At 65.7% G+C, this 55,629-nt stretch carries 57 protein-coding genes and 1 tRNA gene (1 of these 58 only partly in view); 42 read left to right on the top strand and 16 right to left on the bottom strand.

What is annotated here, in order from left to right; translation table 11 throughout:
- From kdpE to BTE28158_RS17685, 8 genes are all read left to right on the top strand, one after another.
- Window positions 1–358 carry the 3' portion of a two-component system response regulator KdpE gene (gene kdpE, locus BTE28158_RS17720; protein ID WP_124626846.1) on the top strand. The gene continues 341 nt to the left of window position 1, outside the view, so 358 of the gene's 699 nt are visible here — the last part of the coding sequence; its start codon lies off the left edge, out of view; the stop codon is at window positions 356–358.
- Window positions 359–515: 157 nt separating this feature from the next.
- The gene (locus BTE28158_RS17715) at window positions 516–800 is read left to right on the top strand and encodes a putative hemolysin (RefSeq protein WP_059689393.1); all 285 of its coding nucleotides are present in this window, start codon (window positions 516–518) and stop codon (window positions 798–800) included.
- Between the two features lie 188 nt (window positions 801–988).
- Window positions 989–1,309, top strand: coding sequence for a quaternary ammonium compound efflux SMR transporter SugE (gene sugE / locus BTE28158_RS17710; RefSeq protein WP_059533257.1), 321 nt, complete (start codon window positions 989–991; stop codon window positions 1,307–1,309).
- 223 nt (window positions 1,310–1,532) lie between these two features.
- Window positions 1,533–2,150, top strand: coding sequence for a DUF4126 domain-containing protein (locus BTE28158_RS17705; RefSeq protein ID WP_059600405.1), 618 nt, complete (start codon window positions 1,533–1,535; stop codon window positions 2,148–2,150).
- A 107-nt stretch (window positions 2,151–2,257) separates the two neighbouring features.
- Window positions 2,258–4,762, top strand: a complete 2,505-nt coding sequence (locus BTE28158_RS17700; protein WP_174919990.1) for an ABC transporter permease — start codon at window positions 2,258–2,260, stop codon at window positions 4,760–4,762.
- Window positions 4,763–4,804: 42 nt separating this feature from the next.
- Window positions 4,805–5,215 carry a group II truncated hemoglobin gene (locus tag BTE28158_RS17695; RefSeq protein ID WP_059533253.1) on the top strand — a complete coding sequence of 137 codons (411 nt, stop codon included), beginning with the start codon at window positions 4,805–4,807 and terminating at the stop codon, window positions 5,213–5,215.
- Window positions 5,216–5,318: 103 nt separating this feature from the next.
- Complete coding sequence (locus BTE28158_RS17690; protein WP_151051550.1) at window positions 5,319–6,050, top strand: alanyl-tRNA editing protein; 732 nt, start codon at window positions 5,319–5,321, stop codon at window positions 6,048–6,050.
- Window positions 6,047–6,664 (top strand): DUF924 family protein, encoded by a 618-nt coding sequence (locus BTE28158_RS17685; protein WP_151051552.1) that lies wholly within the window; start codon window positions 6,047–6,049, stop codon window positions 6,662–6,664. Before BTE28158_RS17690 ends, BTE28158_RS17685 begins: the two co-directional genes overlap by 4 nt.
- Window positions 6,665–6,765: 101 nt before the next feature.
- On the opposite strand, the gene BTE28158_RS17680 is transcribed toward BTE28158_RS17685, so the two are convergent.
- From BTE28158_RS17680 to BTE28158_RS17630, 11 genes are all read right to left on the bottom strand, one after another.
- Window positions 6,766–8,664, bottom strand: coding sequence for an ArnT family glycosyltransferase (locus BTE28158_RS17680; RefSeq protein ID WP_151051554.1), 1,899 nt, complete (start codon window positions 8,662–8,664; stop codon window positions 6,766–6,768).
- A gap of 229 nt (window positions 8,665–8,893) precedes the next feature.
- Entirely contained in the window at window positions 8,894–9,658 is a 765-nt protein-coding gene (locus BTE28158_RS17675; RefSeq protein WP_151051556.1) for an SDR family oxidoreductase, read from the bottom strand.
- Between the two features lie 22 nt (window positions 9,659–9,680).
- On the bottom strand, window positions 9,681–10,262 hold the full coding sequence (locus BTE28158_RS17670) for an LOG family protein (RefSeq protein ID WP_059600411.1): 582 nt from the start codon (window positions 10,260–10,262) through the stop codon (window positions 9,681–9,683).
- Window positions 10,259–11,014, bottom strand: a complete 756-nt coding sequence (locus BTE28158_RS17665) for a TetR/AcrR family transcriptional regulator (protein ID WP_059600412.1) — start codon at window positions 11,012–11,014, stop codon at window positions 10,259–10,261. The genes BTE28158_RS17670 and BTE28158_RS17665 overlap by 4 nt, the downstream gene beginning before the upstream one ends.
- Window positions 11,015–11,208: 194 nt before the next feature.
- On the bottom strand, window positions 11,209–11,745 hold the full coding sequence (locus tag BTE28158_RS17660; RefSeq protein WP_151051558.1) for a diacylglycerol kinase: 537 nt from the start codon (window positions 11,743–11,745) through the stop codon (window positions 11,209–11,211).
- Window positions 11,742–12,776, bottom strand: a complete 1,035-nt coding sequence (locus tag BTE28158_RS17655; RefSeq protein WP_151051560.1) for a glycosyltransferase family 4 protein — start codon at window positions 12,774–12,776, stop codon at window positions 11,742–11,744. The genes BTE28158_RS17660 and BTE28158_RS17655 overlap by 4 nt, the downstream gene beginning before the upstream one ends.
- 30 nt (window positions 12,777–12,806) lie before the next feature.
- Window positions 12,807–13,745 carry a UDP-2,3-diacylglucosamine diphosphatase gene (locus BTE28158_RS17650; protein ID WP_124626855.1) on the bottom strand — a complete coding sequence of 313 codons (939 nt, stop codon included), beginning with the start codon at window positions 13,743–13,745 and terminating at the stop codon, window positions 12,807–12,809.
- Between the two features lie 264 nt (window positions 13,746–14,009).
- A complete protein-coding gene (locus BTE28158_RS17645; RefSeq protein WP_151051562.1) occupies window positions 14,010–14,522 on the bottom strand; it encodes an RDD family protein in 513 nt (170 codons plus the stop codon).
- A 6-nt stretch (window positions 14,523–14,528) separates the two neighbouring features.
- Window positions 14,529–15,290 carry a DUF3106 domain-containing protein gene (locus BTE28158_RS17640; protein WP_174919985.1) on the bottom strand — a complete coding sequence of 254 codons (762 nt, stop codon included), beginning with the start codon at window positions 15,288–15,290 and terminating at the stop codon, window positions 14,529–14,531.
- Window positions 15,291–15,316: 26 nt separating this feature from the next.
- Window positions 15,317–15,742, bottom strand: a complete 426-nt coding sequence (locus BTE28158_RS17635; protein WP_124903381.1) for a DUF3619 family protein — start codon at window positions 15,740–15,742, stop codon at window positions 15,317–15,319.
- Complete coding sequence (locus BTE28158_RS17630; RefSeq protein ID WP_151051710.1) at window positions 15,739–16,302, bottom strand: RNA polymerase sigma factor; 564 nt, start codon at window positions 16,300–16,302, stop codon at window positions 15,739–15,741. Before BTE28158_RS17630 ends, BTE28158_RS17635 begins: the two co-directional genes overlap by 4 nt.
- A gap of 352 nt (window positions 16,303–16,654) precedes the next feature.
- Between BTE28158_RS17630 and BTE28158_RS17625 the strand changes: the two genes are divergently transcribed.
- The 6 genes from BTE28158_RS17625 (at window position 16,655) to BTE28158_RS17600 (ending at window position 23,651) form a co-directional block, all read left to right on the top strand.
- Window positions 16,655–18,418, top strand: a complete 1,764-nt coding sequence (locus BTE28158_RS17625) for an acetolactate synthase 3 catalytic subunit (protein ID WP_124626865.1) — start codon at window positions 16,655–16,657, stop codon at window positions 18,416–18,418.
- A 111-nt stretch (window positions 18,419–18,529) separates the two neighbouring features.
- A complete protein-coding gene (gene ilvN / locus BTE28158_RS17620) occupies window positions 18,530–19,021 on the top strand; it encodes an acetolactate synthase small subunit (protein ID WP_034207977.1) in 492 nt (163 codons plus the stop codon).
- A gap of 95 nt (window positions 19,022–19,116) precedes the next feature.
- Complete coding sequence (gene ilvC / locus BTE28158_RS17615) at window positions 19,117–20,133, top strand: ketol-acid reductoisomerase (RefSeq protein ID WP_059533228.1); 1,017 nt, start codon at window positions 19,117–19,119, stop codon at window positions 20,131–20,133.
- A 127-nt stretch (window positions 20,134–20,260) separates the two neighbouring features.
- Complete coding sequence (locus tag BTE28158_RS17610; RefSeq protein ID WP_059468119.1) at window positions 20,261–20,905, top strand: phosphatidylserine decarboxylase; 645 nt, start codon at window positions 20,261–20,263, stop codon at window positions 20,903–20,905.
- A 15-nt stretch (window positions 20,906–20,920) separates the two neighbouring features.
- On the top strand, window positions 20,921–21,793 hold the full coding sequence (pssA, locus tag BTE28158_RS17605; RefSeq protein ID WP_059600421.1) for a CDP-diacylglycerol--serine O-phosphatidyltransferase: 873 nt from the start codon (window positions 20,921–20,923) through the stop codon (window positions 21,791–21,793).
- A 313-nt stretch (window positions 21,794–22,106) separates the two neighbouring features.
- Window positions 22,107–23,651: a 2-isopropylmalate synthase gene (locus BTE28158_RS17600; protein WP_059600422.1), complete on the top strand. Its 1,545-nt coding sequence runs from the start codon at window positions 22,107–22,109 to the stop codon at window positions 23,649–23,651.
- Window positions 23,652–23,731: 80 nt separating this feature from the next.
- On the opposite strand, the gene BTE28158_RS17595 is transcribed toward BTE28158_RS17600, so the two are convergent.
- The 3 genes from BTE28158_RS17595 to BTE28158_RS17585 all read right to left on the bottom strand — a co-directional run bounded on the left by BTE28158_RS17595 (window position 23,732) and on the right by BTE28158_RS17585 (window position 26,859).
- Window positions 23,732–25,282 (bottom strand): SulP family inorganic anion transporter, encoded by a 1,551-nt coding sequence (locus BTE28158_RS17595; protein WP_151051708.1) that lies wholly within the window; start codon window positions 25,280–25,282, stop codon window positions 23,732–23,734.
- Between the two features lie 40 nt (window positions 25,283–25,322).
- Window positions 25,323–25,964 (bottom strand): carbonic anhydrase, encoded by a 642-nt coding sequence (locus tag BTE28158_RS17590; RefSeq protein ID WP_059600424.1) that lies wholly within the window; start codon window positions 25,962–25,964, stop codon window positions 25,323–25,325.
- Between the two features lie 382 nt (window positions 25,965–26,346).
- Window positions 26,347–26,859, bottom strand: a complete 513-nt coding sequence (locus tag BTE28158_RS17585) for a hypothetical protein (protein ID WP_124626871.1) — start codon at window positions 26,857–26,859, stop codon at window positions 26,347–26,349.
- Window positions 26,860–27,027: 168 nt separating this feature from the next.
- Here BTE28158_RS17585 and BTE28158_RS17580 point away from each other — a divergent pair, with 168 nt between their 5' ends.
- From BTE28158_RS17580 to BTE28158_RS17445, 28 genes are all read left to right on the top strand, one after another.
- Entirely contained in the window at window positions 27,028–28,287 is a 1,260-nt protein-coding gene (locus BTE28158_RS17580) for a branched-chain amino acid ABC transporter substrate-binding protein (protein ID WP_151049393.1), read from the top strand.
- 107 nt (window positions 28,288–28,394) lie between these two features.
- Window positions 28,395–28,664, top strand: coding sequence for a 30S ribosomal protein S15 (gene rpsO, locus BTE28158_RS17575; RefSeq protein ID WP_006398792.1), 270 nt, complete (start codon window positions 28,395–28,397; stop codon window positions 28,662–28,664).
- A gap of 290 nt (window positions 28,665–28,954) precedes the next feature.
- Entirely contained in the window at window positions 28,955–31,102 is a 2,148-nt protein-coding gene (gene pnp / locus BTE28158_RS17570) for a polyribonucleotide nucleotidyltransferase (protein WP_059600427.1), read from the top strand.
- Between the two features lie 140 nt (window positions 31,103–31,242).
- Window positions 31,243–32,262, top strand: a complete 1,020-nt coding sequence (locus BTE28158_RS17565) for an NAD(P)H-quinone oxidoreductase (protein WP_124626875.1) — start codon at window positions 31,243–31,245, stop codon at window positions 32,260–32,262.
- A 141-nt stretch (window positions 32,263–32,403) separates the two neighbouring features.
- Window positions 32,404–33,159, top strand: a complete 756-nt coding sequence (gene tpiA / locus BTE28158_RS17560) for a triose-phosphate isomerase (RefSeq protein WP_124903391.1) — start codon at window positions 32,404–32,406, stop codon at window positions 33,157–33,159.
- Between the two features lie 72 nt (window positions 33,160–33,231).
- A complete protein-coding gene (gene secG, locus BTE28158_RS17555) occupies window positions 33,232–33,609 on the top strand; it encodes a preprotein translocase subunit SecG (protein WP_124903393.1) in 378 nt (125 codons plus the stop codon).
- A gap of 111 nt (window positions 33,610–33,720) precedes the next feature.
- Window positions 33,721–33,805 (top strand) — tRNA-Leu (locus tag BTE28158_RS17550).
- Between the two features lie 154 nt (window positions 33,806–33,959).
- Entirely contained in the window at window positions 33,960–34,319 is a 360-nt protein-coding gene (locus BTE28158_RS17545; protein WP_006398798.1) for an NADH-quinone oxidoreductase subunit A, read from the top strand.
- Between the two features lie 62 nt (window positions 34,320–34,381).
- Window positions 34,382–34,861 (top strand): NuoB/complex I 20 kDa subunit family protein, encoded by a 480-nt coding sequence (locus BTE28158_RS17540; RefSeq protein WP_006398799.1) that lies wholly within the window; start codon window positions 34,382–34,384, stop codon window positions 34,859–34,861.
- Window positions 34,862–34,882: 21 nt separating this feature from the next.
- Window positions 34,883–35,485: an NADH-quinone oxidoreductase subunit C gene (locus BTE28158_RS17535; RefSeq protein ID WP_059600431.1), complete on the top strand. Its 603-nt coding sequence runs from the start codon at window positions 34,883–34,885 to the stop codon at window positions 35,483–35,485.
- A 9-nt stretch (window positions 35,486–35,494) separates the two neighbouring features.
- Window positions 35,495–36,748, top strand: a complete 1,254-nt coding sequence (locus BTE28158_RS17530; RefSeq protein WP_006750459.1) for an NADH-quinone oxidoreductase subunit D — start codon at window positions 35,495–35,497, stop codon at window positions 36,746–36,748.
- A gap of 168 nt (window positions 36,749–36,916) precedes the next feature.
- The gene (gene nuoE, locus BTE28158_RS17525) at window positions 36,917–37,402 is read left to right on the top strand and encodes an NADH-quinone oxidoreductase subunit NuoE (RefSeq protein WP_006478266.1); all 486 of its coding nucleotides are present in this window, start codon (window positions 36,917–36,919) and stop codon (window positions 37,400–37,402) included.
- The gene (nuoF, locus tag BTE28158_RS17520; protein WP_006756904.1) at window positions 37,399–38,709 is read left to right on the top strand and encodes an NADH-quinone oxidoreductase subunit NuoF; all 1,311 of its coding nucleotides are present in this window, start codon (window positions 37,399–37,401) and stop codon (window positions 38,707–38,709) included. Before nuoE ends, nuoF begins: the two co-directional genes overlap by 4 nt.
- An 84-nt stretch (window positions 38,710–38,793) precedes the next feature.
- Window positions 38,794–41,124 (top strand): NADH-quinone oxidoreductase subunit NuoG, encoded by a 2,331-nt coding sequence (gene nuoG / locus BTE28158_RS17515; RefSeq protein ID WP_059600432.1) that lies wholly within the window; start codon window positions 38,794–38,796, stop codon window positions 41,122–41,124.
- On the top strand, window positions 41,125–42,192 hold the full coding sequence (gene nuoH, locus BTE28158_RS17510; protein ID WP_059533202.1) for an NADH-quinone oxidoreductase subunit NuoH: 1,068 nt from the start codon (window positions 41,125–41,127) through the stop codon (window positions 42,190–42,192). It abuts the gene before it with no gap.
- Between the two features lie 15 nt (window positions 42,193–42,207).
- On the top strand, window positions 42,208–42,696 hold the full coding sequence (nuoI, locus tag BTE28158_RS17505; RefSeq protein WP_009691265.1) for an NADH-quinone oxidoreductase subunit NuoI: 489 nt from the start codon (window positions 42,208–42,210) through the stop codon (window positions 42,694–42,696).
- A 114-nt stretch (window positions 42,697–42,810) separates the two neighbouring features.
- On the top strand, window positions 42,811–43,461 hold the full coding sequence (locus BTE28158_RS17500; RefSeq protein WP_059600433.1) for an NADH-quinone oxidoreductase subunit J: 651 nt from the start codon (window positions 42,811–42,813) through the stop codon (window positions 43,459–43,461).
- Window positions 43,462–43,479: 18 nt separating this feature from the next.
- On the top strand, window positions 43,480–43,785 hold the full coding sequence (nuoK, locus tag BTE28158_RS17495; RefSeq protein WP_004185739.1) for an NADH-quinone oxidoreductase subunit NuoK: 306 nt from the start codon (window positions 43,480–43,482) through the stop codon (window positions 43,783–43,785).
- 17 nt (window positions 43,786–43,802) lie between these two features.
- Window positions 43,803–45,857, top strand: coding sequence for an NADH-quinone oxidoreductase subunit L (gene nuoL / locus BTE28158_RS17490; protein ID WP_059533198.1), 2,055 nt, complete (start codon window positions 43,803–43,805; stop codon window positions 45,855–45,857).
- Window positions 45,858–45,875: 18 nt separating this feature from the next.
- The gene (locus BTE28158_RS17485; RefSeq protein ID WP_059600434.1) at window positions 45,876–47,366 is read left to right on the top strand and encodes an NADH-quinone oxidoreductase subunit M; all 1,491 of its coding nucleotides are present in this window, start codon (window positions 45,876–45,878) and stop codon (window positions 47,364–47,366) included.
- 36 nt (window positions 47,367–47,402) lie between these two features.
- Window positions 47,403–48,857: an NADH-quinone oxidoreductase subunit NuoN gene (gene nuoN / locus BTE28158_RS17480; RefSeq protein WP_174911940.1), complete on the top strand. Its 1,455-nt coding sequence runs from the start codon at window positions 47,403–47,405 to the stop codon at window positions 48,855–48,857.
- A complete protein-coding gene (locus tag BTE28158_RS17475; protein WP_059533192.1) occupies window positions 48,857–49,153 on the top strand; it encodes a DUF2818 family protein in 297 nt (98 codons plus the stop codon). The genes nuoN and BTE28158_RS17475 overlap by 1 nt, the downstream gene beginning before the upstream one ends.
- A 41-nt stretch (window positions 49,154–49,194) precedes the next feature.
- A complete protein-coding gene (locus tag BTE28158_RS17470) occupies window positions 49,195–49,785 on the top strand; it encodes an NUDIX domain-containing protein (RefSeq protein ID WP_059468101.1) in 591 nt (196 codons plus the stop codon).
- A gap of 136 nt (window positions 49,786–49,921) precedes the next feature.
- Window positions 49,922–50,344: a DUF1178 family protein gene (locus tag BTE28158_RS17465; protein WP_059680603.1), complete on the top strand. Its 423-nt coding sequence runs from the start codon at window positions 49,922–49,924 to the stop codon at window positions 50,342–50,344.
- Window positions 50,345–50,398: 54 nt separating this feature from the next.
- Window positions 50,399–51,595, top strand: a complete 1,197-nt coding sequence (locus tag BTE28158_RS17460) for an acyl-CoA dehydrogenase family protein (protein ID WP_124626884.1) — start codon at window positions 50,399–50,401, stop codon at window positions 51,593–51,595.
- 19 nt (window positions 51,596–51,614) lie between these two features.
- Entirely contained in the window at window positions 51,615–52,748 is a 1,134-nt protein-coding gene (locus tag BTE28158_RS17455; RefSeq protein WP_151049395.1) for an acyl-CoA dehydrogenase family protein, read from the top strand.
- 34 nt (window positions 52,749–52,782) lie between these two features.
- The gene (locus tag BTE28158_RS17450) at window positions 52,783–53,244 is read left to right on the top strand and encodes a MaoC family dehydratase (protein ID WP_151049397.1); all 462 of its coding nucleotides are present in this window, start codon (window positions 52,783–52,785) and stop codon (window positions 53,242–53,244) included.
- Window positions 53,241–53,717, top strand: coding sequence for a MaoC family dehydratase (locus tag BTE28158_RS17445; RefSeq protein ID WP_151049399.1), 477 nt, complete (start codon window positions 53,241–53,243; stop codon window positions 53,715–53,717). Before BTE28158_RS17450 ends, BTE28158_RS17445 begins: the two co-directional genes overlap by 4 nt.
- 51 nt (window positions 53,718–53,768) lie before the next feature.
- On the opposite strand, the gene BTE28158_RS17440 is transcribed toward BTE28158_RS17445, so the two are convergent.
- Both BTE28158_RS17440 and BTE28158_RS17435 read right to left on the bottom strand, forming a co-directional pair.
- Entirely contained in the window at window positions 53,769–54,461 is a 693-nt protein-coding gene (locus tag BTE28158_RS17440; RefSeq protein ID WP_151049401.1) for a glutathione binding-like protein, read from the bottom strand.
- 170 nt (window positions 54,462–54,631) lie between these two features.
- Window positions 54,632–55,423, bottom strand: a complete 792-nt coding sequence (locus BTE28158_RS17435) for an oxepin-CoA hydrolase, alternative type (protein ID WP_151049403.1) — start codon at window positions 55,421–55,423, stop codon at window positions 54,632–54,634.
- Window positions 55,424–55,629 lie beyond the last annotated feature (206 nt).

Below are 55,629 nucleotides of genomic sequence, written 5' to 3'. Positions count from 1 at the left end.
GCGGATCCGTGCGCAACTGCGCCGGCGCAACCAGGGCGGTGCGAACGAATCGCCGAAGGTGGGCTTCGGCGGCGTGACCGTCGATCTCGCGCTGCGCCAGGTGTGGCGCGACGGCGAGATCGTGCACCTGACGCCGCTCGAATACCGGCTGCTCGCGACGCTCGTGCGGCATGCGGGGCGCGTGCTCACGCACCGTCAACTGTTGCGCGACGTATGGGGGCCGTCGCACGTCGAGAGCCATCACTATCTGCGGATCTACATGGCGCATCTGCGCCAGAAGCTCGAGCGCGATCCCGCGCAGCCCGAGCACATCATTACCGAAACGGGCGTCGGCTACCGGCTCGTCGGCGCTGCGTGACGTCCGCGGCATGCCGCGTGATACGGCCCGAATGCAAGGCCGCACGCCGGTGAAGTTGCATCGGCGCGACATTGCGGCCGCATGCGCCGGCCGCGCACACCGGCCACGGATTCCCCGCTATGCTGATCGTTCCGCGAACGAAACCGAGGAGCGTGCCATGTCCGTCCGTCTCGTCGTCATCAGTGCGCTGGCGCTTGCCGCGCCCGGCGCGTTCGCGCAGCCGCTGCCGCCCGGGCAGCAGCCTTCGGCCCCGCAGCAGGCGCTGGCCAATCCCGCGTCAGTCAATTGCGAAAAGCTCGGCGGCCGCCACGTGATCCGCAACCTGCCGAGCGGGCAGGTCGGCATGTGCGTGTTCAAGGACGGCCGCGTGTGCGACGAATGGGCGTTGTACCGCGACGACCGCTGCATCGGCGGTGGCGGCGCCAAGCGCGTGTCGAACTGAGACCGGGCGCGGCAGGGCGGGCGTGGCCGCGCCATGCGCCGGCCTGCCCCCGTTCATCCCCGTTCACCCCCGCGGCCGGTGCATCCGGCATGCCTGTAAGCGTCTTGTTATACTCGGCGCCGCCCGGGGACGACCCCGGGTCATTCGCTTCAACGGGGACGGCCCCATCCGATCCGGAGTACGTCGAGATGGCGTGGGTATTGTTGTTGATTGCCGGTTTGCTGGAAGTGGCCTGGGCGGCCGGCATGAAATCGTCCGAGGGTTTCACGAAGCTCGGACCGTCGGTGTTTACGATCGTGACGGCGCTCGCCAGCTTCGGGCTGCTCGCGGTCGCGATGCGCCAGTTGCCGCTCGGCACCGCGTATGCGGTGTGGACGGGCATCGGCGCGGTTGGCGCGTTCGTGTTCGGGATCGTGATGATGGGCGAGGCGCTCACCGCCGCCCGCGTCGCGAGCGCGTCGCTGATCGTGCTCGGGCTGGTCGGCCTGAAGCTGTCGTCGGCTGCCTGACGCCGACGCGCCGGGCGCCGGCCGGCGTCCGCGCCCGGCCGTGACGCACTGCGGAATTGCGGCGGCCCTCCTGCCAGCCTGTCTATAATGGAACGGATTCGGGCCTGAATGTCGCCGTGCCGTTCTCGGCACGCGGCGCCGGTCGCCACGCGCCGCGCGGCCGGTCGTACCGACTCGATCCGATCAATCGGCAAAGCGCACGGAAAAGTGCAAGGAGAGGGCCATGATCGAAGCCATTTCGCTCGGCGCGGGGCTCGCGTGGGCGAGCGGGCTGCGCCTTTACCTGACGGTGCTGATCGCCGGCGTGCTCGCGCGGGTCGGCTGGCTCCATCTGCCGGACACGCTCGCGGTCCTGATGTCGCCGTGGGTCATCGGCGCCGCCGCCGTGCTCGCCGTCACCGAATTCCTTGCCGACAAGATTCCCGCGTTCGATTCGCTGTGGGACGCGGTGCACACCTTCATCCGCATTCCGGCCGGCGCGGTGCTGGCCGCCGGTGCGCTCGGCCATGCCGACCCGACCGTGCTCGCGGTCGCCGGGCTGGCCGGCGGTTCGCTCGCCGGTGCCGCCCACGTCGCGAAGGCCGGCACGCGCGCGCTGATCAACCTGTCTCCCGAGCCGATCTCGAACTGGGTCGCGTCGTCCACCGAGGACGGCCTCGTGTTCGGCGGCCTCGCACTCGCGTTCTTCGTTCCGCTCGCGTTCCTCGTCCTGCTCGCGGCGTTCATCGCGGCGTCGGCCTGGGCGCTGCCGCGTTTGTGGCGCGGCGTGTCGGGCGGCTTTCGCGGGATGGCGAACCACATGGTGTCGCGGCTCAATTCGATCGGGGGCAAGCGCGATTGAAGGCGCCGTCACCCGTCGAGCGGCAGCACGCTGACCCGTCGCCGGCCGGGCGGCCCGGCCATGCCGGCCGCTTCGGCCTGCACGACCTGATTCGCCAGGCCGCGCGGATGACCGCGCGCGACTGGCGCGCCGGCGAACTGACGCTGCTCGTGCTGGCGCTGGTGCTCGCGGTCGCCGCGCTGACGAGCGTCGGCTTCCTCGCCGACCGGCTGCGCCAGGGGCTCGAGCGCGACGCGCGCCAGATGCTCGGCGCCGATTTCGTCGTGCGCGCCGACCATCCCGTCGATCCGTCGTTCGACCGCGAGGCGCGCGCACTCGGGCTGCGTACCGCGACGACCGCGATCTTCCCGAGCATGATCGCATCGGCCGCCGGCGGGCAGGCGAGCGACGCGGCGCCGGCGCGCCTCGCGGCGGTGAAGGCAGTCTCGCCCGGGTATCCGCTGCGCGGCGCGGTCGAGATCGTGCCGGCCGGCACGACCGTCGCGCACAAGGCGACCGCGATCCCCGCGCCCGGTACCGTGTGGGCCGATCCCGCGCTGCTCGACGCATTGCATCTGAAGGCGGGGGACACCGTGCGTGTCGGGCTGCGCACGTTCACGGTGGCCGCGTCGATCTCCCGCGAACTCGATCGCGGTTTCTCGTTCGTCAATTTCTCGCCGCGGCTGATGATGCGCGCGGACGAGCTCGCCGCGACGGGGCTCACCGGTTACGGCAGCCGCGTCACGTACCGGCTGCTCGTGGCCGGCGACACACCGGCCGTCGCGCGCTTCGAGGCCTACGCGCACGCGCGCGTCGACGGCGGCAAGGTGCGCGGCGTCGGTCTCGAATCGTTGCAGGAAGGCCAGCCACAGGTGCGCCAGACGCTCGATCGCGCGCGCCATTTCCTGACGCTCGTCGCGCTCCTCACCGCGCTGCTCGCGGCGGTCGCGATCGCGATGGCCGCGCAGCGCTACATGCGGCGCCATCTGGACGGTTGCGCGACGATGCGCTGCCTCGGCGTGAGCCGTCGCACGCTCGGCGCGCTGTTCGCGCTCGAATTCGCCGGCATCGGCATCGTCTCGGGCGTCGCCGGCGCGGTGCTCGGCTACGCCGGCCACTGGGCGCTCCTCGCGGCGATCGGCAGCCTGATCGACGTCGTGCTGCCGCCGCCCACGCCTTGGCCCGCGCTCGTCGGGATCGGCGCCGCGCTCGTGCTGCTGCTCGGCTTCGCGCTGCCGCCGCTTGCACCGCTCACCCGCGTGCCGCCGGTACGCGTGCTGCGGCGCGACTGGGGCGACGCGTCGCGCACGGCCTGGGCTCTGTACGCGCTCGGCGTCGTGCTGTTCGCGGGGCTGCTGATCGTCGCGGCAGGCAACCTGAAGCTCGGGCTGATCGTCGCGGGCGGGTTCGCGGGCGCCTTGGTCGGCTTCTCGCTGATCGCGCGGCTCGCGCTGTACGCGGCGGCGCGCGCGGTGCGCGATGCGCGCGTGGCAGCGGGCGTCGGCTGGCGCTATGCGCTCGCGTCGCTGCACCGGCGCGGCACGGCCAGCGCGCTGCAGATCACCGCGCTCGCGCTGGGCCTGATGTGCCTGCTGCTGATCGCGATCACGCGCAACGACCTCGTCGCGGGCTGGCGGCAGTCGACGCCGCCCGATGCGCCGAACCAGTTCCTGATCGACATCCAGCCCGACCAGCGCGACGACGTCGCGGCATGGCTCGCCGCGCACGGCGTACGCGACGCGGTGCCCGCGCCGATGGTGCGCGGCCGGCTCGTCGCGATCAACGGCAAGCCGGTGAACCCGGACGCATATCCGTCGGACGAGGCGCGCCGGCTCGTCGACCGCGAGTTCAACCTGTCGTATACGACCGAGCTGCCGTCGGACAACCGGATCGTCGCCGGCGACTGGTTCGGCCGCTCGGCCAGCCCGCAGATCTCGATCGAGGCCGGGCTCGCGAAGACGCTGAACGTGAAGCCGGGCGACACGCTGCGCTTCGACGTGACGGGGCTGACGGTCGATGCGCCGATCACCAGCGTGCGCAAGCTCGACTGGGGCTCGTTCCGCGTCAACTTTTTCGTGCTGATGCCGCCGCCCGTGCTGAAGGATTTCCCGGCCGTCTACCTGACGAGCTTCCACCTGCCGGCCGAGCAGGCGGCGCTGCTCGATCCGCTGATCGCGCGCTACCCGAACCTGACCGCGATCGACGTTGCACCGATCCTCGCTCAGTTGCAGCGGATGATGCTGCAGGTGGTCGGCGCGGTGCAGTTCCTGTTTGCGTTCACGCTCGCGGCGGGTGTGCTCGTGCTGTACACGGCGCTCGCCGGCTCGCGCGACGAGCGCGTGCGCGAGGCTGCGCTGCTGCGCGCGCTCGGCGCGTCGCGCGCGCAAATCAATGCCGTGCAGCGCGCGGAATTCATCGTCGTCGGCGCGCTGGCCGGCGCGCTGGCGTCGGCCGGTGCGATCGCGGTCGGCTGGGTGCTCGCGTCGCGCGTGTTCGACTTCCGGCTCGCCGTCGATCCGTGGCTCGTGCCGGCCGGCATCGCGGCCGGCGTCGCGTGCGCCGGTGCGGCCGGCTGGCTGAGCCTGCATAATGTGTTGCGGCGCCCGGCGCTGCAGTCGCTGCGCGACGCCTGAGCGTCGCCGGCGGCCCCGACTATCCCGTTTCCGATTATCCGTATGACCGATGTGAATGATGAGGCGCCGTCGCAACCGACGGCGTTCGAGCTCGTGGGCGGCGAAGCCCGCGTGCGCGAAATGGTGGACCGCTTTTACGACCTGATGGACCTCGAGCCCGAGTTCGCGGAGATTCGCGCGCTGCATCCGGCGTCGCTCGACGGCTCGCGCGACAAGCTGTTCTGGTTCCTGTGCGGCTGGCTTGGCGGCCCCGATCACTACATCAGCCGGTTCGGCCATCCGCGGCTGCGCGCGCGGCACCTGCCGTTCCCGATTGCGTCGGTCGAGCGCGATCAGTGGCTGCGCTGTATGGCGTGGGCGATGGAGGACATCGGGTTGGCCGAGCCGCTGCGCGAACGGCTCATGCATTCGTTCTACGACACGGCCGACTGGATGCGCAACCGGCCCGGTTGATCGACCGGTACGCCGCTGTCCGGACGCCGGACGATCTGCGTCTGGGCGCCTGGCCCGTGCGGCGCGACACTGACCGCTTCCCCATCGATACGAGGCTCGCCCGATGACGACCCACGCACTGTTTCGTGAAGATGCCTATCTGACGCAATGCGAGGCCGTCGTCGCGGCCGTCGACGATGACGGCATCCGCCTCGACCGCACCGTGTTCTATCCGCTTGGCGGCGGGCAGGCCGGCGACAGCGGCACGCTGACGCTGCCCGACGGCAGCACGATCACGATCGCCGACACGCGCAAGGCGAAGTTCGACGGTGCGACGCCCGACGATGCCGTACACGTGCCGGCGAAGGGCCAGGAAGCGCGCGTCGCGGCGCTCGCCACCGGCGCGCGCGTGGTCGCGGACATCGACTGGCTGCGCCGCTACCGGCACATGCGGCTGCATACGGCCGCGCACCTGATGTGCGCGGTGCTGCCGTACCCGGTCGACGGCTGCAGCGTGACAGCCGACTACGTGCGGCTCGATTTCGCGACGTCGGACGCGATCGACCGCGTCGACGTCGAGCGCCGTCTCGCGGCGCTGGTCCACGGCGCGCATGCGGTCACCACCGAATGGATCACCGACGCCGAGATGGCCGAGCGGCCCGACCTCGTGCGCACGATGAGCGTGAAGCCGCCGATGGGGCTGGGCCGCGTGCGGCTGCTGCGCATCGAAGGGGTCGATCTGCAGCCGTGCGGCGGCACGCATGTGCGCAATACGTCGGAAATCGGCGACCTGCGGGTCGCCAAACTTGAAAAGAAGAGCGCGCGGACACGGCGCCTCGTACTGGAGTTTGCATGACGGTCGAAAACCTGACGGACAGTGCCGCGGCGCTCGATCCGCAAGCGCGCGAGATTCTCGATTTCTGGTTCGGCGAGCCTGGTTCGGTCGAGTTCGGCCACGCGCGCAAGGTGTGGTTCAACGGCGGTGCGGCGTTCGACGAGGTACTGCGGACGCGCTACGGCGCCTTGCTCGACGCCGCGTGCGACGGCGCCCACGATCACTGGGCCGACACGCCGCTCGGCGCGCTCGCGCTGATCGTGGTGCTCGACCAGTTCTCGCGCAACATTCATCGCGGCACGCCGCGTGCGTTCGCCGCCGATTCGAAGGCGCTGGCGCTCGCGCGGCGCGTCGTGGCGGCAGGGTGGGACGCGCAATTGCCGAGCGGCCATCACCGCGCCTTTGCGTACCTGCCGTTCGAACATGACGAGTCGGACGAGAGCCAGCGCGAGGCAGTGCGCCTTTGCGCGGGCATTCGCGGCGAGGCCGAATGCGAGAGCTATCACCACTTCGCGTTGCGTCATGCGGCCGTGGTCGAGCGCTTCGGTCGTTTTCCGCACCGGAACGCGATTCTCGGCCGTGTGTCGACCGATGCGGAGACAGCATTCCTGCGCGAGCCGGGCTCGTCGTTCTGACGTGCGGGGCGGTGGGGCGGCGGGCGTGGAAGCGCGCTTGAGCGCCGCTTGCCTGGCCTCCCGGAAATGAGGACGGCGCCGTTTCGCGGCGCCGCCTTGCATTACTGCGTTTCGTGCTCTTCGGGGGTGCGCACGTAGACGCGCAGCAGTTCCTCGTCGTCGCCCGGGCGAGCGCCGGTCCAGAACAGTTTCCAGTCGCTGCCCGGCGCCGGATCGACCGACCGCACGCCCTGGACGATCATCCACGTGCAGCGTGTCGTCTTCGCGTCGTCGATCGGCGTGTGCTGGATGCCGGAGAAGTAGTACAGCATCGGCGCTTCCGATTCCCCGAGCCCGTGCAGGCTCGCCATGCAGTCGCCGTCGCTCCATTCGAGGGCGAGATGCGCGTTCAGGTCGTCGAATACCGACCGGTAACTCTTCGCGACGTCGAGCCACGGCAGCAACAGCGTATACACCAGGCCCCACGCAACCACAGCACCCGCGCCCCACGACAGCGCGCCGCGCCAGAGGCCGGTCGTGCGCAGCTTCGGCAGCAGCCACAGCCAGCCGGCCGTCAACACGAGCGCGCCGATCACAAGTCCGGGCACGATCGGCATCGTCCAGTCGAGCGGCAGCCATCGGCCGAGCGGCGCGAGGCCTGCACGCGATGCACCCGGATCGGCCATCACTGCCCAGATCCCCCACGCGAGCGCGACGACGGTGCCGAACAGCAGGCGGCTCAGGTAATCCCATGCAAGATGCAGCCCGCGCGGCAGGCGCTCGATCGCCTGTGCGGCAACCAGCGCGAGCGGCGCGAAGAACGGCAGGATGTAGAGCTGGCGCGAGGTCGCGGACACTTGCAGCACCGCGAGGCCAATCCCGGCGAACAGGACGGGCAGCGCGATGCGCGGCGTGCGCCACTCGCGCCATGCGCCGCGTGCCAGCGCGACGATCGCGAGCGGCGCGACCGGGAAGCCGAGCAGCAGGAACGCACGCAGGATGAAGAACGGCTTGTCGTTTTCCGCGCCGAGTTCCGGCACCGAGAAACCGAAGAAGCGGCCGACGTTGTTGTCCCAGAACCAGGTCATGAACAGCGTCTCGGAACGCAGGAACAGCGCGGTCGGCCAGATGAGCGCGAACGGTGCGAACACGAGCGCGGCGACGCCGAGCGAGCGCGCGAACGCACGTGTGCGGCAGGCAGGGTAGAGCACCAGCGCGCCCGTGAGCGTGGCCGCGAACACGAGCGGCACGAACAGCCCCTTTGCCATCAGCGCGATGCCGACGCCCACGCCGAAGATCGGCGCGGCCCAGCGGCCGGACGGCCGCACCGGCAGCCCATGCCGCATCCGGCGCGCGCGCGCGACATGCTGCATCACGAGCTCGAGCAGGCCGCAGAAGCCCATCGCGGTGCCCGCGAACAGCGCGACGTCCGTCATCATGTCGTGCACGTGCTTGACCACGACGAGCGTGCTCGCGCTCAGCACGACGGGGCCGATCACGCGCAGGTCGAGCCAGCTGTCGGCCCGGCTGGCACTGCGTGCCGCGCGTGCGATGAAGCCGAACGCGAGCGCTGCGAACAGCGCGCTCGCGAGCCGTGCCGCGTCGTGCAGTGGCATCACCCGCTGCAGCAGCCACGCGAGGCTCGTCGCGACCCACGCGTAAAGCGGCGGCTTTTCCATGAACGGCTGGCCGGCGTTGGTCGGCACGACGAAGTCGCCCGTCTCGAGCATGTGCTGGATGATGCCGAACGTATAGGTTTCGTCCTGCTTCCACGGATCGTGGCCGAGCACGCCCGGCAGCGTGTACGCGCAGACCAGCGCGGCAACCAGCAGCCAGACGCGCCAGCCGAGCCGGACGATGCGATCGCCGGCGGCGTCCGTCGCGGCGGTGCCGGCCACGGCAGGCGTGCCGGCGGCATGGAGCGTCGCGCTGAGGTCGGGGTCGGCGGCTGATCGGGCGTGCGTGGCCGAAGCGGGCACGGACGTGCGTTGCCGGCGGCCGGGCGCTGCGGTTCCTGGCATGGAAAAGATCTCGGTCGGGTCAAGCTGGTCCGGCGACATGGGCCGGACCCAGTAAGGGTCGCATCAAGGCGAGATGACAGCCGGATGACCGGCTGTTTTTGGCTTGGCGCTAGTAAAGCACGGAACTGTTACGGATGTTTACTGAAATGGTCACGATATTGTGGAGATTTGTGGTGTCGTGACCACGGACCGCTTCAGCCGGTCCGTTTTTCCGCCTTCTGGGGCGCGATTACCGGCCGCCGCCGACGTCGAGCAGGGCGCCCGTCGTGTATGACGCCGTGTCGCCGAGCAGCCAGACGATCGCTTCCGCGATCTCTTGGGCCTCGCCCGCACGGCCGAGCGGGGTCTGCACGCCGAGGCGTGCCGCGCGGCCCGGCTGGCCGCCGCTCGCATGGATATCCGTCTCGATGAGGCCGGGCCGCACCGCGTTGACGCGCACGCCGTGCGGCCCGAGTTCCTTCGCGAGGCCGATCGTCAGCGAATCGACCGCGCCCTTCGAGCCCGCGTAGTCGACGTACTCGTTCGGCGAACCGAGCCGCGACGCGATCGACGACACGTTGACGATCGCGCCGCCGTGCCCGCCGCGATCGGTGGACAGCCGGCGCGCGGCTTCGCGCGCGCACAGGTAGGCGCCGAGCACGTTGGTATCGAACATCCGCCGCAGTCGGTCGACCGGCATGTCGGCGAGCGGCATCGACGGCGCGACGATCCCTGCATTGTTGACGAGCGCGTCGAAGCGACCGAACGCCGCCGCCACGGTGTCGAACATCGCGATGACGTCCGCTTCGTTCGCGACGTCGCCGGCCACGACGCACGCGCGAGCGCCGGCGTCGCGAACGGCTTGCGCGGTCAGTTCGGCTGCCGCCGCGTCGCGTGCGTAGTTGATGCCGACGTCCCAGCCGCGCTCGGCCGCGAGCACGGCGGTCGCGCGGCCGATGCCGCGGCTCGCGCCGGTGATGAGGACGGCCTTGCGCTGGGACGACGGTGCGGGCATCGCGTGCGGCTCCCGATAAACGTTACTTGGCTGCGTCCGGCGCCCACTTGTCGCGGACGGGCGGCTGGTAGCGGCGCAGCTGTTCGATCAGCGCGACCGGTTCGGCGTCGATGCACAACGCGTCGAAGTAGGTCGGGCGCATGAAGCCTTCGTCGACCGTATGGCGCAGCAGCGCGATCAGCGGATCGTAGAACGAATCGATGTTGTACAGCGCGACGGGCTTGCGGTGATAGCCGAGCTGCGCCCACGTATAGACCTCGAAGAATTCCTCGAGCGTGCCGGCGCCGCCGGGCATCGCGACGAACGCATCCGCGAGGTCGGCCATCATCTTCTTGCGGTGGTGCATGTCGGGCACGACGTGCAGCTCGGACAGCCCGGTGTGGCCGACTTCCTTGTCGACCAGCAACTCGGGGATCACACCGACCACATGGCCGCCGGCCGCCATCACTTCATCGGCGATCACGCCCATCAGGCCGACGCGGCCGCCGCCGTAGACGAGCGTGAGGCCCGCATCGACGAGCGCGCGGCCGAACGCGCGTGCGGCGTCCGCATAGACGGGCCGCACGCCGGACGACGAGCCGCAGTAAACACAGACTGCCTTCATTGTTTCGTATCCTTCGCGGCGGGCTTGGCGGCGACCGGGCTGCCCGCCGGGCGCGGCGAACCGTCGCGCGGCGGCAGGTAGTCGGTGAACTGGCGCTTGGGCAGCTTGCCGGAGACGAGATCGTCGAACAGCTGGCGCGAACGGCCGCGCAGGTACGGGGCCATGACCGAGATCACATGCATGCTCACCTGGTGCAGCTCTTCGCGGATCGCGTCCTGGTCGTTGTATTTGCGCGGGTGCATCACGTACTGATACGACAGCCAGTACGTCGAGATCACGGCCATGTTGGTGGCGATGACCTCGATCTCGGCGGGCGTCGCGACCATTTCGGCGTCGGACACGAGCAGCTCGCACATGTCGTGCGCGAAGCGCACCTTGTGGCTGATGATCTGCTTGAAGTGCGTCTCGAGCGTGCGGTTGCGCGCGAGCAGGTCGTTGAGGTCGCGATACAGGAACCGGTAGGTCCACATGAAGTCGGCCATGTACTGCAGGTACGACCAGGTTTCGTCGATCGTCGGACGGTGATCTTCGGGAAAGCGCAGCCGCCGTTCGATCTGCTGCTCGAACTGCGCGAAGATGCTGTTGATGATGTCGTCCTTGTTGCGGAAATGGTAGTACAGGTTGCCTGGACTGATTTCCATTTCCTCGGCGATCGTCGTGGTCGTGACGTTCGGCTCGCCGATCTCGTTGAAGAGTTTCAACGACAACTCGAGAATCCGTTCGCGGGTGCGGCGGGGAGGTTTCGCTTCCATGTCGTCCGGCCCTGTGTGTGCCGGACTGGCGGGCGCTGCAATCGATGCTGCGAGATTCGTCCGGCGCGGGTTGCTGTTCTAAGTCTAGCGGACGATTATAAACCGCTGTTTCCTGACAACGGGCGCATTTCGTGATCGCGGCGCGTTCCCTGCGCATGGTGCACCGCCGCACGGCGGCGATGCCGCGGATGCCGCTAGAAGCCGAGCCAGCGTGCGATCACCGGGCCGAGCACGAAGCCCCACGTCGTCATGCACGCGAACAGCGCGACCGTGACCGCCGCGCTGCCGAGATCCTTCGCGCGCTTCGACAATTCGTGGCGCTCGAGCGAGATGCGATCGATCGCGGCCTCGACGCTCGAATTCAGCAGCTCGACGATCAGCACGAGCAGCACCGACGCGATCAGCAGCGCGCGCGATGCGGCGGGGACCGGCGAGAACGCACCGATCGGCAGCATCAGCGCGGCGAGCGTGAGCTCCTGGCGAAACGCGCTCTCCTCGCGGATCGCGACGCGAAACCCGTTCAGCGAATGCTTGAGCGCATACCACGCACGCGTGATGCCGCGGTGGCGCTTGTACGGGTTCGGCGGCAGCGGCGCGAGCCGATCGTCGGGGCCGAGCGGTTCGTGCGGGTGCACGTCCGCGTCGAAGTGCGGCTCTTCTTCGTCGAACGGACGATGTGGTTGCGCCGTCGTGGCAGGGGGCGGGGTCTTGTCGTTCAGGTCTCGTTTCAAACGGCGGCACCTTCGGCGGGCGAGTACGCAGTCTTCGGCAGCGGTTTCAGATGCGACGCGAACTGCTCGGACGCCGCGCGCCACGAAAAGCGCTCGGCCCACGCGCGGGCAGTCTCGCGTTCGATCTTGAGCGCCTCGAGGCAGGCTTCCTGCAGGTCTTCGTGCATCACGCCGGCATCGCCCCCGCCGAGCACGTCGATCGGGCCCGTGACCGGGTACGCGGCGACCGGCGTGCCACACGCGAGCGCCTCCAGCAGCACGAGGCCGAACGTGTCGGTGCGACTCGGGAACACGAACACGTCGGCCGCAGCATACACCTTGGCGAGCTCGGCTTGCGACAGGACGCCGAGATAGTTCGCTTCCGGATAGCGCGATTTCAGCTCGGCGAGCGCCGGACCTTCGCCCGCGACCCACTTCGAGCCGGGCAGGTCGAGGCGCAGGAATGCCTCGACGTTCTTCTCGATCGCGACGCGGCCCACGTACAGGAAGATCGGCCGCGCGGTATTGAGCACCTTCGACTCCATCGGCCGGAAGATGTCGAGGTCGACGCCGCGCGTCCACAGCACGACGTTCGTGAAGCCGAACTTCTCGAGGTCCTGCTTCACGACCGGGGTCGGCGCCATCACCGCGAGCGACGGCGCGTGGAACCAGTGCAGGAACTTGTAGGTCGCCGACAGCGGAATGCCGAAGCGCGCCTGCACGTATTCAGGAAAGCGCGTGTGGTACGCGGTCGTGTACGGCAGCTTGCGTGCGCGCGCATAGCGTCGCGCGGCGAGGCCGAGCGGGCCTTCGGTCGCGATGTGCAGCGCGTCGGGTGCGAACGCATCGATCCGGGCGCGCAGCTTGCGGTACGGCAGAATCGACAGGCGGATCTCGGGATAGGTCGGGCAGGGCACCGTGCGGAATTCCAGCGGCGTCAGCATTTCGACCCGGTGGCCGAGCGCGGTGAGTTCGCGGGAGGTGCTCTTCAGCGTGCGCACGACGCCGTTGACCTGCGGTTCCCACGCGTCGGTGACGATCATGATCTTCATCGCGGCATGTGTCCTGTAAGTGGAGTTGTGTCAGGCGGTGGCCTTGGCCTTGCGCGACGGGGCAGCGGACGGCGCGGTGCGCATCGCCGTCCAGTAGACGATCTTCAGTTCGCCTTCCATCGTTTCGACGAGCGCGGACAGGCTTTCGACCCAGTCGCCGTCGTTGCAGTACAGCACGCCGTCGATGTCGCGGATCTCCGCCTTGTGGATGTGCCCGCACACGACGCCGTCGCAGCCGCGGCGGCGCGCTTCGTCGGTCATCACGGTCTCGAACTGCGAGATGAAGTTCACCGCGTTCTTCACCTGATGCTTCAGGTACTGCGACAGCGACCAGTACTGGAAGCCCAGCCGGCTGCGGATCCGGTTGAACCAGCGGTTCAGCACGAGGATCAGCGTGTAGAGCGTGTCGCCGAGATACGCGAGCCATTTCGCGTGCTGGATCACGCCGTCGAACAGGTCGCCGTGGACAATCCACAGGCGCTTGCCCGCGAGCGTCGTGTGAAATGCCTCGCCCCGCACCTGGATGTCACCGAACGCGAGGTCGCAGAACTGCCGCGCGCCTTCGTCGTGGTTGCCCGGAATGTAGACCACCTGCGTGCCCTTGCGCGCCTTGCGCAAGACTTTCTGCACGACGTCGTTGTGCGCCTGCGGCCAGTACCAGCCCTTCTTCAGCTGCCAGCCGTCGATGATGTCGCCCACGAGGTACAGGTATTCCGAATCGTTGTGACGGAGGAAGTCGAGCAGATACGGCGCCTGGCATCCGCTCGAGCCGAGGTGAATGTCGGACAGCCAGATCGTGCGGTAGCGATGGGCGGACGGCTCGGGGTCGTCGTGCTGCCTGGCGTGCGCGGCCGTCGGCTCGTTCGACGAAAGGGCATCGGTTGCGGCCGAGCCGGACAGGAATGCGGTGACGGCGCGGGCGCCGAGGGGTTGACGGAACAGGGAGGTCGCGGACGTTTTCTGGCCCATGCATGACTCGCGCCGGTTGACATTACCGGCATTGCGCCATGCGGGCGTGACCATGCCGTGACAGTCACGAGACGTTCTTATTACTGTCGTTCCGCCATGTTTAGCAGTGAATGCGGTGGCGTTGCGCAATCTGCCGAACCGACCGCCTTTGCGATGATCGGGCACGCCGAGCGGGGTGGCTGTGACGGTGCCTTCAAGGGATTTCGTCTGACGGATGCGCCGACGCGCGGAACCGGTCGCGCTCGTGCGGACCGCGCGAGCGCGTCAGCGCGGAATCGCGACGACGCGCGTGCGGGCGATGCGGTCGTGCGGGAATTGACGATCGGCGTGCAGGCGGGCGGCGCCGGCCCATGCGACGATCCACGCGGCAGCCAGCGCGAGCGTGACGGGCACCGACAGGCCGAGGAGCGGATGCAGCGCGAGCGGCGGCAGGAACCACAGCCACCCGAGCGCGTAGCGGACGAGCGCATGGCCGGCGTTCAGCGGCTGGCCGCTGGACGATTCGAGCCGCAGCCGCCAGGTCTTCATCGGCAGCGTCTGGCCGCCGTGGGTCCAGAACCAGACGAAGTACGCGCCGACGACGAGCGCGATCCACGCGGCGAGGAGGTTGTGATGAACGAGGCCGTTGCGCTGCTGCGTCGCGAGGCTGAATGCGAGGCCGGCGAAGAACACGATGCCGAACAGCAGCACGGCTTCGTACAGCATCGCGGCGAGGCGCCGCCGCACGGACGGCACGGCGAAGACGGCCGGGGCCTGGGGTGCGAGGGCGCTCGCCACGTCGGGTCAGGAACCCTTGAACATCGACGGCGCGTCGGCCGGCGAGACGGGCGTGACGGTCGCAGGCGCGGGTGCGGTGCCGGACGTGGATGATGCCGCCACGGGCGGTGTGCCGACGCCGGCCGTAGCGGGCGCCGATGCCGGCGCGGCGTTGCTCGCCGGATGCTCGTGCGAATTGACGAGGCGGCGCACATCGCGGTCGGCGACCGTCGGCGGCGCGCTGACGACGCTCGGTCGGCGACGGCGCTCGGTCGCGGCCAGGCGCTCCTTCTGTTCTTCGGGAAGTTGCTGGTAGGCCTTCCACGCACGCTCGCGCGCCTGCGCGGACAGCTCCTTCGCGCTCTGGTAATTCTCACGCGCGACGCGGCGCTGCTCGGGCGTCATCCGCGCCCACTCGGACATCCTGTCCTGCAGGTGCTTCTGCTCATCGGGCGTCAATTTCGCGAAACGTGATGCGATCTTCAGCCATTTGCGCTTGCGAGCGTCGCTGAAGCCATCCCACTGGTCGGCGAACGGCGCGAGTGCCGAGCGTTGCGCAGGCGTCAGGCGCGCCCACGACAGCGGGCCGTTGGCGGCCGGCAGCGGCAGGGGCAGCGGGGCGAGTTCGGTGGTCAGCCCGGCGGCGGCCGAGGTCGGCGCGGGCGCGCTGCTGGCCGCCGCGGAGACCGTCGCGGCGGGCGGGTTGAATCGGGAATAGGTGGCGACGTAGGAAACGGCGATCGCGATCACGCATCCGAAAAATACGGCCAGGCCGCGTTTCTGACTCACCCGTGCGATCCCCTCGTTATTCTCTGTTAGCGTGCGTGCGAAAGATACGCGTTGAACCCGTGATCGAGATACGCGTTGAGCGGCAGGTCGTCGCTGAGCATCGCCGCGTCGATGTCGGCGAGTTCGGCGGTGCGCTGCATGTCTTCCCAGTACGCGATGCCGACGAGCCCCGCGAGCAGCAGCGCGAGCGGCCAGGCGCGCAGCAGGCGGCGCGCGAACGACGTCTGCGGGCGACTCGCGGGCGGCGTGCCGTATGCGGCGGCGGCACCGGCGAAGGCGGGCACGAACACCGGCGCGGTCGCGGGTTCCGGCTTCTTGCGCGCGAGCGCGGCCCCGCGCGCGGCGGCCAGACGGTCAGTGGTCGCGGCAGGCAGCGCCGCGGCACGTTCGTCCAGCGCGCGGCGGACCTTCAGCGCGAATTCGTGTTCTCGATTTACGGGAGCGGAGCTCATAGCGTGATTCCTTTGGCCTTGAGCGCTTGCGCCAGGGTGTGGGTGGCTCGCGAGCAGTGCGTCTTGACGCTGCCTTCGGAGCACCCCATTGCGGCGGCAGTCTCGGCGACATCCATATCTTCCCAATAACGCATCAGGAACGCTTCCCGTTGACGCGTCGGAAGTTTCCGGATTTCTGCGTCGATCAGGGCCAGAACCTGCTCCCGCTCGAGGCGGTGCTCGGTGCTCTCGACGCCCGCGTTGTCGTCCGCGGACTCGAGCGTTTCCAGCGGATCGAAGTCCTCGTCGTCCGTGTTGTTGAGCGACGAAAAGAGCGTGACCCAGGTATTGCGGACCTTTTGCCGGCGGAACCAGTCATGGATCGCGTTCTGCAGGATCCGCTGGAACAGCAGCGGCAGCTCGGCCGCCGGCCGGTCGCCGTACTTCTCCGCCAGCTTGATCATCGCGTCCTGCACGATGTCGAGCGACGCATCATCGTCGCGCACGGCGTACGCAGCCTGCTTGAACGCGCGCCTTTCGACGCCCGCCAGAAAGTCGGCGAGTTCCTTGTCTGATGCCATTCCGTAAAGGTATGCGCTGCGGACTGCGGCGTGTGAAAGGTCGAAAAATTTCGTAAAACCCGCGGATGCTAACAAATTTTCGCGCGACTTGGCACCGGTGACGGCTCGGTACGTTGCGCGCGAGCAGCGTCCGCGGGCCGCCGGGCGGGGCGCATGATGCGCTGCGGGATATTTTGCTTGACGACCCAATCATGACCCGCTATCGTCAATGATTCGCAACATGAAGTGATGGTCTCATTTGAGGCTGGCCCAAGAAGCCCGCCCTTCAAACTGGACGCGCCGCTTGAACCCGAGCCACAAGCCCGGCAGAGAGCACCCGATCAATTTTTTGCCGAAAATTCGAAAGGTCAAAATGAACATGCCCAGCGCGGAATTCTCCACGTCGGAACCCCTTTCCCCTCCCGATAGCGACTCCATCGGCGCCACCGTGCTCATGAAAGCACTGGCCGACGAGAACGTCGAATTCATCTGGGGCTATCCCGGCGGCTCGGTACTATACATCTACGACGAGCTTTACAAGCAGGACAAGATTCAGCACGTGCTGGTGCGCCACGAACAGGCGGCCGTGCACGCAGCCGATGCGTATGCGCGTTCCACCGGCAACGTCGGCGTCTGTCTCGTGACGTCCGGCCCCGGTGTCACCAATGCGGTGACCGGCATTGCAACGGCCTACATGGATTCGATCCCGATGGTCGTGATCAGCGGCCAGGTGCCGACTGCCGCGATCGGCCAGGACGCGTTCCAGGAATGCGATACGGTCGGTATCACGCGTCCGTGCGTGAAGCACAACTTCCTCGTGAAGGACGTGCGCGACCTCGCGGAAACCGTCAAGAAGGCGTTCTACATCGCCCGCACCGGCCGTCCGGGCCCGGTGCTGATCGACATCCCGAAGGACATCTCGAAGACGCCGTGCCAGTACGAGCCGGTCAAGAGCGTGTCGCTGCGCTCGTACAACCCCGTCACGAAGGGCCATTCGGGCCAGATCCGCAAGGCCGTGTCGCTGCTGCTGTCGGCAAAGCGTCCCTATATCTACACGGGCGGCGGCATCATCCTCGCCGACGCGGCGCGCGAACTGAACCAGTTCGCCGACCTGCTCGGCTACCCGGTCACGAACACGCTGATGGGCCTCGGCGGCTATCGCGCATCGGACAAGAAATTCCTCGGCATGCTCGGCATGCACGGCACGTACGAAGCGAACATGGCGATGCAGCACTGCGACGTGCTGATCGCGATCGGCGCCCGCTTCGACGACCGCGTGATCGGCGACCCGGCGCACTTCGCGTCGCGTCCCCGCAAGATCATCCACATCGACATCGACCCGTCGTCGATCTCGAAGCGTGTGAAGGTCGACATCCCGATCGTCGGCGACGTGAAGGAAGTGCTGAAGGAGCTGATCGAGCAACTGCAGACGGCCGAGCATGGCCCCGACACCGAGGCGCTCGCGCAATGGTGGAAGGACATCGAGGACTGGCGCTCGAAGGACTGCCTGAAGTTCGACCGCGAAAGCGAGATCATCAAGCCGCAGTACGTGGTGGAGAAGGCGTGGGAGCTGACGGACGGCAACGCGTTCGTGTGCTCGGACGTCGGCCAGCACCAGATGTGGGCGGCGCAGTTCTACCGTTTCAACAAGCCGCGTCGCTGGATCAACTCCGGTGGCCTCGGCACGATGGGCTTCGGCCTGCCGGCAGCGATGGGCGTCAAGATGGCGCACCCGGACGACGACGTGCTGTGCATCACGGGCGAAGGCTCGATCCAGATGTGCATCCAGGAACTGTCGACCTGCCTGCAGTACGACACGCCCGTGAAGATCATTTCGCTGAACAACCGCTATCTCGGCATGGTCCGCCAGTGGCAGCAGATCGAATACAGCAAGCGCTATTCGCATTCGTACATGGATGCGCTGCCCGATTTCGTGAAGCTCGCCGAAGCGTACGGCCATGTCGGCATGCGGATCGAAAAGACCTCGGATGTGGAGCCGGCGCTGAAGGAAGCGCTGCGCCTGAAGGACCGCACCGTGTTTCTCGACTTCCAGACCGATCCGACCGAAAACGTCTGGCCGATGGTACAGGCCGGCAAGGGCATCACCGAGATGCTGCTCGGATCGGAAGATCTGTAACGGCGCGACGCGCGCCAGGGCCGAGGCGGCCGCCTTCACGAAGGGCGGTGCGGCACCGGGCGGCGCGCGGCGCGAGTGAATCGACACGGACACATTCTGGAAGAAGCGAACATGAGACACATCATTTCCGTCCTGCTGGAAAACGAACCGGGTGCGCTGTCGCGCGTGGTCGGTCTGTTTTCCGCACGCGGCTACAACATCGAAACCTTGACGGTGGCGCCGACCGAAGACCAATCGCTGTCGCGTCTGACCATCGTTTCCATTGGCTCTGACGACGTGATCGAACAGATCACGAAGCATCTGAACCGCCTGATCGAGGTGGTGAAAGTGGTGGACCTGACCGACGGTGCACACATCGAACGTGAGCTGATGCTGATCAAGGTACGAGCAGTGGGCAAGGAGCGCGAAGAAATGAAGCGGATGTCGGATATTTTCCGCGGCCGCATCATCGACGTGACCGAAAAGACCTACACGATCGAATTGACGGGCGCGAGCGACAAACTCGACGCATTCATCCAGGGGCTGGACGCGACCGCGATCCTAGAGACCGTGCGCACCGGCAGCTCCGGCATCGGACGCGGCGAGCGCATCCTGAAGGTGTGATGCCAGACAGGCACGCCGGGTGCGCCGTCATGTCCCGGCCCGCAGTACTCCATCTGAACGAATTGTTGAATTTTTGAATTGGCGAAGGAACCATCATGAACGTTTTCTACGATAAAGACGCTGACCTCTCCCTCATCAAGGGCAAGCAAGTCACGATCATCGGCTACGGCTCGCAAGGCCATGCACACGCACTGAACCTGAAGGACAGCGGCGTGAACGTGACGGTCGGCCTTCGCAAGGGCGGCGCGTCGTGGAGCAAGGCCGAAAACGCAGGCCTGTCGGTCAAGGAAGTCGCGGAAGCGGTGAAGGGCGCGGACGTCGTCATGATGCTGCTGCCGGACGAGCAGATCGCCGACGTGTACGCGAAGGAAGTGCACGCAAACATCAAGCAGGGCGCCGCACTGGCATTCGCACACGGCTTCAACGTCCACTACGGCCAGGTGATCCCGCGCGCCGACCTCGATGTGATCATGATCGCGCCGAAGGCACCGGGCCACACCGTGCGCGGCACGTACTCGCAAGGCGGCGGCGTGCCGCACCTGATCGCGGTTGCGCAGAACAAGTCGGGCGCGGCACGCGACATCGCGCTGTCGTATGCGGCAGCGAACGGTGGCGGCCGTGCCGGCATCATCGAGACGAACTTCCGTGAAGAGACCGAAACCGACCTGTTCGGCGAGCAGGCCGTGCTTTGCGGCGGTACCGTCGAGCTGATCAAGGCAGGTTTCGAGACGCTGGTCGAAGCGGGCTACGCGCCGGAAATGGCGTACTTCGAGTGCCTGCACGAACTGAAGCTGATCGTCGACCTGATCTACGAAGGCGGCATCGCGAACATGAACTACTCGATCTCGAACAACGCCGAGTACGGCGAGTACGTGACGGGCCCGCGCGTCGTCACGGAAGAGACGAAGAAGGCGATGAAGCAGTGCCTGACCGACATCCAGACGGGCGAATACGCGAAGAGCTTCATTCTCGAGAACAAGGCAGGTGCGCCGACGCTGCAGTCGCGCCGCCGCCTGACGGCCGAGCACCAGATCGAGCAGGTCGGCTCGAAGCTGCGCGCGATGATGCCGTGGATCGCGAAGAACAAGCTCGTCGACCAGACGAAGAACTAAGCACCACGTGCTGTTCCGGCCCTTCGAGTGGAGGGTCGGTATCAAAAAGCCGTCCGAAGGCAGCAGTGCCCCGGGCGGCTTTTGCTATCCTACGGGCTTTGCAATTCACCGAACACCGAACGAACCCATGAACTATCCTCATCCGATCATCGCGCGCGAAGGCTGGCCGTTCATCGCGATTGCAGCCGTCATCGCGTTGTTGATCCACGCCGTCGGGGGCTTCGGCTTCGCGTGGCCGTTCTGGCTGCTGCTCGTCTTCGTCGTCCAGTTCTTCCGCGATCCGCAGCGCCCGATCCCGGCGCAGCCGAACGCGGTGCTGTGCCCGGCGGACGGCCGCATCGTCGCGGTCGAGACCACCCAGGATCCGTACGCGAATCGCGAAGCGCTGAAGATCAGCGTGTTCATGAATGTCTTCAACGTCCATTCGCAGCGTTCGCCGGTCGACGGCGCGGTCACCAAGGTCGAATACTTCCCGGGCGCGTTTCTGAACGCGGCGATCGACAAGGCGTCGACCGAGAACGAGCGCAATGCGGTCGTGATCCAGACGGCGAGCGGCAAGACCGTCACCGCCGTGCAGATCGCCGGCCTCGTCGCCCGCCGGATCCTGTGCTACGTGCGTGCCGGCGAACCGCTGTCGCGCGGTCAGCGCTACGGTTTCATCCGCTTCGGTTCGCGCGTCGACGTGTACCTGCCGCTCGGCAGCCGCGCGAAGGTGTCGATCGGCGAGAAGGTCTACGCGTCGTCGACGATCCTCGCTGAACTCGAACAGTAAGCGGCGGGACGCACGATGGCCGCATTCAAACCGCGTCGTCCGCGCAACGGCTCCGGCCAGACGCCACGCCCGTTCCGCCGCAACAAGGTGATGGCGCCGGATCAGGCGCCCATCGAGAGCCGCCGCGCCGCGCGGCAACGGTTCCTGAAGACGCGCGGCATCTACCTGCTGCCGAACGCGTTCACGACCGCCGCGCTGTTCTGCGGCTTCTTCGCGGTCGTGCAGGCGATGAACGTGCGCTTCGAGATCGCCGCGATCGCGATCTTCGTCGCGATGGTGCTCGACGGGATGGACGGACGAGTCGCACGGATGACGCATACCCAAAGCGCGTTCGGCGAACAGTTCGACAGCCTGTCGGACATGGTGTCATTCGGCGTCGCGCCGGCGCTCGTGATGTACGAGTGGGTGCTGAAGGATCTTGGCCGCTGGGGCTGGCTCGCTGCATTCGTCTACTGTTCGGGCGCCGCGCTGCGTCTCGCGCGCTTCAACACGAACATCGGCGTCGTCGACAAGCGCTTCTTCCAGGGGCTGCCGAGCCCGGCCGCCGCCGCGCTGATCGCCGGCTTCGTCTGGCTCGCGACCGACAACCGCGTGCCGATGAAGCTCGGCTGGTTGCCCTGGGTCGCGTTCGCACTGACGATCTATGCAGGCGTGACGATGGTGTCGAACGCGCCGTTCTACAGCGGCAAGGCGCTCGACGTACGGCACCGCGTGCCGTTCGCGGCGATCCTGCTGGTCGTCGTCGCGTTCGTGCTCGTGTCGTCCGATCCGCCGTTGATGCTGTTCTGCCTGTTCGTGCTGTACGGGCTGTCCGGCTACGTGTTTTGGGCCTACATGGCCGTGCGCGGACGGGCGAACCCCGCGCGCTCGTCGCAGCGCGATCACTGACGCGCAACCTGCCCGGCAACGGCGGCCACGAGGCCGCCGTTTTCATTTGCCCCTTTTTCGCGCGGCGCGGTCTGGCATCCCGGGTGCCGTCCGATTGCGCACCCAGCGGAATGCCGCTATAGTCTTCGGCATGACTGCATTTTCCCGCCTCTCCCTCCTTCTAGCCGGTGCGCCGCTACGCGCGCTAGCTTTGGCGCGCCTGCCGCGCTGACCGTTCTCGCCCTCCGTCAAGCCTCGTCTGTTGTTGAGCGTCGCCAGCGGTGGCGCGATCTCATTACGTTTGATTCCCGTATAAAGAGCCCTGGAGCCCCCCATGACAGACAAGCTGATCATTTTCGATACGACGTTGCGTGACGGTGAACAATCGCCCGGTGCGTCGATGACGAAGGAAGAGAAAGTCCGCATCGCGAAGCATCTCGAGCGGATGAAGGTCGACGTGATCGAGGCCGGCTTCGCGGCCAGCTCGAACGGCGACTTCGACGCGATCCACACGATCGCCGGCCTGGTGAAGGAGAGCACGATCTGCTCGCTGGCGCGCGCCAACGACAAGGACATCCAGCGTGCGGCCGACGCCCTGAAGCCGGCCAATAGCTCGCGGATCCACACGTTCATCGCGACGTCGCCGCTGCACATGGAGAAGAAGCTGCGGATGACGCCGGACCAGGTGTTCGAGCAGGCTCGCCTCGCGGTGCGCTTCGCGCGCAAGTTCACCGACAACGTCGAATTCTCGCCGGAAGACGGCAGCCGTTCGGACCTTGACTTCCTGTGCCGCGTGCTGGAAGCCGTGATCGCCGAAGGGGCGACGACGATCAACATCGCCGACACGGTCGGCTACGGCGTGCCGGAACTCTACGGCAACCTCGTGAAGACGCTGCGCGAACGCATTCCGAACTCGGACAAGGCGATCTTCTCCGTGCACTGCCACAACGACCTCGGGATGGCGGTGGCAAACTCGCTCGCCGGCGTGAAGATCGGCGGTGCGCGACAGGTCGAGTGCACGATCAACGGTCTCGGCGAGCGCGCGGGCAATACGTCGCTCGAGGAAATCGTGATGGCCGTGAAGACCCGCAAGGACTACTTCGGCCTCGACGTCGGCATCGACACCACGCAGATCGTGCCGACGTCGAAGCTCGTGTCGCAGATCACCGGTTTCGTCGTGCAGCCGAACAAGGCCGTGGTCGGCGCGAACGCATTCGCGCACGCGTCGGGCATCCACCAGGACGGCGTGCTGAAGGCGCGCGACACCTACGAGATCATGCGCGCGGAAGACGTGGGCTGGACCGCGAACAAGATCGTGCTCGGCAAGCTGTCGGGCCGCAACGCGTTCAAGCAGCGCCTGCAGGAGCTCGGCGTGTCGCTCGACAGCGAAGCCGAGCTGAACGCCGCGTTCATGCGCTTCAAGGACCTCGCCGATCGCAAGGCCGAGATCTTCGACGAAGACATCATCGCGATCGTCTCCGAAGAATCGGCGCTCGCGCAGGAGCAGGAGCACTTCAAGTTCGTGTCGCTGTCACAGCATTCTGAGACGGGCGAGCAGCCGCAGGCGAAGATCGTGTTCGCGGTCGAGGGCAAGGAAGTGACCGGCGAGGCGCGCGGTAACGGGCCGGTCGATGCGACGTTCAACGCGATCGAGGGCGAAGTCGGCAGCGGTTCCGAACTGCTCCTGTATTCGGTGAACGCGATCACGACCGGCACGCAGGCGCAGGGCGAAGTGACCGTCCGGCTGTCGAAGAGCGGGCGGATCGTGAACGGCGTTGGCACCGATCCGGACATCGTCGCGGCGTCCGCGAAGGCGTACATTTCGGCGCTGAACAAACTGCATTCGAAGGACGACAAGGTCAACCCGCAGCGCTCGTAAGCGCTGCGCGTCGAGCGCTCGAAGCATACGAAACGCCCCGTGCGGCCTTGCGCCGCCCGGGGCGTTTTTTCATGCGCCATTCATTCGGCCGCCTGCGCGCGGAACAGCCAGCGGCGCGCGGCAGGGCGAGGCGCCGGGCTGCGGCGGCGGAATTCCACCGCGATCCCGCGCCGCGGCGCATCGGCGACGAACGCGTCGAGCAGTTCGAGCACGTCGTGATCGATGTAGTCTGCGCGCGTTGCGTCGATGATCACGGCCGCGCGGTCGGGAATGTGCCGCAGGTGATGCTTGACCTGCACCTTGCCGAGGAACGAGACGTCCTTGCGGAACGAAAGCAGGAAGTGGTCGTCGTGCTGCGCGAGCGTGACGGGGCTCTTCAGGTTCGCGACGGCGACCGCCAGCACGCTGCACGCGAGGCCGACGGCAATGCCGAACAGCAGGTCGACCGCGAGCACGCCCGCGATCGTCGCGGCGAACGGCACGAATGCGGCCGGCCCCTGCTTCAGCACCGAGCGGAACAGCGCCGGTTTCGCGAGCTTGAAGCCCGTATGGATCAGGATCGCGGCCAGGCTTGCGAGCGGGATCAGGTTGATGAGCCCGGTGAGCGCGAACACGCTGGCAAGCAGCAGGATCCCGTGCACGATCGCCGACATCCGGCTTTGCGCACCCGCGTTCACGTTCACCGAGCTGCGCACGATCACGGACGTGATCGGCAGCCCGCCGAACGCACCCGCGACGAGATTGCCGACGCCCTGGGCCTTCAGTTCGCGATCGGGCTGCGTCGGCCGGCGCTTCGGGTCGATCTGCTCGACCGCCTCCAGGCTCAGCAGCGTCTCGAGGCTCGCGACGACCGCGAGCGTGATCGCGACGCGCCACACGTCCGGATTGACGAGCTGCGCGAAGTTCGGGCCGAGCTCCGCATGCTTGAGCGAGGCCGCGAACGCCGCGAACGATCCGAGCTCGGGCAGCGTCACGCGATGGGCCGCGCCCGGCGCAACGGCCGGCGCGACGAAGCCCAGCACGAGCGTCGCGCCGATGCCGAGCACGACGACCGCGAGCGGCGCGGGCACCGAGCGCACCAGCGCGAAGCGGCGCAGCGCGGGCGTGTCCCATGCGATCAGCAGCGCGAGCGACGCGAGCGCGATGGCCGTGGCAGCCCATGCGACCGGCAGGCCCGGCCAGTTCGCAAACGATTGCGCGGCCGAGCCGCCGATGCCGAACGCGAACGGAATCTGCTTCACGATCAGCAGCAGGCCGATCGCGGCGAGCATGCCCTTGATGACGGGCGACGGCACGTAGGCGGCGAAGCGGCCGGCGCGAAGCATGCCGAACCCGAACTGCAGCACGCCGGACAGCAGCACCGCGAGCAGGAACGCGGAGAAGCTGCCGAGTTGCGCGATCCCTTCGACGACGATCACGACGAGGCCGGCGGCTGGCCCGCTGACGGATAGCGACGAGCCGCTCAGCAGCGCGACGACGATGCCGCCGACGATGCCGGACACGAGCCCGGCGAACGGTTCGACGCCGGAGGCGTTGGCGATGCCGAGACAGAGCGGCAGCGCGACGAGGAAAACGACGATGCCGGCGACGATGTCGCGCGGCAGGGTGGACAGGCGCTCGTTCAGTTTCATGGTTGGGGCGGTTTCGTGGGCGTTGGGGCGGGGGGATGAATCAGCCGAGCGCGGCGGCGGTCGTGGCCAGCGCGGGTTCGACGTCGACGGGCGGTGCCGCGTAGCCGGAATCGAGCTCCAGCAGGCGACCGTCGGCGAGCGAGAATATCCAGCCGTGCACGAGCGGCGGCCGTTCGCGGTCGCGCACGATCGGCGATGCGCGCAGCAGTCGCACCTGCTCGAGCACGTTCAGCTCGGCGAGGCGGTCGGCGGCGGCCGTGTCGTCGAGCCCGTCGAGCGTGTCGCGATGGCGCCGCGCGAGCGCGCAGAGCGGCGCGATGCGGCGCGCGACGTGCGGCAGGTCGGCCGGCGGCGGCAGCAGCGACGCGCGCACGCCGCCGCAGCCGTAGTGGCCGCACACGATCACGTGGTCGACCTTCAGCACGCGCACCGCGTACTCGAGCACGCTGGCGGAATTGTCGTCGTCGGGATGGAACAGGTTCGCGATGTTGCGATGGACAAACAGTTCGCCGGGCGCGCAGTGCGTGATGGTTTCGGCCGGCACACGGCTGTCTGCGCAGCCGATCCACAGCACGCGCGGGTTCTGGCCACGCGCGAGCGCGTCGAAGAAACCGGGCGTGTGTTCACGCGTCTCGCGGGCCCAGGCAATGTTGGCAACCAGCATGCTCTTGGGGCGATTCATGAGGACTCCTTTCTGACAACGGCAAATAAATATCGACGAAATGACGCAACTCCATTCTTTCTAAATTGAAAGGTTGGATTTGGACTGATATTAGGGGTATGCCCTAGCGCTCCGGGGGCATTGAAACAAATTGTTTCAAATTGATTTGGCGCAGTGCATTGCGTGCACCAACCCGACGCATGACATGCATCGCGTATGCCGGTTTCTGCGCAGAGGGCCGCATGACGGGGCGTTCAGCGGATTGCCATCGGGATGTCATTGACCGGAAAAGTTTTCCGCCATATTCCGTGCATTGAATAATGTGGCGGAAAAAACGAAATGGCCATTCACGCAATAATTCGTGAATGGCCATTGCGAAAATTGCGCGTAAATGCGCAATCGGTCAGAACAGATTACGGCGATCGGGATCGTGCAGCGGGTCCGGTGTTTTCTGCGTGGTGCGCAGGATGCCCTGCGGATCGAAATAGAAGCTGTACATCATGTACCAGACGTTGTCCTCGAGATACCGGTACGTCCACACCTCGCGCTTCATCAGCGGGAAGTAGGACGTCTCGACCGGGCGGCCGAAATTGACGAGCACGTCGGTCTTCGTCCACTTGCCGATCTCCGCGCGATAGAACTCGCTCGGCTGCAGCACCTGGCGCACGTTGACGATCCTGTGGGCTGCGTCGACGTCGGCCGCGATCGTGATTTCGCCCATCGGCTGGGTCGGCCACATCAGCCGCTTGCCGCCGCCGGGCAGGTCGTAGATCTCGCGCGGCGGACCCATGCGCGCGACGATCGCCGACTCGTCCTGGCCGGCCTGGTATTGCTGCCACGGTTGCGCGCAACCGGCCAGCAGTGCGGCGGCACCGGCGACCAGCACCGGCAGGCGCGCGGGAATACGAATGCGCATGGGATCCTCCAGAACACGGAAACAGGCCCCGTTGTATCACGGACGGCGCGCGCCGGTGCATCGCGCGGAAAAAATCGGTGCGGATCGGCGGCGTGGCGAGGCTTGCGGGCGGCGGGCGCGCCGGCCTATGATCCGCGCTTCTCGGGCAGATCGAAGGGCAGGTGGCCGATGCAGGGATGGAAATGGTGCGCGCTCGCGTTGAGCGCAGGATGGATGCTGGTGTCGTCCGCGTTTGCCGGCGGCGAGCCGGTGCGGATCGCGCTTATCGAGGGGATGTCGGGCCCGTTCGCGAACGCGGGCGCGGCGGTCGAGCGCAACCTGCGCTTCGGCGTCGAGCAGGTCAACGCGGCGGGCGGCGTGAAGCTGCGCGACGGCGCGCACCCGCTCGAACTCGTCGTGCTCGACAGCAAGGGCAGTCCGGAGGAGGCGCTCGTGCAACTGCGCGCGGCCGCGGACCGCCATATCGGCTTCGTTGCGCAAGGCAACAGTTCGGCCGTCGCGGCCGCGCTCGTCGCGGCGCTCGACAAGCTGAACGCGCGCGACCCGGACAACCGGATGCTGTTGCTGAACTATTCGGCCGACGATCCCGCGCTCACCGGCGCGCGCTGCAGCTTCTGGCATTTCCGCTTCGATGCGCACGCGGGCATGCGGATGGCCGCGCTCGCGGACGTGATGGCGCGCGACCGCGCGCTGCGCAAGGTCTATCTGCTGAACCAGGACTATAGCTTCGGTCACGACGTCAGCACGCTCGCGCGGCAGGCGCTGGCCGCGCGGCGCCCGGACGTGACGATCGCCGGCGACGAATTCCACCCGATCGGCCGCATCAAGGATTTCTCGCCGTACATCGCGAAAATCCGCGCGAGCGGCGCGGATGCCGTCGTGACCGGCAACTGGGGCAACGACCTCACGCTGCTCGTGAAGGCGGCGCGCGAGCAGGGGCTGAACGCGAAGTTCTATACGTTCTACGGCAACAGTCTCGGCGCGCCGGCCGCCCTGGGCGATGCCGGGGTCGGGCGCGTCGTGGCCGTGGCCGACTGGCACCCGAACGCGGACGGCGCGAAATCCGACGCGTTCTACCGCACGTTCCGGACCCGATTCCCGGCCGCGCAGGACGACTATCCGGTGCGGCGGATGAGCCTGATGATCGAGATGCTGGCCGCGGCGATGAACCGGGCGGGGTCGGCCGACCCCGTGGCGGTCGCGCGGTCGCTCGAGGGCCTGTCGTTCGACGACGGTTTCCATGCGTCGCGGATGCGCGCGCAGGATCACCAGCTGATCCAGCCCCTTTACGTGATGGAGATGGACAAGGCCGGCACGCCGGGCGTGCGCTTCGACAACGAGGGGTCGGGCTATGGCTTTCGGACGGTGCTGGCGGTGCCAGCGCAGCGCACGGAGATGCCGTCGGCGTGCTCGATGACGCGTCCGTGACAGGAGGCGGTAAGAACGGCGGGGAGTTGTGCTACAATGCCCGCCGGTTGTAAGTCACGGCACGGCCATTCTTCCGTGTCCGCCTGTTCAGTTAGAAAGGAAATCACATGTCTGTTGCAGATATCAAGAAGTCGGAAGTCGTTGCTCAGTTCGCCCGCGGTACCAACGACACGGGTTCGCCCGAAGTCCAGGTCGCACTGCTGACCGCACGTATCGTCGAACTGACGGGTCACTTCAAGACCCACGCGAAGGACCACCACAGCCGCCGCGGCCTGCTGCGCATGGTGAGCCGCCGCCGCAAGCTGCTCGACTACCTCAAGGGCAAGGATGCCGACCGTTACCGCGCGCTGATCGAGAAGCTGGGTCTGCGTAAGTAATCGAGGCGATTGCCGCCAGCAAGATGCCTGTGTCAGTCCGCTGATGCAGGCATTTTGTTTTTGCGCGGTGCGTAGCGTCACGCGCACCGCAGGTTGTCCGGCACGAGAGTGCCGGCTGCCGGAACGGCTGATACCGGGGTCGGGATTTGTGTCATTCCAGCGCGTCGCTCGACGAGCGCCGCGCTGGAATGGCATAAAAAACACACCTTGCTCCGGGTGATTCGGTCGGGACGCCGCCGCACGGGATGACCCGGGCGGCGAATGAAATGAATGAATTCAAAGGAGCAACCATGTCCATGTTCAACAAGGTCGTGAAGGAATTCCAGTGGGGCCAGCACAAGGTGCGCCTCGAAACCGGTGAAGTCGCTCGCCAGGCGAGCGGTGCCGTGATCGTCGACGTGGAAGACACCGTCGTGCTGGCAACCGTCGTCGGCGCGAAGTCGGCAAAGCCGGGCCAGGATTTCTTCCCGCTGACCGTCGACTACCTCGAAAAGACCTACTCGGCCGGCAAGATCCCGGGCGGCTTCTTCCGTCGCGAAGGCCGTCCGTCGGAACACGAGACGCTGACGTCGCGCCTGATCGACCGTCCGCTGCGCCCGCTGTTCCCGGAAGGCTTCTACAACGAAGTGCAGGTTGTGATCCACGTGCTGTCCGTGAACCCGGAAATCCCGGCGGACATCCCCGCGCTGATCGGTGCATCGGCTGCGCTCGCCGTGTCGGGCCTGCCGTTCAACGGTCCGGTCGGTGCCGCGCGCGTCGCGTACATCGACAACGCATACGTGCTGAACCCGACGCGTGACCAGATCAAGGCATCGAGCCTCGATCTCGTCGTCGCCGGCACGGAGCGCGCGGTGCTGATGGTCGAATCGGAAGCCGACCAGTTGCCGGAAGACGTGATGCTGGGCGCGGTCGTGTTCGGTCACGAGCAGATGCAGACGGCGATCGACGCGATCCACGAACTCGTGCGCGAAGGTGGCAAGCCCGAGTGGGACTGGCAGCCGGCACCGAAGAACGAGGCGCTGATCGCGCGCGTGACGGAACTGGCGCACGGCGACCTGCTCGCCGCTTACCAGCTGCGCGACAAGCAGGCGCGTTCGACGAAGCTGAAGGAAGTCTACGCGGCGACCTCGGCGAAGCTCGAGGAAGACGCGCTGGCGGCCGGCACGGTCGCGGCCGACAAGGCTACCGTCGGCAACATCCTGTTCGACATCGAAGCGAAGATCGTCCGTTCGCAGATCCTGAACGGCGAGCCGCGCATCGACGGTCGCGACACGCGCACCGTGCGTCCGATCGAGATCCGCACCGGCGTGCTGCCGCGCACCCACGGTTCGGCGTTGTTCACGCGTGGCGAAACGCAGGCGCTCGTCGTCGCGACGCTCGGCACGAAGGGTGACGAGCAGATCATCGACGCGCTCGAAGGCGAATACCGCGAGCGCTTCATGCTCCACTACAACATGCCTCCGTTCGCGACCGGCGAAACGGGGCGCGTCGGCTCGCCGAAGCGTCGTGAAATCGGCCACGGCCGTCTCGCGAAGCGCGCGCTGGTCAAGTGCCTGCCGAGCGCCGACGAATTCGGCTACTCGATCCGCGTCGTGTCGGAAATCACCGAATCGAACGGTTCGTCGTCGATGGCATCGGTGTGCGGCGGCTGCCTCGCGCTGATGGACGCCGGCGTGCCGATGAAGGCGCACGTCGCGGGTATCGCGATGGGCCTGATCCTCGAAGGCAACAAGTTCGCGGTGCTGACCGACATCCTCGGCGACGAGGATCACCTCGGCGACATGGACTTCAAGGTAGCCGGCACGGAGCAAGGCGTGACGGCGCTGCAGATGGACATCAAGATCCAGGGCATCACGAAGGAAATCATGCAGGTCGCGCTCGCGCAGGCGAAGGAAGGCCGCATGCACATCCTCGGCAAGATGACGTCGGCGGTCTCGGGTGCGAACACGCAACTGTCGGAATTCGCGCCGCGCATGATCACGATCAAGATCAACCCGGAAAAGATCCGCGACGTGATCGGCAAGGGTGGTTCGGTGATCCGCGCGCTGACGGAAGAAACGGGCACGACCATCGACATCTCGGATGACGGCGTCGTGACGATCGCGAGCACGAGCAGCGAAGGCATGGCCGAAGCGAAGAAGCGCATCGAGAACATCACGGCCGAGATCGAAGTCGGCCAGGTGTACGAAGGCACGGTGCTCAAGCTGCTCGATTTCGGCGCGATCGTGAACCTGCTGCCGGGCAAGGACGGCCTGCTGCACATCTCGGAAATCGTCAACGAGCGCGTGAAGGACATCAACGACTACCTGAAGGAAGGTCAGCAGGTGAAGGTCAAGGTGATCCAGACGGACGAGAAGGGTCGCGTGCGTCTGTCGGCGAAGGCGCTGCTGAACGAAGCAGCGGCAGCGTCGCAGTCGGATACGCCGCCGCAGCAGTAAGCGGACGGGCGTAAGAGCGGCCGGCAGTGCGAAAGCGTGCCGGCCGTTTTTTCTGTAGCATCGTTGTGCGGCGCAGCAGCGCCGGCGAGGCGCCCGTGCCGCGCACGGGTGCGCCCCCGACTGATCCTGGAGCGACCACCATGAAAGCCATCGAAATCACCGAATTCGGCGCCCCCGACGTGCTGAAGCTCGCGGAGCGTCCGCGCCCCGAACCGAAGCGCGGCGAAGTGCTGATCAAGGTGGCGGCTTCCGGCGTGAACCGGCCGGACGTATTCCAGCGCAAGGGCGCGTATGCGCCGCCGCCGGGTGCGTCGGATCTGCCGGGCCTCGAGGTCGCGGGCGAGATTGTCGGCGGTGACCTGTCGGATGCGGCACTGAACCCGTTCGGCCTGAAGATGGGCGATCGCGTCTGCGCGCTGCTCGCGGGCGGCGGTTACGCCGAATATGCGGTCGCGCCGCTGCCGCAATGCCTGCCGGTGCCCGACGGGCTGACTGACATCGAGGCCGCATCGCTGCCCGAAACCTTCTTCACGGTGTGGAGCAACGTGTTCGACCGCGCGCTGCTCGGTGCGGGCGAGGGCGGCGAGCAGGAAACGCTGCTCGTGCAGGGCGGCTCGAGCGGGATCGGCGTGACGGCGATCCAGATCGCGCACGCGCTCGGCTTTCGTGTCTTCGCGACGGCGGGGAGTGCCGATAAATGCCGTGCCTGCGAGGCGCTCGGCGCCGAGCGTGCGATCAACTACAAGACCGAAGACTTCGTCGAGGTCGTCAAGTCGCTGACGCACGATCGCGGCGTCGACGTGATCCTCGACATGGTCGCGGGCTCGTACGTGCCGCGCGAACTGTCCGCGCTCGCGGATGGCGGCCGCCTCGTGCTGATCGCGCTGCTCGGCGGCGCGAAGGCCGAGGTCAACCTGAATGAAATCCTGCGCCGCCGGTTGACGGTGACGGGCTCGACGCTGCGTCCGCGGCCGGTCGAGTTCAAGGCGCGCATCGCAGCGCAGCTGAAGGCGCGTGTCTGGCCGCTGCTCGCGGACGGCCGCATCAAACCCGTCATCTACCGCGTGCTGCCGGCAGGGGAGGCCGCCCAGGCGCATGCGCTGATGGAAAGCGGCGAGCACATCGGCAAGATCGTGCTCGATTGGGGTGCGAACGCGTGACGGCCCGTGCGACGGGCTTGACATGTGTGGTTTGACCGGTTCAAGCCGCGCGCAGTAAAATCGCGGGTTTGCTTCGCCAGATCCAACCTGACGGGCCGGTTTCCGGTGCGTTAATGACAAGATAGTGACGAGACAGACACGATGTCGAAACAACGAACGAAGCGAGTGATCGGCAACTGGAAGATGCACGGCCGGCTGGCCGGCAACCAGGCATTGCTGAACGAAGTGATGCAGGGCGCGGGTGCGGTGCCGGCCGAAACGTCGGTCGGCGTGTGCGTGCCGTTCCCGTACCTCGCGCAGGTTCAGGCGCAGCTCGGCGGCGGCCGTGTCGCGTTCGGCGCGCAGGACGTGTCCGCGCACGAGCAGGGCGCGTTCACCGGTGAAGTGGCGGCCGCGATGGTGGCGGAGTTCGGCGCGCGGTATGCGATCGTCGGTCACTCGGAGCGTCGCGCGTATCACGGCGAGCGCAACGAAACCGTCGCCGCGAAGACGCAACGCGCGCTTGCGGCGGGCCTCACGCCCGTCGTGTGCGTCGGTGAAACGCTCGACGAGCGCGAAGCGGGCGCGACCGAGCAGGTAGTCGGTGCGCAGCTCGACGCCGTGCTGGCCGTGCTGACGGCTGACGAAGCCGCCCGCATCGTCGTCGCATACGAGCCGGTCTGGGCGATCGGCACGGGCAAGAGCGCGACGTCGGCGCAGGCGCAGGACGTGCACGCATTCCTGCGGGCGCGTCTCGCGGCGAAGGGGGCGGCGGACGTATCGGTGCTGTACGGCGGCAGCGTGAAGCCGGACAACGCGGAAGAGCTGTTCGCGCAGCCCGACATCGACGGCGGCCTGATCGGCGGCGCGTCGCTGAAGGCGGAAGATTTCCTGGCGATCTGCCGGGCCGCACGTTGAGCGGTCCGGGATCGAATTGAACCATGATGGCGGCCGGTTGGTCCGGTTGCCTGATCCAATCGGGTGGGTGTGATGCTGTTATTCAAGACGCTGATTATTGTCGTGCAGGTGCTGTCTGCACTCGGTGTGATCGGACTCGTGCTGCTGCAGCACGGCAAGGGTGCGGACATGGGCGCTGCATTCGGCAGCGGCGCGTCGGGCAGCCTGTTCGGTGCAACGGGCTCCGCCAACTTCCTGTCGCGCACGACGGGCATTCTCGCGACGATCTTCTTCGTCGCGACGCTCGCGCTGACGTACCTCGGTTCGTACAAGTCGACACCGTCGGCGGGCGTGCTCGGTGCCGCCGCGACCGCGCCGGCATCGACGCCCGCAGCGTCGGCGCCGGCCGTCGCGGCGTCCGCTGCCGCAGGTTCGGCAGCAAGCGCGCCTGGTCAGGATGTCCCGAAATAAAAGGTCAAAATTTTTGCGTTTGTGCGTTGAACAAATCTGGAACTCGGGTTAGAATTTAATTCTTGAAGCGATTCGCGGGAAACAAGCAGCACAACCCGAGTTGCATGCAGTGCCGACGTGGTGAAATTGGTAGACACGCTATCTTGAGGGGGTAGTGGCGAAAGCTGTGCGAGTTCGAGTCTCGCCGTCGGCACCAAAGTTACTCAATGCCAGCCGCTTCTAGTGGCTGGCATTTTTCATTTCTGGGGTGTGCCTTGCGATTGTCTTGTGATCGCGAGCACTCCGAAATGATTCCTTCCGCCGGAAGTGGTATTCTCCGGACGCTCAGAACCAACCGATAGAGGATTGCCTTGAACCTCGCAGCCTATTACCCCGTCTTGTTGTTCCTCCTCGTGGGCACTGGTTTAGGTATAGCGCTGGTCAGCATCGGCAAGCTCCTTGGTCCCAACAAGCCGGACGTCGAGAAGAACGCACCGTACGAGTGCGGCTTCGAAGCCTTTGAAGACGCCCGGATGAAATTCGACGTCCGGTACTACCTCGTCGCCATCCTGTTCATCATCTTCGATCTCGAAACCGCATTCCTGTTTCCGTGGGGCGTCGCGCTCCGGGACATCGGCTGGCCGGGTTTCATCGCAATGATGATTTTTCTGCTCGAATTCCTGCTGGGCTTTGCCTATATCTGGAAGAAAGGCGGCCTCGACTGGGAGTGATGGGTTAATCGCCGGTTTGCATGGGCGGCCACGCTGGGCCGCTCGTCTGGAGTGGAAAGCAAATGAGTATCGAAGGGGTCTTGAAGGAAGGGTTTGTCACCACGACGGCTGACAAGCTGATCAACTGGACGCGTACCGGCTCGCTGTGGCCGATGACGTTCGGGCTCGCGTGTTGCGCCGTCGAGATGATGCATGCGGGCGCGGCCCGTTATGACCTGGACCGGTTCGGGGTCGTGTTCCGTCCGAGCCCGCGTCAATCGGACGTGATGATCGTCGCCGGCACACTGTGCAACAAGATGGCGCCCGCACTGCGCCGCGTGTACGACCAGATGGCCGAGCCGCGCTGGGTGATCTCGATGGGGTCGTGCGCGAACGGTGGCGGTTACTACCACTACTCGTACTCGGTGGTTCGCGGTTGCGACCGGATCGTGCCGGTCGACGTCTACGTACCGGGCTGTCCGCCCACGGCCGAGGCGCTGGTCTACGGCGTGATCCAGCTTCAGGCGAAGATCCGCCGCACCAACACCATCGCCCGTCAATAAAGTCCCGAGCGTCCCCTCAATATGGCAAGCAAAATCGAGACCCTCAAGGCAAACCTCGAAGCAGCGCTCGGCGCGCGCGTGGTGAGCCTCACCGAAGCGATCGGTGAACTGACGCTCGTCGTGAAGGCGAGCGATTACCTCGAAGTCGCAAAGATGCTGCGCGACGATCCGAAGCTCCGTTTCGAGCAACTGATCGACCTCTGCGGCGTCGATTACCAGACCTACGGCGACGGCGCCTACGACGGCCCGCGTTTCGCGGCCGTGTCGCAGCTGCTATCGGTCACGAACAACTGGCGCCTGCGTCTGCGCGTGTTCGCTCCGGACGACGATCTGCCGATCGTGGCATCGCTCGTCGACATCTGGGCCTCCGCAAACTGGTACGAGCGCGAGGCGTTCGACCTGTACGGCCTCGTGTTCGAGGGTCACCCCGATCTGCGCCGCATCCTCACCGACTACGGCTTCATCGGCCATCCGTTCCGCAAGGACTTCCCGGTGTCGGGGTATGTCGAAATGCGTTACGACCCGGAAGAGAAGCGGGTCGTCTACCAGCCGGTGACGATCGAGCCGCGCGAAATCACGCCGCGCGTGATCCGCGAGGATCGCTATGGCGGTCTGAAACATTAAGGGGGCGTCATGGCAGAAATCAAGAACTACACCCTCAACTTCGGCCCGCAGCACCCGGCAGCGCACGGCGTGCTGCGCCTTGTGCTCGAGCTCGACGGCGAAGTCATCCAGCGCGCCGATCCGCACATCGGCTTGCTGCATCGCGCGACTGAAAAGCTCGCGGAAAGCAAGACCTTCATCCAGTCCGTGCCGTACATGGACCGTCTCGACTACGTGTCGATGATGGTCAACGAGCACGGCTACGTGCTCGCAATCGAGCGTCTGCTCGGCATCGACGTGCCTGAGCGCGCGCAGTACATCCGCGTGCTGTTCGACGAGATCACGCGCGTGCTGAACCACCTGATGTGGATCGGCGCGCACGCACTCGACGTCGGCGCGATGGCGGTGTTCCTGTACGCATTCCGCGAGCGCGAAGACCTGATGGACGTGTACGAAGCGGTGTCCGGTGCCCGGATGCACGCGGCGTACTACCGTCCGGGCGGCGTCTACCGCGACCTGCCTGACGCAATGCCGCAATACAAGGCGTCGAAGATTCGCAACGAGAAGGCGCTCGCGAAGATGAACGAAGCGCGCAGCGGCTCGGTGCTCGACTTCATCGACGACTTCTTCACGCGCTTCCCGAAGTGCGTCGACGAATACGAAACGCTGCTGACCGACAACCGGATCTGGAAACAGCGTCTGGTCGGGATCGGCGTCGTCAGCCCGGAGCGTGCGCTTCAGATGGGCCTGACGGGTCCGATGCTGCGCGGCTCGGGTATCGCGTGGGACCTGCGCAAGAAGCAGCCGTACGAAGTGTACGACCGCATGGATTTCGACGTGCCGGTCGGCGTGAACGGCGATTGCTACGACCGCTATCTGGTGCGCGTCGAGGAAATGCGCCAGTCGATCCGCATCGCGAAACAGTGTATTGAGTGGCTCCGCAAGAATCCGGGCCCGGTGATGACGGACAATCACAAGGTTGCACCGCCGTCGCGCGTCGGCATGAAGACCAACATGGAAGACTTGATTCACCACTTCAAGCTCTTCACCGAAGGTTTTCACGTGCCGGAAGGCGAAGCGTACGCGGCGGTCGAGCATCCGAAGGGTGAATTCGGCATCTACCTCGTGTCGGACGGTGCCAACAAGCCGTATCGCCTCAAGATCCGCGCACCGGGCTTCGCGCACCTCGCGTCGCTCGACGAAATGGCGCGCGGCCACATGATTGCCGACGCCGTCACGATCATCGGTACGCAGGACATCGTGTTCGGCGAGATCGATCGCTAATGGTTGCGCCGCCTGCGCGAGCGGGCGGCGAGCAGTAAGTCACACGCGATGCGCGCTGAACCGGCGCGGCTTCGCAAGCTGTCAACAGTGAGCGCCAGGTCTGCCGTCCTTGCACAGCAGTGCGGCAGGTTGTTCGTTCGGTAGGAATTGAAAGAGTCGTGTCTGAAAATGATCTCAGCTGAAGGCCTGAAGGAAATCGATCGAGCGTTGACGAAGTATCCCGCCGATCAGAAACAGTCCGCCGTGATGTCGGCGTTGGCCGTTGCTCAGGAAGAGCACGGCTGGCTGTCGCCCGAACTGATGCAGTTCGTCGCGGACTATCTCGGCATGCCGGCCGTTGCCGTGCAGGAAGTCGCGACGTTCTACACGATGTACGAGCTCAAACCGGTCGGCAAGCACAAGATCACGCTCTGCACGAACCTGCCGTGCCAGCTTGGCCCGCACGGCGGCGCGGAAGCGACTGCCGACTACCTGAAACAGAAGCTGGGCATCGGCTTCGGCGAGACCACGCCCGACGGCAAGTTCACGCTGAAGGAAGGCGAATGCATGGGCTCTTGCGGTGATGCGCCGGTGCTGCTGGTGAACAATCACAGAATGTGCAGCTTCATGAGCCGCGAGAAGATCGACCAGCTGCTTGAGGAGCTCTCGAAATGACGTCCCTCCACGACCGTCACATCAAACCGCTGATCCTCGCTGGTCTGAACGGCGAGAACTGGCATCTCGAAGACTACGTCGCGCGCGGCGGCTACAAGCAGCTGCGCCGCATTCTCGAAGAAAAGATTCCGCCGGAGCAGGTGATCGCCGACGTGAAGGCGTCGGGCCTGCGTGGCCGTGGCGGTGCGGGCTTCCCGACCGGCCTGAAGTGGAGCTTCATGCCGCGCCAGTTCCCGGGGCAGAAGTACCTCGTCTGCAACTCGGACGAAGGCGAACCGGGCACGTTCAAGGATCGCGACATCCTGCGCTGGAACCCGCATGCACTGATCGAAGGCATGGCCATCGGCGCGTACGCGATGGGCATCACCGTCGGCTACAACTACATCCACGGGGAAATCTTCGAAGTGTATCGACGCTTCGAGGCCGCGCTCGATGAAGCGCGTGCCGCGGGTTTCCTCGGCGACAACATCATGGGCTCGGAATTCTCGTTCCAGCTGCACGCGCACCACGGTTACGGCGCGTACATCTGCGGCGAGGAAACGGCGCTGCTCGAGTCGCTCGAAGGCAAGAAGGGCCAGCCGCGCTTCAAGCCGCCGTTCCCGGCGAGCTTCGGCGTGTACGGCAAGCCGACCACGATCAACAACACCGAGACGTTCGCGGCGGTGCCGTTCCTGCTGTCCATCGGGCCGCAGAATTACCTCGAGATCGGCAAGCCGAACAATGGCGGCACGAAGATCTTCTCGGTGTCGGGTGACGTCGAGCGTCCGGGCAACTATGAAGTGCCGCTCGGCACGCCGTTCGCGACGCTGATGGAGCTCGCCGGCGGGATGCGCGGCGGTCGCAAGATCAAGGCCGTGATTCCGGGCGGTTCGTCGGCACCGGTGATCCCGGGCGACATCATGATGCAGACCGATCTCGATTACGACTCGATCGCGAAGGCGGGCTCGATGCTCGGCTCCGGCGCGGTGATCGTGATGGACGAGACGCGTTGCATGGTGCGTTCGCTGTTGCGCCTGTCGTACTTCTACTACGAGGAATCGTGCGGCCAGTGCACGCCGTGCCGTGAAGGCACCGGCTGGCTGTATCGCGTCGTGAATCGTATCGAGCACGGCGAAGGCCGCCAGGAAGATCTGGACCTGCTGAACTCGGTTGCCGAGAACATCATGGGCCGCACGATCTGCGCGCTCGGCGATGCGGCGGCGATGCCGGTACGCGGGATGCTGAAGCATTACTGGGACGAATTCGCGTACCACGTCGAGCATAAGCACTGCATGGTCGGCGGCCACGCGCACGCGGCGGCGGCCTGAAGCGAAGCACCGGTTGCGGAATTTGAGCGCACGGTCGGGCGAAGGCGCGAACGGGCGGAAATAGGTTAAGGACCATTCACCATCATGGTTGAACTTGAAATAGACGGCAAGAAGGTCGAGGTGCCCGAAGGCAGCATGGTGATCCAGGCTGCGCACAAGGCGGATACGTACATTCCTCACTTCTGCTATCACAAGAAACTGTCGGTCGCGGCCAACTGCCGGATGTGTCTCGTCGAAGTCGAGAAGATGCCGAAGGCCGTGCCTGCCTGCGCGACGCCCGTGTCGGCAGGCATGATCGTGCGCACGCAGTCCGACAAGGCCGTGAAGGCGCAGCAGTCGGTGATGGAATTTCTCCTCATCAACCATCCGCTCGACTGCCCGATCTGCGATCAGGGCGGCGAATGCCAGCTGCAGGATCTGGCGGTCGGTTACGGCAAGTCGTCGTCGCGCTACTCGGAAGAAAAGCGCGTGGTGTTCCACAAGAACGTGGGCCCGCTGATCTCGATGGAAGAAATGTCGCGCTGCATCCACTGCACGCGCTGCGTCCGCTTCGGCCAGGAAATCGCCGGCGTGATGGAGCTCGGCATGCTGGGTCGCGGCGAGCACTCGGAAATCACGACGTTCGTCGGCAAGACGGTCGACTCCGAGCTGTCGGGCAACATGATCGACCTGTGCCCGGTCGGCGCGCTGACCAGCAAGCCGTTCCGCTACAGCGCCCGTACGTGGGAACTGTCGCGCCGCAAGTCGGTGAGCCCGCACGATTCAGTCGGCGCGAACCTCGTCGTGCAGGTGAAGAACAACCGCGTGATGCGCGTGTTGCCGTTCGAGAACGAAGCGATCAACGAATGCTGGATCTCGGACAAGGATCGCTTCTCGTACGAAGGCCTGAACAGTGAAGAGCGCCTGACGAAGCCGATGCTGAAGCAGGGCGGCCAGTGGATCGAGACCGACTGGCAGACCGCGCTCGAATATGTCGCGAAGGGCCTGAAGGGCATCGCCGCGGATCACGGCGCGAACGCGCTGGCGATGCTCGCGAGCGCGCACAGCACCGCTGAAGAGCTGTTCCTCGTTAAGCAGCTTGCCAGCGAACTGAAAACGCCGAACGTCGACTTCCGTCTGCGGCAGCAGGATTTCTCGGCGCCGGTCCAGGGTGCACCGTGGCTCGGCATGCCGATCACCGATCTGTCGAGCGTGGATGCCGCGTTCGTCGTCGGTTCGTTCCTGCGCCGCGACCACCCGCTGTTCGCCGCACGCCTGCGCCAGGCCGCGAAGAACGGCGCGAAGCTGCACTTCCTGCACGCGACCGCCGACGACTCGCTGATCCCGACCGCGCAGCGCATCGTCGCCGCGCCGTCGGCATGGCTCGACGAGCTGGCCGGCATCGCTGCGGCCGTCGCGCAACTGCGCGGCGTCGCGCTGCCCGACACGCTCGCGGGTGTCACGGCATCGCCGGCTGCGCAAGCGGTCGCCCAGTCGCTCGCGAACGGCGAACGCCGCGCGGTGCTGCTCGGCAACGTCGCGGTCCGCCATCCGGAATTCGCGAAGCTGCACGCGGTCGCCCAGTGGATCGCCGATAACACCGGCGCGACGTTCGGCTTCCTCACGGAAGCGGCGAACACGGTCGGTGCGCACGTCGTCGGCGCGCTGCCGGGCGAAGGCGGCCTGAATGCACGCGAAGCGTTCGCACAGCCGCGCAAGGGCTACGTGCTGCTGAACGTCGAACCGGAATTCGACACGGCCGATCCGGCGCAGGCGCTTGCCGCGCTGAACCAGGCTGAAATGGTCGTCGTGATGTCGCCGTTCAAGCACGGCCTCGATTACGCCGACGTGCTGCTGCCGATCGCGCCGTTCACGGAAACGTCCGGCACGTTCGTCAACGCGGAAGGCACCGTGCAGAGCTTCAACGGCGTCGTGCGCCCGCTCGGCGACACGCGTCCGGCATGGAAGGTGCTGCGCGTGCTCGGCAGCCTGCTCGGCCTGCCGAACTTCGAATACGAGACGGCGGAAGAAGTGCGTCTCGCTGCGCTCGGCGACGCAGGCGTCGCGGGCCGCCTGTCGAACCAGACGTCGGTCGCTCCGGCGCGCGTCGCGGCGAATGCCGCGAATGGCGGCTTCGAGCGCCTGGCCGATGTGCCGATCTATCACGCCGACGTGCTGGTGCGCCGCGCAGGTGCGCTGCACCTGACGGCTGCCGCGAAGGCAGCGAATGCCGCAGCCCTGCCGGCCGCGCTGTTCGACAAGCTGGGCTTGAAGGAAGGCGACGCAGTGCGCGTGCGCCAGGGCGAGCGTGCGGTGCAGTTGCCGGCCGTGCGCGACGCGAATCTTGCGGAGACGGTCGTTCGCGTGTCGGCGGCGACGCCTGCCGGCGCAGCGCTCGGCAGCCTGTCCGGTGAACTGGTGGTGGAGAAGGCGTAAATGAGCTTGTTCGATACGATCAACGCGGGCGGAGCCCAGCTTCTCGGCGTCGCGTGGCCGACGGTGTGGGCCGTCGTGCGCATCCTCGTCGTCGCCGTCGTGATCCTGCTGTGCGTCGCGTACCTGATTCTGTGGGAACGCAAGCTGATCGGCTGGATGCACGTGCGTCTCGGCCCGAACCGCGTCGGCCCCGGCGGCCTGCTGCAACCGATCGCCGACGTGCTGAAGCTGCTGCTGAAGGAAGTGATTCAGCCGAGCGCCGCCAGCCGTTGGCTGTACCTGATCGCACCGGTCATGACCGTCGTGCCGGCGTTCGCTGTGTGGGCGGTGATCCCGTTCCAGGCCGAAGCCGTGCTCGCCAACGTGAACGCAGGCCTGCTGTATGCGATGGCGATCTCGTCGATCGGTGTGTACGCGGTGATTCTCGCCGGCTGGGCGTCGAACTCGAAGTACGCGTTTCTCGGCGCGATGCGCGCCGCGGCGCAGATGGTGTCGTACGAAATCTCGATGGGCTTCGCGCTGGTGCTCGTGCTGATGACGGCCGGCAGCCTGAACCTGTCGGAAATCGTCGGCTCGCAACAGCACGGCTTCTTCGCCGGCCACGGGGTGAACTTCCTGTCGTGGAACTGGCTGCCGCTGCTGCCGGCCTTCGTGGTCTACTTCGTGTCCGGCATCGCCGAAACGAACCGTCACCCGTTCGACGTGGTGGAAGGGGAGTCGGAGATCGTCGCAGGTCACATGATCGATTACTCGGGCATGGCGTTCGCGCTGTTCTTCCTCGCCGAGTACATCAACATGATCGTGATCTCGGCGCTGGCCGCGACGCTGTTCCTCGGCGGCTGGGACGCACCGTTCGAATTCCTGTCGTTCATTCCGGGCATCTTCTGGCTGGTGCTGAAGGTATTCGCGCTGCTGTCGGTGTTCATCTGGGTGCGCGCGACGTTCCCGCGCTACCGTTACGACCAGATCATGCGTCTGGGCTGGAAGGTGTTCCTGCCCGTCACGGTGATCTGGGTGGTCGTGGTCGGCTTCTGGATGATGTCGCCGCTCAACATCTGGGTGAAGTAAAGATCGGACGAAATCATGACGGCAATCCAACACTTCTTTAAGACCTTCTTCCTGACGGAGCTGCTCAAGGGGCTCGCGCTGACCGGTCGTTACACGTTCAAGCGCAAGTTCACCGTGCAGTTCCCGGAAGAAAAGACCCCGATTTCGCCGCGTTTCCGCGGGCTGCACGCGCTGCGCCGCTATGAAAACGGCGAAGAGCGCTGCATCGCGTGCAAACTCTGCGAGGCAGTGTGCCCCGCGATGGCGATCACGATCGAATCGGAAACGCGCGCGGACAACACGCGCCGCACGACGCGCTACGACATCGACCTGACGAAGTGCATCTTCTGTGGTTTCTGCGAGGAAAGCTGTCCGGTCGATTCGATCGTCGAGACGCAGATTCTCGAGTACCACGGCGAAAAGCGCGGCGACCTGTATTTCACGAAGGAAATGCTGCTCGCGGTGGGCGATCGCTACGAGAAGGACATCGCTGCGGCGAAGGCCGCCGACGCGCCGTATCGTTGATTGTGTTTGCAGTGCCGGCCCGGCAGGAACGGGCCGAGCCGCCGCGACGGGTGCGGCACGCGAGAGCGTCCCGCAAGCCGCGCCTGACTATGGCCTAACGATGAACCGGTAATCATGGAATTCACGACCGTACTGTTCTACATCTTCGCGCTGCTCCTGGTGGTATCAGGGCTGAAGGTGATCACTTCGCGCAACCCGGTGGCGTCTGCGCTTTTCCTTGTGCTGGCGTTCTTCAACGCCGCCGCGATCTGGATGCTGCTGGAAGCGGAGTTCCTCGCGATCCTGCTGGTGCTGGTGTACGTGGGCGCCGTGATGGTGCTGTTCCTGTTCGTCGTGATGATGCTGGACATCAACATCGATTACCTGCGCCGCGACTTCAAGCGCTTCGTACCGATGGCGACCGTCGTCGGCGCGATCATCGTGGTCGAGACCGCGCTGATCCTGTGGCGCGGCTACGGCGACACCCACACGGTGCACGCGATGGCGACGGGCGCGATGGCCGACTGGTCGAACACGCGCCTGATCGGCAAGGTGATTTACACCGACTACATCTTCGCGTTTGAAATCGCAGGCCTGGTGCTGCTGGTTGCGATCATCGCCGCGATCGGGCTGACCGAGCGCAAGGGCAAGGACAGCAAGCGGCAGCGCGTGTCGGATCAGGTCAAGGTGCGCCGCGACGACCGCGTGCGCCTCGTGAAGATGGAAGCGGAAAAGCCGCAGCCGGAAACGGCGCAGAGCGAAGCCGGTACGAGCACCAACGGCTAAGCGGAGGAAAAGAAAACCATGCTGACTCTTGCTCATTACCTTGTGCTCGGCGCGATCCTCTTTGCGATCGCGATCGTCGGGATCTTCCTGAACCGCCGCAACATCATCATCATCCTGATGGCGATCGAACTGATGCTGCTGGCGGTGAACACCAACTTCGTCGCTTTTTCGCACTACCTCGGCGATGTGCACGGCCAGATATTCGTGTTCTTCGTGCTGACCGTCGCCGCAGCGGAAGCCGCGATCGGCCTCGCGATTCTGGTGACCCTGTTCCGTAAGCTCGACACGATCAATGTCGAGGATCTCGATCAGCTCAAAGGTTAATTTCAGGCAACGCTGTTATGTCAACGACACTCAATGAAAACCTGCTGCTGGCGATTCCGCTCGCTCCGCTGGCCGGCTCGCTGATTGCGGGGCTGTTCGGGAACGCAGTCGGGCGCAAGGGCGCACACCGGATCACGATCCTCGGCGTATTGATCGCGTTCCTCCTGTCGGCGAAAGTCTTCCTCGACGTGATGGGCGGCGCGAGCTTCAACGCGACCGTCTACGAATGGATGAACGTCGGTTCGCTGAAACTCGAAGTCGGCTTCCTCGTCGATTCGCTGACCGCGATGATGATGGTCGTCGTGACCTTCGTCTCGCTGATGGTGCACGTGTACACGATCGGCTACATGTCGGAAGAAGACGGCTACCAGCGCTTCTTCTCGTACATCTCGCTGTTCACGTTCTCGATGCTGATGCTCGTGATGAGCAACAACTTCCTGCAGCTGTTCTTCGGCTGGGAAGCGGTGGGTCTGGTGTCGTACCTGCTGATCGGCTTCTACTTCACGCGTGAGAGCGCGATCTACGCGAACATGAAGGCGTTCCTCGTGAACCGCGTGGGCGACTTCGGCTTCCTGCTGGGCATCGGCCTGCTGCTGGCGTTCGCGGGTTCGATGAACTACGGCGAAGTGTTCGCGAAGCGTGCCGAGCTCGCAAGCCTGCACTTCCCGGGCACCGACTGGGGCTTGCTGACCGTCGCCTGCATCTGCCTGTTCATCGGCGCGATGGGTAAATCGGCGCAGTTCCCGCTGCACGTCTGGCTGCCCGACTCGATGGAAGGCCCGACCCCGATCTCCGCGCTGATTCACGCGGCGACGATGGTGACGGCCGGCATCTTCATGGTGTCGCGCATGTCGCCGCTGTTCGAGCTGTCGGATACCGCGCTGTCGTTCATCACGGTGATCGGCGCGATCACGGCGCTCTTCATGGGCTTCCTCGGTATCGTCCAGAACGACATCAAGCGCGTGGTTGCGTATTCGACGCTGTCGCAGCTCGGCTACATGACCGTCGCGCTCGGCGTGTCCGCTTACCCGGTCGCCGTGTTCCACCTGATGACGCACGCGTTCTTCAAGGCGCTGCTGTTCCTTGGCGCCGGTTCGGTGATCATGGGCATGCACCACGACCAGGACATGCGCAACATGGGTGGCCTGCGCAAGTACATGCCGATCACGTGGATCACGTCGCTCGTCGGTTCGCTGGCGCTGATCGGTACGCCGTTCTTCTCCGGCTTCTACTCGAAAGACTCGATCATCGACGCGGTGAAGCTGTCGCACCTGCCGGGTTCGGGCTTCGCATACTTCGCGGTTGTCGCGAGCGTGTTCGTCACGGCGCTCTACTCGTTCCGCATGTACTTCCTGGTGTTCCACGGCGAAGAGCGCTTCCGCAAGCCGAAGCATCCTGAATCGCCGATGGGCATGGCGGCCGCGCACGGCCACGACGATCACGGCCATGGCCACGGTCATGACGACCACGCGCACGAGCCGCACGAGACCCCGTGGGTCGTGTGGGTGCCGCTGGTCCTGCTGGCCATTCCGTCGGTGATCATCGGTGCGATCGCGATTGGCCCGATGCTGTTCGGCGACTTCTTCCAGCACGGCGTCGCGTTCGACAAGGTGATCTTCATCGGTGAAAACCATCCGGCCCTGGCCGAGATGGCCGAAGAGTTCCACGGCTGGGTGGGCATGGGCCTGCACTCGGTGTCGGGCCTGCCGGTATGGCTGGCGCTCGCCGGTGTCGTCGTTGCGTGGTTTCTGTACCTGAAGCGTCCGGAGCTGCCGGCGTCGATCCGCCGCGCGTTCGGTCCGATCTACACGCTGCTGGACAACAAGTACTACATGGACAAGATCAACGAAGTGGTGTTCGCCCGTGGTTCGGTGGCGATCGGCCGCGGCCTGTGGAAGGAAGGCGACGTCGTCGTGATCGACGGTCTCGTCAACGGCAGCGCGCGGTTCATCGGCTGGTTCGCCGGCGTGATCCGCTTCCTCCAATCCGGTTACATCTATCACTACGCGTTCGCCATGATCATCGGCATGCTGGGGCTCCTGACCCTGTTTGTAACGCTCGGCGGCAAATAAGGCGGGGGGACAACACTAATGCACGCTTTTCCGATTCTCAGTACCGCGATCTGGTTGCCGATCGTTTTCGGCCTCCTCGTGCTCGCGGTGGGTAACGACAAAAATCCGGGGACGGCCCGCTGGGTCGCGCTGATCGGTTCGCTGCTCGGTCTCGCGGTCACGATTCCGCTGATCACGGGCTTCGACTCGAGCACGGCTGCGCTGCAGTTCGTCGAACAGTCGACCTGGATCGAGCGCTTCAACATCGCGTATCACCTCGGCGTCGACGGCATCTCGATGTGGTTCGTCGTGCTGACCGCGCTGATCACGGTGATCGTCGTGATCGCCGCGTGGGAAGTGATCACCGAGAACGTCGCGCAGTACCTCGCGGCGTTCCTGATCCTGTCCGGGATCATGATCGGCGTGTTCTCGGCGGCCGACGGCCTGCTGTTCTACGTGTTCTTCGAGGCGACCCTGATCCCGATGTACATCATCATCGGCGTGTGGGGCGGCCCGAACCGCGTGTACGCGGCGTTCAAGTTCTTCCTGTACACGCTGGCCGGCTCGCTGCTGATGCTGGTCGCGCTGATCTACCTGTACACGCAGACGCATTCGTTCGACCTCGCGACGTGGCAGAACGCCAAGATCGCGATGACGCCGCAGATCCTGTTGTTCATTGCATTCTTCCTCGCGTTCGCGGTGAAGGTGCCGATGTGGCCGGTGCACACCTGGCTGCCGGACGCGCACGTGGAAGCGCCGACGGGCGGCTCGGTCGTGCTGGCGGCAATCATGCTGAAGCTCGGCGCGTACGGTTTCCTGCGTTTCTCGCTGCCGATCACGCCTGACGCAAGCCACTTCCTGGCACCTGTCGTGATCACGTTGTCGCTGATCGCGGTGATCTATATCGGCCTCGTCGCGATGGTGCAGGCCGACATGAAGAAGCTGGTCGCGTATTCGTCGATCGCGCACATGGGCTTCGTCACGCTCGGCTTCTTCATCTTCAACCAGCTCGGCGTCGAAGGCGCGATCGTCCAGATGATCTCGCACGGCTTCGTGTCGGGCGCGATGTTCCTGTGCATCGGCGTGCTGTACGACCGCGTGCACTCGCGCCAGATCGCCGATTACGGCGGCGTCGTGAACGTGATGCCGAAGTTCGCGGCATTTGCGATGCTGTTCTCGATGGCCAACTGCGGCCTGCCGGGTACCTCGGGTTTCGTCGGCGAGTTCATGGTGATTCTCGCGGCTGTCCAGTACAACTTCTGGATCGCATTCGGCGCGGCATTCACGCTGATCCTCGGCGCCGCCTACACGCTGTGGATGTACAAGCGCGTGTACTTCGGCGCGGTCGCGAACGATCACGTTGCAAAGCTGAAGGACATCGGCCGTCGCGAATTCGTGATGCTGGCCGTGCTCGCCGCGTTCACGCTGCTGATGGGTCTGTATCCGAAGCCTTTCACCGACGTGATGCACGTTTCCGTGGAAAACCTCCTCTCCCACGTCGCGCAGTCCAAGCTGCCGCTGGCCCAGTAATCGCGAGCGGAGGAAATCAAGATCATGAACGCTCCTATGAATGTCCTGTTGCCTGACGCGCTGGTGATGGTCGCCGTCGTCGTCGCATGGCTGAACGACACCTTTACCGGTGCTGCTGGCCGCCGCCTGACCTATCTGATCGCGGTGGTTTCGTCGGTCGTTGCCGGCGTGTGGTTCGCGGTGCAGGCGCTGGACCCGCAGCAGTATTACTTCTTCTCGCGGATGGTCGTCGTCGACTCGTTCGCGAGCATGATGAAGGCCGTCGTGTCGCTCGGCTTCGCGGTCTCGCTCGTCTATTCGCGCAAGTACCTCGAAGACCGCGACATGTTCCGCGGCGACGTGTTCCTGCTGGGCATGTTCTCGCTGCTCGGTCAACTGGTGATGGTGTCGGGCAACAACTTCCTGACGCTGTACCTCGGCCTCGAACTGATGTCGCTGTCGCTGTACGCCGTCATCGCGCTGCGCCGCGATGTCGCTCAGTCGAGCGAAGCCGCGATGAAGTACTACGTGCTGGGCGCGCTCGCGTCGGGCTTCGTGCTGTACGGCATTTCGATGCTCTACGGCGCGACCGGCTCGCTTGAGCTGGGCGAGGTGTACAAGGCGGTCGGCGGCAACACCGACGCGGCCGTGCTGATGTTCGGCGTGGTCTTCATCGTCGCCGGTATCGCGTTCAAGCTCGGCGCCGTGCCGTTCCACATGTGGGTGCCGGATGTCTACCAGGGCGCACCGACCGCGATGACGCTGTTCGTCGGCGGCGGCCCGAAGGTTGCCGCGTTCGCGTGGGGCCTGCGCTTCCTGGTGATGGGCCTGCTGCCGCTCGCTCAGAACTGGCAGACCGCGCTCGTGATCCTCGCCGCGCTGTCGCTGATCGTGGGTAACATCACCGGTATCGTCCAGCGCAACATCAAGCGGATGCTCGCGTACTCGGCGATCTCGAACATGGGCTTCGTGCTGCTCGGCCTGCTCGCCGGCATCGTGAAGGGCGACGCGGCCGCACCGGCGAACGCGTACAGCTCGGCGATGTTCTACGCGATCGTCTACCTGATCACGACGCTCGGCTCGTTCGGCGTGGTGATGCTGCTCGCACGCCGCGATTTCGAAGCGGAAACGATCGACGACTTCAAGGGCCTGAACAAGCGCAGCCCGGTGTTCGCGTTCGTGATGATGGTCATGATGTTCTCGCTGGCCGGTATCCCGCCGACCGTTGGTTTCTACGCGAAGCTCGCGGTGCTCGAGGCGACCGTCAACGCGGGTCTCACGTGGCTGGCCGTGCTGGCCGTGATCACGTCGCTGTTCGGCGCGTTCTACTACCTGCGCATCGTCAAGCTGATGTACTTCGATGCCCCGCAGGACGCGACTCCGGTCACCGGCGATTTCTGCAAGCGCACGATCCTCGTGCTGAACGGTATTGCAGTCGTGGTGCTCGGCCTGATCCCGAGCCCGCTGCTGACGGCCTGCCTGCAGGCGATCCGTCACACGCTGCCGCTGTAATGTCGGCAGCCGGCTGGTTCATCGTGCTGTTGGCGCTCGTATGCGCCAACGTACCGTTCCTGAACCAACGCCTTTTCGCCGTCGTGCCGATCGGTGCGACGAAGAAGAACGCGTGGGTTCGGATCGGCGAACTGATCGTGCTGTATTTCGTCGTCGGTGCGCTCGGCTTCTGGCTCGAGTCGCGCGCCGGCAACCGCTTCGAACAGGGCTGGCAGTTCTACGCGATCACGTTCAGTCTTTTCGTTGTATTCGCGTTTCCCGGCTTCACGTTCCAGTATCTCGTCAAACGACGCTGACGGCTTCGGCCGTCGCGTGCTCATTCCTCCGGAGCCCGCCGATGGCCGAACTACCCAATCACGACGCCGCACTGACCGAAACCTGCCTCGAGAGCGAGGCGATTTTCGACGGCTCGTTCCTCAAGCTGAAGCGCGATACCGTTCGTTTGCCCGACGGCAAGCAGGCCACGCGCGAATACGTCCAGCACCCCGGCGCGGTGATGGTGATCCCGCTGTTCGACGACGGCCGCGTGCTGATGGAAAGCCAGTATCGCTATCCGATCGGCAAGGTCATGGCCGAATTCCCTGCCGGCAAACTTGATCCGAACGAGGGCGCGCTCGCCTGCGCGGTGCGCGAACTGCGCGAGGAAACCGGCTACACGGCGCGCGAATACGTGTTCCTTGCCCGAATTCACCCGATCATTTCCTATTCGACCGAATTCATCGACCTGTATCTCGCGCGCGGCCTGACGGCCGGCGAGCGTAAGCTCGACGAAGGCGAATTCCTCGAAACCTTCACGGCGACGCTGCCCGACCTGCAGGAGTGGGTGCGCACAGGCCAGATCACTGACGTGAAGACGATCATCGGCGCAATGTGGCTCGACAAGGTGCTGTCCGGCACCTGGCCGCTCGGCCCGGTCGAGAAGCCCTGACGGCGCGTCAGCGGCGAGTGGGGCGCCGCGTTACAATTCTGTGACGCGGCCGCTGTCCGGCCGCGCGATCCTCGTTTAGCACGATCGTTCACAAAAGCGCGTTTTGCGCTACACTCGCCACACGCCCTGATTCAGCATGAAGGTCCTCGATTTACAGTGCCCGCACGGTCATCGGTTCGAAGGCTGGTTCGCTTCCGCCGATGAGTTCGAAGCGCAGTTGTCCCGCAAGCTGGTCGAATGTCCGGTGTGCGGGACGACCGAGATCAACCGGATGCCGTCGGCGCCGCGCCTTAACCTGTCGGGTGCGACGCAGGCGCCGCCGGCCGATCCGCGTGCGTTGCAGGCGCAGGTGATGCGCGCACTGCGCGAGGTGCTGGAGAAGACCGAGAACGTGGGCGAGCGCTTCGCCGAGGAAGCGCGGCGCATTCATTACAACGAGGCGCCGGCGCGCAGCATTCGTGGCGTCACGACGCCGGAGGATGCGCAATCCTTGGTCGAAGAAGGCATCGACGTGATGCCGCTACCGATTCCTGCCGCGCTGAAAGAACCGCTGCAATGACGTACGCAGTGTGTCCTTGCCGGGCCGGACGGCCGCGGCAAGGAGACACTGCGCATGGATCTGGATTACTCCCCCGCCGACGACGCGTTCCGCGTCGACGTCCGCGTCTGGCTCGAGGCCAACCTGCCTCATGCACTGCGCGCCAAGGTACTCGATCACAAACGACTAGACCGCGAGGATTTCGCGAGCTGGCACCGGATTCTCGGCCAGCGCGGCTGGTCCGCGCCCGCGTGGCCGGCCGAATATGGCGGTCCGGAATGGAACGCGACGCAGCGCCACATCTGGGATGAGGAGTGCGCACGCATCGGCGCGCCGACCGTGCTGCCGTTCGGCGTATCGATGGTCGCGCCGGTGCTGATGAAATACGGCAGCGAAGCGCAGAAGCGCCACTATCTGCCGCGCATTCTCGACGGTACCGACTGGTGGTGCCAGGGGTATTCGGAGCCGGGCTCCGGGTCGGATCTCGCATCGCTGCGCACGCGTGCCGAGCGTCATGGCGACCACTACGTCGTCAACGGCCAGAAGACCTGGACGACGCTGGGTCAGTACGCGGACATGATGTTCTGTCTCGTGCGCACCGATCCGGCGGCGAAGAAACAGGAGGGCATCTCGTTCCTGCTGATCGACATGAAGACGCCTGGCATCACGGTGCGCCCGATCATCACGCTCGACGAGGATCACGAAGTCAACGAGGTGTTCTTCGAGGACGTGAAGGTGCCCGTCGAGAATCTCGTCGGCGATGAAAACCGCGGCTGGACTTACGCGAAATACCTGTTGGGCCACGAGCGCACCGGCATCGCACGCGTCGGCGCGTCGAAGCGCGAGCTCGCATTCCTGAAACGCGTGGCGTCGAACCAGCGCAAGAACGGCAAGCCGTTGCTCGCCGATCCCGTGTTTGCCGCGAAGGTTGCCGCGCTCGAAGTTGAGCTGATGGCGCTGGAGGTGACGGTGCTGCGTGTCGTGAGCCGCGAGACGAGTGGCAAGGGGCCGGGCCCCGAGGCATCAATGTTGAAGATCAAGGGCACCGAGGTGCAGCAGGCGCTTACCGAGCTGATGTTCGAGGCGATCGGGCCGCTCGCCGCGCCGTTCGACGTTCCGTTCCTCGAGGGCGAACGTGAACACAGCAGCGCGGGCGACGATGATGCCGCGCCGCTCGCGGCCTACTACTTCAATTACCGGAAGACGTCGATCTACGGTGGTTCGAACGAGATTCAGAAGAACATCATCGCGCAGATGATCCTGGGGCTGTGATCAGGGAACGGAGACAACCATGGATTTCAGCTTTACCGATGAGCAGCAACAGTTTGCCGACGCGCTGCGTCGTTATCTCGGCGAGCAATACGGTTTCGACGCACGCCAGGGCATCGTGCGAAGCGATGCCGGCGTGTCGGACGCGCAATGGAGCGCATTCGCGGAGCTGGGCCTGACCGCGCTGCCCGTGCCGGATGCACAGGGCGGTTTCGGCGGCGGCCCGGTCGACATGCTGGTCGCGATGCAGGAGCTCGGCCGTGCACTCGTGGTCGAGCCGTACTGGGCGACGGCGGTCGGCATCGAGGCGCTGCGTGTCGCCGGGTCCGGCACGGGTGACGATGCTGCGCTGCTGGAAGCGGTCGCACAAGGGCAGAAGCGCCTGGCCGTTGCGTTCCACGAACCGCGGGCGCGCTACGACCTGTACGCACTCGATACACACGCGCGTGAGCAGGGCGGCACGTACCGACTGACCGGAACCAAGTCGGTCGTTCAGCACGGCGCCCAGGCGCATGCGTGGATCGTACCCGCTCGGGTAGACGGCGGCGGCATCGGCCTGTTCGTCGTCGAGCGCGATGCCGCGGGGGCGAAACTCGTCGACTACCGGACGATCGACGGCCAGCGCGCTGCGACGATCGAGCTGCGTGACACGCCTGCGCGGCAGCTGACGGGCGGCGCACGCGATGCGGCCGCACTCGAGCAGATTGCCGATTACGCGACCTTCCTGCTTTGCGCGGAAGCGGTCGGTGCACTCGACGAGCTGAACCGCGTGACGGTCGAATACACGAAGACGCGCGAACAGTTCGGCGTACCGATTGCACGTTTCCAGGCACTGCAGCACCGGATGGTCGACATGCTGATTCATGCGGAGCAGGCGCGCTCGCTGACTTACCTGGCTGCGGTGCGTTACGCGGGCGGCGATGCCGATGCCCGTCGCAAGGCGGTGTCGGCCGCGAAGGCGCGGGTCGGCGCGGCCGCACGCTTCGTCGGGCAGCAGGCGGTGCAACTACACGGCGGCATGGGCGTGACCAATGAGGTAGCCGCCGCACACCTGTTCAAGCGGCTGTCGATCATCGAGACGACACTCGGCGACACCGATCATCATCTTGCGCGCATTGCGGCCCTGCCGGATTTCGCGCAAACCGACGCGGCATGACGGCGGCGCGTGAGCGCGCCAGAGGAGATAGACAGTGGGTATCAGTTACGAAGATCTGGAAGTCGGCAGTACGACCGAAATCGGCCGCTATACGTTCGAATCGGACGACATCAAGGCGTTCGCGCTACGCTACGATCCGCAACCGTTCCACCTCGATGAAGCGGCCGGCAAGGCATCGCCGTTCGGTGGACTGGTTGCGAGCGGCTGGCATACGTGTTCGGTGTTCATGAGCCTGCTCATCAAGAAGCTGGGGCCGGATTCGACCAGCATGGGCTCGCCCGGCATCGACTCGATCCGCTGGCTAAAGCCCGTGCGTGCCGGCGACACGATCACGATGTACCAGAAGGTCCACGACAAGCGCGTGTCGGCGAGCAAGCCCGATCGCGGCATCGTGTCGACGGAGTGGATCGGCGTCAACGGTGCCGGCGACACGGTGATCACCGTGCATACCAAGGTGATCTTCGGACTGCGTCATCCGCAAGGGGTAGGCGCATGACGGACGTGACAGTGCCACTTATCGCGTCGGCGCAAGCGCTGCACGAGCGGGTCGGCGCGGAGCCGCTCGCGAGCGGCTGGGTCGAGATCGACCAGCGTCGCGTCGATAGTTTTGCCGACGCCACCGGCGATCATCAGTGGATTCACGTCGATCCCGAGCGGGCGCGGCGCGAGTCGCCGTTCGGCGGCCCGATCGCGCACGGATTCCTGACGCTGTCGCTGATTCCCGCGCTGATGACCGATGCGATGCGCTTCGAGCAGAAGATGGGCGTGAACTACGGACTGAACCGCGTGCGATTCCTGAAGCCGGTGCCGGTCGGCGCACGCGTGCGCGCGCTGTTCGCGGTGAAGGAAGCCGCAGAGGCCGCTCAGGGCGGCGTGCAGGTGACGTGGTCTGTGTCGATGCAGGTCGAGCGTCCGGACGTGCCGTTGCTCGTTTGCGCGGCGGAATTCATTACGCTGCACTATTTCTGATGCGCGCGGCGGCGTCGATGGATGCCGCCGCGTCGCTTGTTGCGTGGTTCGTCAGTGCTTTGCGTATTGCGTCGCACCGAACAGCATTTCGCGCGCCTTGTCGTCCTGCAGCGGCTTGCGCAGCGATGCGAGTACTTCGACGCCGCGCTGCACGGCCGGACGCGCGGCAATCGTTTCGTGCCAGTGCTTCACGTTTGGCAGTTCGTCGAGCGCGATGCCCTGATTCTGCCACGAGCGCGTCCACGGGAACGTCGCAATGTCCGCGATCGTGTACGTGTCGCCGGCGAGAAATTCGGATTCGCCGAGACGCTTTTCCATCACGTTGTACAGGCGCTTCGCTTCGTTCGTGTAGCGATTGACCGCGTACTCGATCTTCTCCGGCGCATACAGCCGGAAGTGATGCGCCTGCCCGAGCATCGGGCCGACGCCGCCCATCTGAAACATCAGCCATTCGAGCGTCGCGTAGCGCTCGGCCGGCTCGGTTGGCAGGAACTTGCCGGTCTTTTCCGCCAGGTACACGAGGATCGCGCCCGATTCGAACAGCGAGATCGGCTTGCCGCCGGGGCCGTCCGAGTCGACGATCGCGGGGATCTTGTTGTTCGGGCTGATCTTCAGGAATTCGGGCTTGAACTGGTCGCCCGCACCGATATCGACCGGATGCGCACGATACGCGAGGCCCGTTTCCTCGAGCATGATGTGTACCTTGTGGCCGTTCGGGGTCGCCCAGCTGTAGACGTCGATCATCGTCAACTCCATTATTGCATGCGCGAAAACGGCGCCGGCGGGGCGCCGCGACAGGCGGTCATTAGAGCATGGATCGATGCGGGCTGCAGGCGACGGAAACGTGCGGCCGCGCGCCTGCGCGTGCATGGCGTTGCGGCGACCGAAACGCCGCTACGGCGAGGGCTTGCGTATCAGCGCCTGTAGTGCGGTTGGCGTTTCTCGAGGAATGCGGTAATCCCTTCGAATGCGTCCGCATGATGCAACGATGCGACGAAGTGATCGCGCTCGGTGTCCAGATGCGCATCGAGCGGCTGTGCGGCCGCATCGTCGAGCAGCGACTTGATGCGCGTGAGCGCGTTCGGCGAGATGCCGGCAAGCGAGTCGGCCCACGCGAGCGCGTCGGACAGCGCGGCACCGGGCACGGCGAGCCGATTGACGACGCCGAGCGCATGCAGGCGGTCGGCCGCGACGGGCTTGCCCTCGAACAGGATTTCGGCGGCGAGCGCACGCGGCAGTGCGCGCGAGAGGAACCACGAGCCGCCGCCGTCGGGCGTGAGGCCGACGCGCGCGTACGACATCACGAACTTCGCGTCGTGCGCGGCAACGACCAGGTCGCACGCGAGCGCGAGCGAAAAGCCCGCGCCGGCCGCCGCACCTTCGACTGCCGCGATCACGGGCTTGGTCGCTGCGCGGATCGCCGTGATCCACGCGGCGAGTTGATCGATGCTGTCGGCCTGATAGGACGGATCCTTCGAGCGGTTGTCGAGCAGCCGGTTCAGGTTGCCGCCTGCGCAAAAGAAGCGATCGGCACCCGTGAGCACGACCGCGCGAATGGCGGGGTCGCGCTCGGCGGTGGCGAGCGCCTCGACGCCGGCCGCATACATGTCGGGATGCAGCGCGTTGCGTGCGCCGGGATTGGACAGCGTGAGGACGAGCGTCGATTCGCTCTCGGGCGGACGCGAGGCCAGCAGTTCAGCACTCATGCGAGTGTGTCTCCATCGGATGGCGAGGCTGCGGCACCGCATGCTACGCGGGCGCATGCGCATACCCGTGAGGGTGCCGCCGCAGCGGATGCGTTGTTGTCGTGACAGACGCGAAACTGCTTTAGACTAGGGAAACGCTGATTAATAGGCCAACGCGCGAGCTTGTCGGCGGTGCTGACGCGCAAATTCCGGATGCCGAAGTGAAG

It is taken from the genome of Burkholderia diffusa (assembly GCF_902499115.1).
GTDB classification, from domain to species: Bacteria; Pseudomonadota; Gammaproteobacteria; order Burkholderiales; family Burkholderiaceae; genus Burkholderia; species Burkholderia diffusa.
The sequence above is the reverse complement of the archived record's forward strand: the minus strand, read 5'-3'. Positions and strand labels throughout refer to the sequence as shown.

What these genes read in the sequence shown, in the direction of transcription:
- BTE28158_RS17715 (WP_059689393.1), top strand. Translation starts at nt 516, where the DNA reads ATGTCCGTCCGTCTCGTCGTCATCAGTGCGCTGGCGCTTGCCGCGCCC.
- sugE (WP_059533257.1), top strand. Translation starts at nt 989, where the DNA reads ATGGCGTGGGTATTGTTGTTGATTGCCGGTTTGCTGGAAGTGGCCTGG.
- BTE28158_RS17705 (WP_059600405.1), top strand. Translation starts at nt 1,533, where the DNA reads ATGATCGAAGCCATTTCGCTCGGCGCGGGGCTCGCGTGGGCGAGCGGG.
- BTE28158_RS17700 (WP_174919990.1), top strand. Translation starts at nt 2,258, where the DNA reads ATGACCGCGCGCGACTGGCGCGCCGGCGAACTGACGCTGCTCGTGCTG.
- BTE28158_RS17695 (WP_059533253.1), top strand. Translation starts at nt 4,805, where the DNA reads ATGACCGATGTGAATGATGAGGCGCCGTCGCAACCGACGGCGTTCGAG.
- BTE28158_RS17690 (WP_151051550.1), top strand. Translation starts at nt 5,319, where the DNA reads ATGACGACCCACGCACTGTTTCGTGAAGATGCCTATCTGACGCAATGC.
- BTE28158_RS17685 (WP_151051552.1), top strand. Translation starts at nt 6,047, where the DNA reads ATGACGGTCGAAAACCTGACGGACAGTGCCGCGGCGCTCGATCCGCAA.
- BTE28158_RS17680 (WP_151051554.1), bottom strand. Translation starts at nt 8,664, where the DNA reads ATGCCAGGAACCGCAGCGCCCGGCCGCCGGCAACGCACGTCCGTGCCC.
- BTE28158_RS17675 (WP_151051556.1), bottom strand. Translation starts at nt 9,658, where the DNA reads ATGCCCGCACCGTCGTCCCAGCGCAAGGCCGTCCTCATCACCGGCGCG.
- BTE28158_RS17670 (WP_059600411.1), bottom strand. Translation starts at nt 10,262, where the DNA reads ATGAAGGCAGTCTGTGTTTACTGCGGCTCGTCGTCCGGCGTGCGGCCC.
- BTE28158_RS17665 (WP_059600412.1), bottom strand. Translation starts at nt 11,014, where the DNA reads ATGGAAGCGAAACCTCCCCGCCGCACCCGCGAACGGATTCTCGAGTTG.
- BTE28158_RS17655 (WP_151051560.1), bottom strand. Translation starts at nt 12,776, where the DNA reads ATGAAGATCATGATCGTCACCGACGCGTGGGAACCGCAGGTCAACGGC.
- BTE28158_RS17650 (WP_124626855.1), bottom strand. Translation starts at nt 13,745, where the DNA reads ATGGGCCAGAAAACGTCCGCGACCTCCCTGTTCCGTCAACCCCTCGGC.
- BTE28158_RS17635 (WP_124903381.1), bottom strand. Translation starts at nt 15,742, where the DNA reads ATGAGCTCCGCTCCCGTAAATCGAGAACACGAATTCGCGCTGAAGGTC.
- BTE28158_RS17630 (WP_151051710.1), bottom strand. Translation starts at nt 16,302, where the DNA reads ATGGCATCAGACAAGGAACTCGCCGACTTTCTGGCGGGCGTCGAAAGG.
- BTE28158_RS17625 (WP_124626865.1), top strand. Translation starts at nt 16,655, where the DNA reads ATGAACATGCCCAGCGCGGAATTCTCCACGTCGGAACCCCTTTCCCCT.
- ilvN (WP_034207977.1), top strand. Translation starts at nt 18,530, where the DNA reads ATGAGACACATCATTTCCGTCCTGCTGGAAAACGAACCGGGTGCGCTG.
- ilvC (WP_059533228.1), top strand. Translation starts at nt 19,117, where the DNA reads ATGAACGTTTTCTACGATAAAGACGCTGACCTCTCCCTCATCAAGGGC.
- BTE28158_RS17610 (WP_059468119.1), top strand. Translation starts at nt 20,261, where the DNA reads ATGAACTATCCTCATCCGATCATCGCGCGCGAAGGCTGGCCGTTCATC.
- pssA (WP_059600421.1), top strand. Translation starts at nt 20,921, where the DNA reads ATGGCCGCATTCAAACCGCGTCGTCCGCGCAACGGCTCCGGCCAGACG.
- BTE28158_RS17600 (WP_059600422.1), top strand. Translation starts at nt 22,107, where the DNA reads ATGACAGACAAGCTGATCATTTTCGATACGACGTTGCGTGACGGTGAA.
- BTE28158_RS17595 (WP_151051708.1), bottom strand. Translation starts at nt 25,282, where the DNA reads ATGAAACTGAACGAGCGCCTGTCCACCCTGCCGCGCGACATCGTCGCC.
- BTE28158_RS17590 (WP_059600424.1), bottom strand. Translation starts at nt 25,964, where the DNA reads ATGAATCGCCCCAAGAGCATGCTGGTTGCCAACATTGCCTGGGCCCGC.
- BTE28158_RS17585 (WP_124626871.1), bottom strand. Translation starts at nt 26,859, where the DNA reads ATGCGCATTCGTATTCCCGCGCGCCTGCCGGTGCTGGTCGCCGGTGCC.
- BTE28158_RS17580 (WP_151049393.1), top strand. Translation starts at nt 27,028, where the DNA reads ATGCAGGGATGGAAATGGTGCGCGCTCGCGTTGAGCGCAGGATGGATG.
- rpsO (WP_006398792.1), top strand. Translation starts at nt 28,395, where the DNA reads ATGTCTGTTGCAGATATCAAGAAGTCGGAAGTCGTTGCTCAGTTCGCC.
- pnp (WP_059600427.1), top strand. Translation starts at nt 28,955, where the DNA reads ATGTCCATGTTCAACAAGGTCGTGAAGGAATTCCAGTGGGGCCAGCAC.
- BTE28158_RS17565 (WP_124626875.1), top strand. Translation starts at nt 31,243, where the DNA reads ATGAAAGCCATCGAAATCACCGAATTCGGCGCCCCCGACGTGCTGAAG.
- tpiA (WP_124903391.1), top strand. Translation starts at nt 32,404, where the DNA reads ATGTCGAAACAACGAACGAAGCGAGTGATCGGCAACTGGAAGATGCAC.
- secG (WP_124903393.1), top strand. Translation starts at nt 33,232, where the DNA reads ATGCTGTTATTCAAGACGCTGATTATTGTCGTGCAGGTGCTGTCTGCA.
- BTE28158_RS17540 (WP_006398799.1), top strand. Translation starts at nt 34,382, where the DNA reads ATGAGTATCGAAGGGGTCTTGAAGGAAGGGTTTGTCACCACGACGGCT.
- BTE28158_RS17535 (WP_059600431.1), top strand. Translation starts at nt 34,883, where the DNA reads ATGGCAAGCAAAATCGAGACCCTCAAGGCAAACCTCGAAGCAGCGCTC.
- BTE28158_RS17530 (WP_006750459.1), top strand. Translation starts at nt 35,495, where the DNA reads ATGGCAGAAATCAAGAACTACACCCTCAACTTCGGCCCGCAGCACCCG.
- nuoE (WP_006478266.1), top strand. Translation starts at nt 36,917, where the DNA reads ATGATCTCAGCTGAAGGCCTGAAGGAAATCGATCGAGCGTTGACGAAG.
- nuoF (WP_006756904.1), top strand. Translation starts at nt 37,399, where the DNA reads ATGACGTCCCTCCACGACCGTCACATCAAACCGCTGATCCTCGCTGGT.
- nuoG (WP_059600432.1), top strand. Translation starts at nt 38,794, where the DNA reads ATGGTTGAACTTGAAATAGACGGCAAGAAGGTCGAGGTGCCCGAAGGC.
- nuoH (WP_059533202.1), top strand. Translation starts at nt 41,125, where the DNA reads ATGAGCTTGTTCGATACGATCAACGCGGGCGGAGCCCAGCTTCTCGGC.
- nuoI (WP_009691265.1), top strand. Translation starts at nt 42,208, where the DNA reads ATGACGGCAATCCAACACTTCTTTAAGACCTTCTTCCTGACGGAGCTG.
- BTE28158_RS17500 (WP_059600433.1), top strand. Translation starts at nt 42,811, where the DNA reads ATGGAATTCACGACCGTACTGTTCTACATCTTCGCGCTGCTCCTGGTG.
- nuoK (WP_004185739.1), top strand. Translation starts at nt 43,480, where the DNA reads ATGCTGACTCTTGCTCATTACCTTGTGCTCGGCGCGATCCTCTTTGCG.
- nuoL (WP_059533198.1), top strand. Translation starts at nt 43,803, where the DNA reads ATGTCAACGACACTCAATGAAAACCTGCTGCTGGCGATTCCGCTCGCT.
- BTE28158_RS17485 (WP_059600434.1), top strand. Translation starts at nt 45,876, where the DNA reads ATGCACGCTTTTCCGATTCTCAGTACCGCGATCTGGTTGCCGATCGTT.
- nuoN (WP_174911940.1), top strand. Translation starts at nt 47,403, where the DNA reads ATGAATGTCCTGTTGCCTGACGCGCTGGTGATGGTCGCCGTCGTCGTC.
- BTE28158_RS17475 (WP_059533192.1), top strand. Translation starts at nt 48,857, where the DNA reads ATGTCGGCAGCCGGCTGGTTCATCGTGCTGTTGGCGCTCGTATGCGCC.
- BTE28158_RS17470 (WP_059468101.1), top strand. Translation starts at nt 49,195, where the DNA reads ATGGCCGAACTACCCAATCACGACGCCGCACTGACCGAAACCTGCCTC.
- BTE28158_RS17465 (WP_059680603.1), top strand. Translation starts at nt 49,922, where the DNA reads ATGAAGGTCCTCGATTTACAGTGCCCGCACGGTCATCGGTTCGAAGGC.
- BTE28158_RS17460 (WP_124626884.1), top strand. Translation starts at nt 50,399, where the DNA reads ATGGATCTGGATTACTCCCCCGCCGACGACGCGTTCCGCGTCGACGTC.
- BTE28158_RS17455 (WP_151049395.1), top strand. Translation starts at nt 51,615, where the DNA reads ATGGATTTCAGCTTTACCGATGAGCAGCAACAGTTTGCCGACGCGCTG.
- BTE28158_RS17445 (WP_151049399.1), top strand. Translation starts at nt 53,241, where the DNA reads ATGACGGACGTGACAGTGCCACTTATCGCGTCGGCGCAAGCGCTGCAC.
- BTE28158_RS17440 (WP_151049401.1), bottom strand. Translation starts at nt 54,461, where the DNA reads ATGATCGACGTCTACAGCTGGGCGACCCCGAACGGCCACAAGGTACAC.
- BTE28158_RS17435 (WP_151049403.1), bottom strand. Translation starts at nt 55,423, where the DNA reads ATGAGTGCTGAACTGCTGGCCTCGCGTCCGCCCGAGAGCGAATCGACG.